Genomic DNA, 57,671 nt, shown 5'->3' on the forward strand with positions numbered 1-57,671 from the left:
TCCTGTTTGCAGGAAGTAGGTGTGTATGTAGTGGGGCCGGTGCAGCGGCTGAGATTTTGTTTTGAGGTTTGAGGTTAGAGGTGTTGATTTTGGTTTTTGTGATAAACAAGAATACCCTGTAGTTTTCACTACAGGGTATCTTTAAGATCTGGCACCGACCTACTCTCCCACGTGTTACCGCAGTACCATCGGCTCTGGTGGGCTTAACTTCTCTGTTCGGAATGGGAAGAGGTGGACACCACCGATATAGGCACCTGAATATTTTAAATGTTTAGCAGTTAGTATTTAGATTTTAGTAGTTATCTAGTATCCCGACGATTTGTCTAAATACTAAGTACTATGTACTAAATACACCAGTAAACAATGACATATTATTGAAAGAAGTTAGTTAGGAAGAACAAACAACAGTTCTATGCTCTTGAAAGCTTCGGATTATTAGTATTACTCGACTTTGATGTCGCCATCTTTACATCTGTAACCTATCAACGTAGTAGTCTGCTACGGTCCTATATGGAATTCTCATCTCGTGGCTAGTTTCGCACTTAGATGCTTTCAGCGCTTATCTATTCCCAGCGTAGCTACTCTGCAATGCCCCTGGCGGAACAACAGATTCACTAGAGGCTAGTCCAACCCGGTCCTCTCGTACTAAGGTCAGCCCCACTCAAAATTCCAACGCCCACAACAGATAGGGACCGAACTGTCTCGCGACGTTCTGAACCCAGCTCGCGTGCCACTTTAATCGGCGAACAGCCGAACCCTTGGGACCTTCTCCAGCCCCAGGATGTGACGAGCCGACATCGAGGTGCCAAACCTCCCCGTCGATATGAGCTCTTGGGGGAGATCAGCCTGTTATCCCCAGCGTACCTTTTATCCTTTGAGCGATGGCCCTTCCATGCAGAACCACCGGATCACTATATCCGTCTTTCGACCCTGATCGACTTGTCTGTCTCACAGTCAAGCAAGCTTATGCTATTGCACTCCTCATACGGTTACCAAGCGTATTGAGCTTACCTTTGAAAGCCTCCGTTACCTTTTTGGAGGCGACCACCCCAGTCAAACTACCCATCAAACAATGTCCTCCATTAGATGGAGTTAGACACCGAATACAGAAAGGGTGGTATTTCAACGTTGACTCCACGACGCCTGGCGACGCCGCTTCATAGTCTCCCACCTATCCTACACATCCTGTATCCAATGTCAATGTTAAATTGTAGTGAAGGTGCATGGGGTCTTTCCGTCCCGTTGCGGGTACCCGGCGTCTTCACCGGGACCACAATTTCACCGAGCTCATGGCTGAGACAGCGCCCAGATCGTTACACCATTCGTGCAGGTCGGAACTTACCCGACAAGGAATTTCGCTACCTTAGGACCGTTATAGTTACGGCCGCCGTTTACTGGGGCTTCGATTCAATGCTTCTCCTTGCGGATGACATCCCCTCTTAACCTTCCAGCACCGGGCAGGTGTCAGGCCTTATACTTCATCTTTCGATTTTGCAAAGCCATGTGTTTTTGTTAAACAGTCGCCTGGGCCTTTTCACTGCGGCTGACATTGCTGCCAGCGCCCCTTCTCCCGAAGTTACAGGGCCATTTTGCCGAGTTCCTTAGCCATGATTCACTCGAGCACCTTAGAATTCTCTTCCCGGATACCTGTGTCGGTTTGCGGTACGGGTTTTTATAACCTGAAGCTTAGCGGTTTTTCTTGGAAGTCTGATTACCTGCGCTATCCACTTACCCGAAGGCTCGCGGTACTATCGGCGTTCAGCTAGGTCTGCGGATTTACCTACAGTCCCAATACCTACAGCCTTTAACGATCTATTCCGTCAGATCGCGGCAGTGTCACTACTCCGTCCCCACATCGCAGTTATAAAAAGTACGGAAATATTAATCCGTTGTCCATCGAATATCCCTCTCGGGTTCTCCTTAGGCCCCGACTAACCCTGATCCGATTAGCGTTGATCAGGAAACCTTATCCTTTCGGTGGGCGGGTTTCTCGCCCGCCTTATCGTTACTTATGCCTACATTTGCTTTTCCAGAAGCTCCACCACAACTTACGTCATAGCTTCGCTGCCGCTGGAATGCTCCCCTACCGTAATATTAATATTACCCATAGCTTCGGTGTACAATTTAATGCCCGTTTATTATCCATGCCCGATCGCTCGACTAGTGAGCTGTTACGCACTCTTTAAATGAATGGCTGCTTCCAAGCCAACATCCTAGCTGTCTATGCAATCGGACCTCGTTAGTTCAACTTAACTGTAACTTGGGGACCTTAGCTGATGGTCTGGGTTCTTTCCCTCTCGGCGCGTGACCTTAGCACCCCGCGCCTCACTGCAGTGTATATTAAATAGCATTCGGAGTTTGTCTGGATTTGGTAGGATTTGACTCCCCCGCACCCAATCAGTAGCTCTACCTCTAGTTAACTTAACCACCACGCTGTTCCTAAAAACATTTCGGGGAGTACGAGCTATTTCCCAGTTTGATTAGCCTTTCACCCCTACCCACAGATCATCCGGAAACTTTTCAACGTTTATCGGTTCGGTCCTCCAGTACGTGTTACCGCACCTTCAACCTGTCCATGGGTAGATCACAAGGTTTCGCGTCTACCTCCCCTGACTATACGCCCTATTCAGACTCGCTTTCGCTTCGGATCCGTGTCTTAAACACTTAACCTTGCCAGAGAAGAGTAACTCGTAGGCTCATTATGCAAAAGGCACGCCGTCACGCCACCTGGACGCTCCGACCGCTTGTAAGCACACAGTTTCAGGTTCTATTTCACTCCCCTGTTCGGGGTTCTTTTCACCTTTCCCTCACGGTACTGGTTCACTATCGGTCTCTCAGGAGTATTTAGCCTTACCGGATGGTGCCGGCAGATTCCCACAAGGCGTCTCCGACCTCGCGGTACTCAGGATACTACTAGACTAATGGTACTTACGTGTACGAGGCTCTCACTCTATATTGCCAGGCTTCCCATCCTGTTCCACTTCATTGCATTATAATCATATCGTAGTCCTACAACCCCACATATGCCGTAACATAAGTGGTTTGGGCTCTTTCCCGTTCGCTCGCCACTACTTAGGAAATCATTATTATTTTCTCTTCCTCTGCTTACTTAGATGTTTCAGTTCGGCAGGTTTGCGTATTATATACGACTAGTCTTCAACTAGCCAGGTTTCCCCATTCGGAAATCACCGGATCAATTCATATTTGCTAATCCCCAGTGCTTATCGCAGCTTATCACGTCCTTCATCGCCTCTGAGAGCCAAGGCATCCCCTGTGTGCTCTTATTTACTTTCTTCTCTCCATAGCCTTTTGCGCCTATGGAAATGCTTTTTTTGATCATTGTTAACTCTTTACGAACAAAATACATAGTACATAACTGCCACTAACTTCCCTGTCCGGATAAATCCTTCTGTTCAGTACATCGTAACGTGTACATAACTGTTTCTTCTGTCCAAGCTAACAACCTATCTATTGTTGTTTGCTCTTCTTTTTTAACTTCTTCCAATATGTCAAAGAACTTTTCAATCCCGGGTCGGCTGTTGCCAGTTTCCCTATTTCTGTACCTTTTATATTAAGTACCGGTGATGGTGGAGAATAACGGAGTCGAACCGTTGACCTCCTGCGTGCAAGGCAGGCGCTCTAGCCAGCTGAGCTAATCCCCCTTAAGATTCAATATGTAGTCCCGAGCAGATTTGAACTGCTGACCCCTACATTATCAGTGTAGTGCTCTAACCAAACTGAGCTACGGGACTAATTGTCTTTACTGCAGTATGAGAACACTATGTGATGTTTCATCCTATGGGTTTTCTTTTTTGAGATCTTGTGTCATTTATATCATTTTACGTAGCGAGTAGTCAATCCTACTCCAGAAAGGAGGTATTCCAGCCGCACCTTCCGGTACGGCTACCTTGTTACGACTTAGCCCCAGTTATCGGTTTTACCCTAGGACGCTCCTTGCGGTTACATACTTTAGGTACCCCCAACTTCCATGGCTTGACGGGCGGTGTGTACAAGGCCCGGGAACGTATTCACCGCGTCATTGCTGATACGCGATTACTAGCGAATCCAACTTCAAGAGGTCGAGTTGCAGACCTCTATCCGAACTGTGAATGGCTTTTTGAGATTTGCTTGCTGTTACCAGCTTGCTGCCCTCTGTACCATCCATTGTAGCACGTGTGTAGCCCCGGACGTAAGGGCCATGATGACTTGACGTCGTCCCCTCCTTCCTCTCTGTTTGCACAGGCAGTCTGTTTAGAGTCCCCACCTTAACGTGCTGGCAACTAAACATAGGGGTTGCGCTCGTTGCGGGACTTAACCCAACACCTCACGGCACGAGCTGACGACAGCCATGCAGCACCTAGTTTCGTGTGATTGCTCACTGATCTATCTCTAAATCATTCACTAACTTTCAAGCCCGGGTAAGGTTCCTCGCGTATCATCGAATTAAACCACATGCTCCTCCGCTTGTGCGGGCCCCCGTCAATTCCTTTGAGTTTCACCCTTGCGGGCGTACTCCCCAGGTGGAATACTTAACGCTTTCGCTTAGCCGCTAACTGTATATCGCTAACAGCGAGTATTCATCGTTTAGGGCGTGGACTACCAGGGTATCTAATCCTGTTTGATCCCCACGCTTTCGTGCCTCAGCGTCAATAAAACCATAGTAAGCTGCCTTCGCAATCGGTGTTCTGTGACATATCTATGCATTTCACCGCTACTTGTCACATTCCGCCTACCTCTAGTTCATTCAAGCTCATCAGTATCAAAGGCACTGCGATGGTTGAGCCACCGTCTTTCACCCCTGACTTAATAAGCCGCCTACGCACCCTTTAAACCCAATAAATCCGGATAACGCTTGGATCCTCCGTATTACCGCGGCTGCTGGCACGGAGTTAGCCGATCCTTATTCCTTCGGTACATTCAGCTTCCTACACGTAGAAAGGTTTATTCCCGAATAAAAGCAGTTTACGACCCAGAGGGCTGTCTTCCTGCACGCGGCATGGCTGGTTCAGAGTTGCCTCCATTGACCAATATTCCTTACTGCTGCCTCCCGTAGGAGTCTGGTCCGTGTCTCAGTACCAGTGTGGGGGGTCATCCTCTCAGATCCCCTAGTCATCGTCGCCTTGGTGGGCCGTTACCCCGCCAACTAGCTAATGACACGCATGCCCATCTTATTCCTATAAATATTTGATCATTACTCAATGCTGAGCTGTGATTTTATGCGGTGTTAATCCGAATTTCTTCGGGCTATCCCCCTGAATAAGGTAGGTTGCATACGCGTTACGCACCCGTGCGCCACTTTTCGATTAGTGCAAGCACCAATCTATCGTTCGACTTGCATGTATTAGGCCTGCCGCTAGCGTTCATCCTGAGCCAGGATCAAACTCTCCATTGTAAAATGTGTTGTTTGAACGCTGACCATTCTTAACTTAATTAATAATAGTCTTTATTCTATTTGTATTGTCTGATAGAAATTAACTCTAAAATAATAGCACTGGTATCATGTACTTTGAATCAGCACTCTCTTACCTCGCTACGCTATAAATGACATCTCTTTAATGAACTTGTCGGAATCTCCTCGCGGTTCTCCCTTCTATATCTTATAAACATGATCCCTGTGTTTCTGCAAGGTCTTTATCATCCCCGCATCTGTTTAAAATCACATCCTTTCAATCTTTGTTATACTTACCAGACTCCGTCCGGTAAATCCCCGTTTTGTTGGGACTGCAAAGGTAAGAATCTTTTTGATCTTGTCAAGCTTTTTTTAATCTTTTTTTTAAAGTCCTTTAAAACCCTAAAACAAATAACTCAACAATCTCAATCCCTTACCCCAGCTTATCAATGTACTAATCCCTAACTACCCCAATCATTCTTATCCTTCCCTCCGTAGCGGGTTGCAAAAGTAGAAAAAATTTCAACCACACCAAACATTTATATCAACTAATTTGTTATCCCCAGCTAACACCCTAATAAACAACAAGAAAAAGTTGAACCCAATGGTGTGCCTATACTACCGGCAGCAAAAGGCGTAATAAAAACAAGGGATTTGCAACGGGTCTGTAACGGGTTAGTAACGGGTCTATAACGGCTCAAGCCGTCCCAAACCCATTTAAAAGCCCTTTTTTATCCAAAATCATGACTAGGTGTATTTAAAGGCCGGTAAACCGTGACCTTTCTAACCGCAAAGGCTATACAATCGCTAATTTCCAAAGTATTGATGCATAGGTCAGTGAGCACAATATTCCATACTCAATAATCAAAAACCTGTATAGTTATCTCTGTAAACTTATTTCAGTACAGGACAAAGCGCATCTTTTTCCGATCTCCTTTTCGGGTTGGTTAGTCGTTGGTAGGTCCTTGGTAGGTCCTTGACTAATCTTCCACTCGACTGAAGACGAGCCAATAGCTAAGCAATAACTTATCAATATCATAAGATTAAAAGACTAATACATAACCCATACCCAATGAAGAACAATGCCAGATAGCATTTTAGTGATTTTGGAGAATGGTTAGGGGAGTTAATAGATAAATCTTATTGAAAAGTTACTATGAAACAGCAGACTCCCCCAACTATTGGTCAAACATATACCAACTAAACATTAAGTATACTAGCCTTTAATAATACTTTTAGTATTTTGGATTATAAGTGAAAAATTCAAAGAACAGCGAATTACATACACTTCACTGCTAACGCGCTTATTTGCCTTCGCGATATTTTAAAATGAGGGAAACCTACTTAAATATATACTTATTTAAAAGACATGGAGAAAAATGTTCAAGATTTTATAAACCTTAAATCACCCCAAGCCATTGCGCTCTTGGAACACCTGGCTTTGGAATTTAACAAAATAGGCGCATCGAATTTACACTCGACCAAAACAATGCTTGTGTTTTCTAACCGCATCAACTTCGCCTACATTATACAAATGGGAAAAGATTTTATTGATCTGGTTTTGCCTTTTGACAAGCCTTATTATGAAAATCTATGCTTTAGAAAGATAAAACAGGTTCCCAATGCTAAGCAGTATAACCATCATATTCGAATATACCATGAAGATGACATTAATGACGAAGTGAAAGAATATATGAAACTGGCGTATTTAAAAGGTGTTTGATTGCTAATACTGCCCAGTAGACAATAATACTAAAGTACATGCGGATACCGGTTCAATCGCATTCTCAAGCAGAAGCTCTTCCAATTTTTGGTTTTCAGTACCTGGATTAAAGATAACTCGTTTAGGATGTGTCTTTAAAATATAATCATGATAACCTTCCTGCAAATCCTGGCCTATATATAAGGTTATGGTATCAATATCATGATGAATCTCACCAGGCTTCTCAATTTCAACCCCGGCAACCTCACCTTTTTTTATTCCAACATTAACAATTTCATGTCCTTTAGCTCTCAGCATCTGCGCAGCACGATAAGCATAACGTGTAGGATTTGGAGTTGCTCCTATAATAAGTGTCTTCTTCATCACATTAATTTTAAAAAGAACAATCAACCATGCAATCTGTTTACGTAAACTTTAAAACAGCTTTAGCACAATTAACTCCATCAATGGCGGCAGATACAATTCCACCAGCATACCCAGCCCCTTCTGCACAGGGAAATAAACCTGATATTTGTGGGTGCTGGAAGGTTTCTTTATCTCTGGGAATACGCACCGGTGATGAAGACCTGCTTTCAACACCCACCAAAATTGCCTCGTTGGTGTAATAACCCTTCATTTTTTTGCCAAATATGGGCAAAGCGTTCTTTAAGCTCGAAGCAACAAAATCTGGCAGTGTATCTTCTAGGATAGTACTTCTCGTACCAGGCAAATAAGAGTTCTTTGGTAAATCAGCCGAAAGCCTCCCCTCAACAAAATCAACCATCCGTTGGGCGGGCGCTACTAAATTACCTCCACCCAGGTTAAAAGCAGTTTTTTCTATCTCTGCCTGAAAATTCATCATACGCAGGGGATCATCGCCCTTTACATCCTCTAAATTAATCTGAACTACCGTTCCAGAATTAGCAAATGGATTGTTTCTCTTAGATGGCGACCAGCCGTTTACAACAATTTCATTAACATGAGTTGCACAAGGTGCAATGATGCCGCCTGGACACATGCAAAATGAAAAAACTCCCCGGCTACCTACCTGCTCTACCAAACTATAATATGCTGGAGGTAAAAAACTACTTCTAATGTCACAATGATACTGCGCGGCATCAATGATCGACTGCGGGTGCTCGATGCGAACTCCAAGCGCAAAGGGCTTAGCTTCTACCGAAATTCCTTTTTGATGTAACAACTCATAGATGTCTCTGGCAGAGTGGCCAGTTGCTAAAATAACTGCATCAGATTTGTATTCCTGTTCATTATTAACAACAACCCCCCGTATCTTCCCAAACTGAACTATAAAATCTGTTACCTTACAATCAAAATGAACTTCTCCGCCTGCATTTAAGATAGTTTCTCTAATGGCCGTGATAATATGTGGGAGTTTATTTGTTCCTATATGCGGCCTGGCATCAATAAGTATATCTTCAGACGCGCCATGCGAAACGAATATTTGGAGGATCTTATTAATATCCCCCCTCTTGTTTGATCTGGTGTATAATTTTCCATCCGAATATGTTCCGGCACCTCCCTCACCGTAACAATAATTGGATTCTGTATTTACTAAACCTTCTTTATTTATTGCGGCGAGGTCTCTGCGACGTTGCTTCACATCTTTACCTCTTTCCAGAACTACAGGCTTTAACCCATCTTCTATACATTGAAGTGCGGCAAATAAACCTGCCGGCCCAGCGCCTATTATAATAACACGCTTGGCATCAGCAACATTTGGGTACTTTAAACTAAAATGTTCTTTAACTGGTACTTCGTCAACGTAAACTTTAACTTGTAAACGAAAAATAACTTTCCTGGATCTAGCATCAATAGAGCGTTTCAAGATCTGATACCCTGTAACCTTAACTGGATTGATCTTTAATGAAGCGCTGAGTTTAGTTTTGATAATGCCCTCGTCTGATAATTCTTCTGGAGAAAGCGTAATCTCTATATCCTTTTGCATAAGCTGGTCAGGTTTTTATCCCGAATGGCACAAAGCTACAAATAATCTAAAAATTATGCAGCCAGTCGGTATGTTATACCAATTGAACATCAAGAAGCCCAATCTGCCAAAAAGTCTACAATTGTTTGCTTGATAATTTTTATAACCGGGTTTTATAATTAATGTCAGGTTTTGAGGCTTCTTTGTAACAAAGGAATGAAATTTGAGTTCTAATAGCTAAATTAACAATTGATTTAAGGACGAGGCTGAGTAAGCCCAAATCACATTAAGAAAAGAAAATATGAAAAAAGCAGTTTTAGTAGTAGTTGGAATTTTAGTATTACTCGTAGCAGTAAGCGGCTGTGGCTACAATGGTCTTGTCAAACTTGATGAAGATGTACAAACAAAATGGGCAAATGTTGAAGGCCAGTATCAACGCCGGTCTGACCTTATACCAAATCTTGTGAGCACTGTTAAAGGAGCCGCCAAGTTTGAACAAACCACATTGACACAAGTAATTGAAGCACGTTCTAAAGCAAGTCAAATCACTATAGATCCAGATAAACTTACTGAAGAGAATATGCAAAAATACCAGGCAGCGCAAGGTCAATTAAGCCAGGCATTGGGCCGTTTGATGGTTTTAACAGAAAATTATCCGGAGTTGAAGGCTACACAACAATTTTCAGATCTTTCTGCGCAATTAGAAGGAACAGAAAACAGGATAAGTGTTGCACGTAAAGACTTTAATGAGTCTGTACAGGTTTATAATACGAAGGTTAGGTCATTCCCAAACAACTTAACTGCAGGATTATTTGGTTTTAGCAAGAAAGCTGCCTTTAAAGCTGAAGCAGGAGCTCAAAACGCACCAAAAGTAGAGTTTTAACTATTATGGGCGTATTCACAGAGGAACAACAAGAACAGATTGCAAGTGCGATTGCAACGGCAGAAAAAGCGACTTCCGGAGAAATTAGAATAGCAATTGACAAACACTGTCCGGGTGATGCTTTTGAAAAGGCAACTTCTTATTTTGCAAAGTTAGGTATGGATAAAACATCCCGACATAATGGGGTACTGATTTATCTAGCTCATGCAGATCACAAATTTGCTATTATCGGTGATCGTGGAATTAATAAGGTTGTACCTGAAGATTTCTGGGAAACTACAAAAGTAGCAATGCAGGCACATTTCGCATCAGGAAATCTGGCGCAAGGAATTATTGCCGGAATAATGCTGGCAGGAGAAAAATTGGCAACATTTTATCCCTTTGAAAGTGGCGATATCAATGAGCTGCCTAACGAGATTGTATTTATGGATCAGTCTAACAATTGATAATGATGAAAAGATCATTTATAGGATTGCTCTTATTAATTGTTAGTTATGCTGCCCTTGGGCAGGATTTCCCTGCCAAACCAAGCAAGTTGGTAAACGATTATACTAACACCTTATCTGCCACCCAAATTGCTCAACTTGAACAGAAGCTGGTTGCATTTGATGACTCCAGTTCTACGCAGATTGCGATAGCAATGGTAAAGTCGGTGGGCGAGTATGATATTAATGATTATGCACTTCAGCTTGGCAGACAATGGGGAGTTGGGCAATCGGGCAAAAATAACGGGATTATGATCGTTGTAGCGCTTGGCGACCGGAAAATCTCTATTCAGACAGGCTATGGCGTTGAAGGAGTATTACCGGATGTTTACGCAAAACGAATTATTGAAAATGAGATTAAACCTAGCTTTAAGACCGGTGATTATTACCAGGGGTTAGATCAAGGAACAGATGCCATTATCAAATACACCCGTGGAGAGTATAAAAATGATGCTCCAAAGGCCAAAGGAAAAAAGGAAAGCGGCTTTCCATCTGCAGTTATATTGGTAATCATCATTGTTATTGTCATTATCATTATCAAAAAAGGTGGTGGTGGCGGAAACGGCGGACAGGTAATCGGTGGACGAGGAGTAGCTAATGCACTATTTTGGAGCATGCTCTTAGGCGGCGGAAGCGGCAGGAGTTCTGGCGGAAGCTGGGGAGGTGGCAGTAGTAGTGGAGGCGGAGGTTTCGGCGGATTTGGTGGAGGCAGCTTTGGTGGAGGCGGAAGTAGTGGCAGTTGGTAACGTTCTTATTTTAAACAAACATGAGTATACTTAAGTGGAAAACCATCTCTTCAAAATATTTGGTTAGGGAAAAATGGGCAACATTACGCGTAGATGTTTGCGACCTTCAGAATGGGGTGATCAAAGATGACTACTATGTTTTAGAATACCCCAATTGGGTTAATGCTGTTGCGCTCACAGCCGACAATAAGGTGATTATGGTTTCCCAATACAGACATGGTGGTGATATCATTTCTTTAGAGATCCCTGGCGGAGTGATCGACGGCGACGAATCACCGGAAGATGCTATTAAAAGAGAATTACTGGAAGAGACGGGATATTCCTTTGACCATTCTGAGTTGATATGCACTAGCTATCCGAACCCGGCTACTTCTACAAATGTTACTTATACCTACCTGTTAAAAGGCGGCATCAAAACTCATGAGCAACACCTTGATGACCATGAGATCCTGGAAGTTCAGGAATATACGATCGATGAAGTTAAAACATTTTTGAAAGAGAATCTGATTGCACAGGCTTTGCATTCTAATGCGTTGTTTTATGGCTTAATGAAGCTTGGCGAATTGAAGTAAAGAATAATTTTACCTGCTAACAAAAACGGCTTCCAATTGGAAGCCGTTTTTGTTAGCAGGGTATGTTTAGCTCATTTTCAGTTTTTTCTGAATGTCATGAACATAGCCCTTAAATTTCTTATCCGTATCAATTAAATCTTCGACGGTTTGGCATGCATATATTACTGTAGAGTGATCACGACCTCCGAAAAACGCACCAATTGTTTTCAAAGAAGATTTGGTGTGGCTTTTAGAAAGGTACATTGAAATTTGACGGGCCTGAACAATTTCACGTTTGCGTGTTTGTGATTTAACCATATCAACGGGTACTTCAAAATACTCGCAAACCAACTTTTGAATGTACTCCATTGAAATCTCTTTAGAGGTATTCTTGATGAAGTTCTTCAGCATTTGTTTGGCAAGTGCCAGATCAATATCTTTTTTATTGAGTGTTGACTGCGCTAGTAAGGAAACCATTGCTCCTTCAAGTTCACGAACGTTGTTATCAATATTATGAGCAACGTATTCAACAACCTCTGCAGGAAGCTCTATGCCATCGGCATACATTTTTTTCCTTAAGATAGCAATCCTTGTTTCTAAATCAGGAATTTGAAGATCAGCAGAAAGACCCCATTTAAAACGGCTCAATAAGCGCTCTTCCAATCCTGCTAAATCTTTTGGTGCTTTATCAGAAGACAAGATCACCTGTTTACCAGATTGATGAAGATGATTAAATATGTGGAAAAAGATATCCTGAGTTTTTTCTTTACCTGCAAAGTTATGTACATCATCCATGATGATCACATCCATTGCTTGATAGAAGTTAACAAAATCGTTGATGGTGTTATTCTTTAATGAATCGACAAATTGCTGGCAGAATTTTTCGCAAGAAACATAGATCACTAGCTTATCGGGCATGTTGCGTTTAATCTCGTTACCAATTGCCTGGGCAAGGTGGGTTTTACCTAATCCCACTCCACCATAGATCATTAGTGGATTAAACGAGGTTCCGCCAGGTTTGGCTGCAACCGCATATCCTGCAGATCTTGCCAGCCTGTTGCAATCTCCTTCAATATAATTATCGAACGTATAATTCGAATTTAACTGAGGGTCTACATTAAGCTTTTTTAATCCTGGAATAATAAAAGGATTTTTAATGTCCTTATTAATAGAAACAGGAATTGGCATCGACTGAATCTTAGCTTCTGCCCCATTTCCATTACTCGGCATATTAGTGGTATACGGAGATCCGGTGTTGCTTGACTTATCAACTACAATGTTGTATTCTAACCTTCCTTCATCACCCAATTGTTTCTTGACTGTTTTACGTAGCAGTCCCACATAGTGTTCTTCCAACCATTCATAGAAGAATAAACTGGGAACCTGTATGGTTAAAACTTTGCCTTCCAATTTCAATGCTGATATCGGTTCGAACCAAGTTTTGAAACTCTGGGTCGGAATGTTATCTTTTATGATTTGGAGACAGTTCTTCCATACTTCGGTACAAGTTTTTTCCATAGTAATTCTATAATTTGTTGGTTTACAGTTACGATACGAGCGTTAATAATTGGCTGTTTCGAGAGATCGAATATTCAAAAAATTATCAACAAAAAAAACTTAATTTTCATTTATTTGGTAAGTACTTAGCCAGCAATACCATACCCTGCTTAACCTGAATTTTTTGTGTTGATAACTATTTGTTAACACATGTTTTAATATTCACCAAAAACACTACGGAGCACATCGGCTACTTCACCTAGGGTAGCATAAGCTTCCACTGCAAGCAATATATAAGGCATGAGATTGGACGTTCCCTCTGCTGCTTCTTTAAGGGCAGAAAGTGCGGCAGTAACAGCTGAATTGTCCCTCTGCTGCTTCAAAAGCGCTATTTTATCGGACTGCACTATTCTTATTGAGTCATTAATATTAAATGGTTCTATCGTTTCGTCTGCATGTTGCGTAAAACGGTTCACCCCAACTATTACCTTACTGCCGTCTTCAACGGCCAATTGATATTGGTAAGCAGCTGCCGCAATTTCATTCTGGATATAGCCATTTTCTATCGCATTTACGGATCCGCCCATGGCGTCAATTTTATCAATATAGAGATGAGCCGCAGCCTCCATTTCATCGGTAAGATTTTCAACAAAAAAGGAGCCTGCAAGAGGATCTACGGTACTGGTTACACCACTCTCAAAAGCGATGACTTGCTGAGTGCGTAAAGCGATCTTAGCGGCGGCTTCTGTTGGTAATGACAAGGCCTCATCGTAACCATTAGTATGCAGTGACTGGGTACCTCCAAGCACCGCAGCCATTGCCTGATTGGTAACTCTGATGACATTATTTAAAGGTTGCTGTGCGGTTAATGTTGAACCTCCAGTCTGCGTGTGGAAGCGGAGCATCTGCGCCCTTTCATCTGTTGCTCCAAGCTCTTTGGTGATCTTGGCCCACATCCTCCTGGCAGCCCTGAACTTGGCGATCTCTTCAAAAAAATCATTATGACAATTAAAGAAGAAAGAAAGGCGACGCGCAAAAACATTAATATCCAATCCCTTTTCAATTGCAGCATTGAGATATGCTTTACCATTGGCCAGCGTAAAAGCGAGCTCCTGCACAGCTGTGCTTCCGGCTTCTCTTATATGGTAACCGGAAATTGAAATGGTATTCCACTTGGGCACTTCCCTGCTACAGTATTCAAAAATGTCTGTAATAATCCGCATTGAAGGTTTTGGCGGATAGATATAGGTGCCTCTTGCGGCGTATTCTTTCAAGATATCATTTTGAATCGTTCCCGAGATCTGACTGATATCGGCACCTTGCTTCTTCGCCAGGGCGATGTACATTGAAAGAAGAATTGCAGCTGTAGCATTGATGGTCATTGATGTAGTGATACCTTCAAGTGAAATGCCTTCAAACAAAATCTCCATATCTTTTAAGGAGTCTATGGCCACTCCAACTTTCCCCACTTCACCCTCAGACATTTCATGATCAGAATCGTAGCCTATTTGTGTTGGAAGATCGAAAGCGACAGATAACCCGGTTGTACCTTGTTTGAGCAAGTAATGATAGCGCTTATTGGATTCTTCTGCAGTGGAAAATCCGGCATACTGCCTCATCGTCCATAATCGCCCGCGATACATATCTTTTTGAATACCCCTGGTAAAAGGATACTTTCCCGGAACCTCATTATTTGGCTGAGCAGAGGTATAAAGTTCGCGAATCTCAATCCCCGAAGTCGTTGTTATTTTCTTCTCTTCCATTTCAAAATTGCTGTTGTATATCTCGCTTTATTAAATCTATGGTCAGATCGTATATGTTTTCTTCCAGGCCAGCCAGATGCTGTAATACCCTTTTACTCAAATCCAACCCGGAGGCATCTTGCGGTAGCCCGGTTGCCGCACTGCCTACCATCGCCTGAGTATCTTCCTTCAGCTTTCTTATAATATTCCATGTTGTGGAATTTATATAGAGCTGCTGCGCAATATTGTGTTGGTATTCTGCATTAATTTCATTGATGACCATTGACTGCAGGACTTTTACAGAGATTCCTGGCTGATGAAGCCGAATAAGTATATTTGCAGGGTTGATGCGTTCAACAAAAATGATTAGCCGTTCATAAGCTTGTAGTCGCAAACCTGGCAACTGGCTGTTATCTTTCTCTGTAACTACCGTGGTTTTAAACTTTAGGTATTGATTTAATTTATCCCTTACTAAAAAATAAGCGAATCCAACTATGATAATTCCGGCGAGTGATGCGACAGCAACTTGATAAAAAAAGCTTATTGGTTCCATTTTGCTTTGTTTAATTACGGTAATAATTAGTAGCTAACCGACGCAAAAATGTACATTTTATTTATATTTACACCAATAATCAATTGTTCAATTTGATATGCTGTTCGCACTGAAATTAACTGTTGATATAGTAAGTTTTTGTACTTTAAAATGATAAATAGCATGAGTAATACAGTTGAAACGTCATTTGCACCAGTTACTTTTACCGAAGGTGCAGTAAAGGAACTTTTTAAGTTAAAAGATCAGCAGGAGATTGGAGAAGATTTCGGACTCCGTGTTGGTGTTGAAGGAGGAGGATGCTCTGGAATGAGCTATGTTCTTGGATTCGATCAAAAAAAAGAAGCCGATCAGGAATTTATAATTGAAGGAATCAGGGTTTTTATGAATAAAGCTCATCAAATGTACCTTCTAGGAATGCAAGTAGATTGGCAGGATGGGCTTAACTCAAGAGGTTTTACTTTCAGCAATCCTAATGCAGCGAGTACTTGCGGTTGTGGTACCAGCTTCGCTGTTTAATTGGCAATCTTTGTAACATTATAACTAGTCCCGTTGTCTTAACATCGGGACTTTTTACTTTTATACCCAATAAGATTTTATTTCCATCGAATGACCTATACTGAAAACGTCAGACTAGCCCTCCAATCCATAAAAAGCAACAGGCTGAGAACCATGCTTACCGCATTGATTATTGCAATTGGTTTGTCTGCTTTAGTAGGAATTTTAACTACACTAGATGCAGTTAAAAAAAGCATGACTGAGGCTTTTTCGAGTATGGGCGCGAATTCTTTTACGATTAGGAATAGAGGTATCGGGATTAGGGTAGGTGGCGGAGGGCAGCGACCAAAACCTTTCCGCTCCATCAAATATGAGGATGCCATCAATTTTAAGGAACGTTTGAATGCTCCTGCAACTGTAGCAATTAGTGTAAATGCAACAGGGGGAGCAACAGCAAAATATGATCAGGAAAAAACCAATCCAAATATCAATATCATGGGGATTGATGAAAATGGTTTAAATTCTCAAGGATTGAATCTTAGCTTGGGCCGAAATTTTAGTTTAGCAGAGGTGCAGAGTGGTAATAATTTATGTATTGTTGGGAGCGAGATTGCCACTAAACTCTTTAAAAAAGAATCACCGCTCGACAAAATCATTAATGTAGGTAACCATCGCCTAAAAGTGATTGGTGTACTGGAATCAAAAGGCCAAAGTATGGGCTTTAGTGGAGACAGGGCGGTCTTTGTGCCTTTATTAAAGGCCAAACTGATCAACACAAACTCCAATCCTTCCTATACGATCACCGTCATGGTTGTTAATAATGACCAAATGGATAATGTAATTGGAGAATCAACAGGAGAGTTCAGGAAAATCAGAAAAGTAAAAATAGCAGAACCAAATAACTTTGAGATTATAAAAAGTGATGCGATCGCACAAACGCTATTTGAGAATCTTAAATATATTGTGCTCGGTGGTATTGCAATTGGAGGTATAACGTTAATTGGTGCCTCAATTGGCTTAATGAATATTATGCTAGTTTCCGTTACCGAAAGGACAAGGGAAATAGGAATTAGAAAAGCGATTGGTGCAAATCCAGCGGTAATTAGAAAGCAATTCCTGATAGAAGCTGTTATGATTTGTCTTATGGGGGGGGCTTTCGGTATTTTTCTTGGAATCGCTTTAGGGAATGTAATTTCATTTGCTATGGGAGGTTCGTTTATTATTCCATGGAAATGGATTTCAGGAGGATTTGCACTCTGCGTGGTTGTTGGAATAGCTTCAGGTTATTACCCAGCAAAAAAAGCTTCAAAACTGGATCCAGTTGAAGCTTTAAGGTATGAATAATATTATAGTTATTTGGTTTCCTATCGGGCTGTATATTGCTTATCGTAATAAGCCTGATAGTTTCCGGAAGTCACATTAGTCAACCATTCTTCATTTTCAAGATACCATTCTACCGTTTTGGTTAGTCCTTCTTCAAATTGAAGACTTGGTACCCAATCTAATTCCTTTTGTAGTTTAGTTGAATCAATAGCATAGCGAATGTCATGACCTGCCCTATCGGTAACGAAGGTAATTAGCTTAGCAGATTCACCCTCCGGCCTACCCAATTTTTTATCCATTATATTACAAAGCAGGTGAATTAAATCGATATTTTTCCACTCATTGTGCCCGCCAATGTTATACGTCTGGCCGGTTTTGGCATTGTGAAAAATAACATCAATTGCTCTGGCATGATCTTCCACCCATAACCAATCGCGAACGTTTTCACCCTTCCCGTATACCGGGACCGGTTGATTATTTTTAATGTTATTGATTGCCAAAGGAATTAATTTTTCAGGAAAATGATGAGAGCCATAATTGTTAGAACAATTTGAAATAACGACATCAATACCATAAGTATCATGGTAAGCTCTTACAAAATGATCAGAAGACGCTTTTGACGCTGAATATGGACTGTGAGGATCGTATGCAGTGGTTTCGGTAAACATCCCTGTTTCTCCAAGCGCGCCGTAAACCTCATCTGTAGATACATGATAAAAGCGCTTCCTTTCGAAGGCACCTTTCCAGAATTCCCGTGCAGCATTTAAAAGATTTACAGTACCGATCACATTGGTCATCACAAACGCAGTAGGATCAGTTATGGATCTGTCAACGTGAGATTCAGCAGCAAGATGAATCACGGCATCGAAGTCTTCTTTTTTGAAAATCTGATTAATTTCGGCCACATCCGTTATATCTGCCTTTACGAAAGAATAATTTGGCTTATCTTCAATGTCGGTAAGGTTAGCCAGATTACCTGCATAGGTAAGTTTATCAAGATTAACAATTTGATAGTCGGGATAGTTATTTACAAATCTCCTTACTACGTGCGATCCGATAAAACCTGCACCACCAGTTATCAATATTTTTTTCATTCTTTTAAATTTCTTTAGGCACTGCAAGTTCCTGAGCGATTGCAGCGGTCTTTTCAGTATATATTTTAGTTAGTATTAAGTTTATTGACTCCTTCATGTCAAATTGAACATCCTCATGAAGTTTATAAAATTTGGCTAATAGTGACAATGCAGATTTAACGAAATAGATATACAATTTTTCATTAAATCTATACATTGGAGAAAAAACACCATCCTTGAAGGTGATTGGCATACTTTGTAATAAGTATATTTTCAACTCCACCTCTGTCACCAAATCCTTAGTTACTTTAAAATGATGATTTATACCCGCATTCAGTTTCCTCATTTTTAGCAGCGTATCTTTAGCGTTATATTTCTTGTTTGCTTTCAACTCTGCTATTCCTGCTTCGACCTGTTCTTTAACACCATCAAACCTGGCTACCAAGTCTTCCTCACTTTCGAGTAACATAAAGTGAAGATGCTCCGTAAGCACCTTGTCTTTCGCAATAAGTCTCATCAACAACTTATCCTTTTCCTTATCAGGAAGGGCTTTAATTTCTGCTTTCAGATCTTTATGCTCGGCTAAGCGCATTAAAAGGGGTTATCTTTTAAATATTTTTCCCAATTCCATGCGGAGCGCATCATGTCATCTACACCAAGCTCAGCTGTCCAGCCAAGTACTTCAGAAGATTTTGTCACATCACCCCATACTTTCTCTACGTCGCCACTTCTTCTTGGGCCAATGTTATAGTTCAACTTTTCACCAGTTGATTGCTCAAACGCATTGACGATTTCCAGTACAGTTGAACCTTTGCCAGTTCCGAGGTTAAATACCTCATAATTGGAATCCGCCTCAGCATGCTCCAGTCTTTTAATAGCGGCAACGTGCGCTTTAGCGAGATCTACTACATGTATATAATCTCTTACCGCACTGCCATCGGCAGTATCATAATCATTTCCGAATACCGTTATCGGGCCGCGCTTTCCTATAGCTGACTGCGTAATAAAAGGCACAAGATTTTGTGGTACACCGATAGGTAATTCTCCGATAAGGGCAGTTGCATGAGCGCCAACCGGATTAAAATAACGAAGTGAAATTACATTTAACGAAGGGCTAACCTTACAGGTTTCCTGCAAAATCTCTTCGGCAATTTGCTTGGTATTTCCATAAGGAGATTCAGCCTTTTTAGTTGGTGCCTCTTCCGTTACCGGCAGCGAATCAGGCTGACCATAAACAGTACAGGAAGACGAAAAAACCAGATTTAAGGAACTTTGATAAGCATTGATCAAGTTGATCAAGGAATAAAAATTATTCTTGTAATACTTTAACGGTTCCTGGACAGATTCGCCCACTGCTTTAAACGCAGCGAAATGAATTACACCTGAAATATCAGGATATTTGGCTGCAAATTCAAAAACCTTTGCTTCATCACAAAGATCAAGTTCTACAAACTCAGGATCAATACCTGTTATCGCTTTTATCTGTTGTAAAATCTTGGGGCTGGAATTAGCAAAATTATCTATAATTACAACCTCGTAGCCAGCATTATAAAGCTCAACTACTGTATGAGATCCTATGAAACCAGTTCCACCAGTTACTAGTATTTTAGCCATTTATTATTGATTATATGTTGAAAAATCTTCTGTTCTGTATTTATAAATGCGTCTTTGTTAGAGACCTGAAATGTTCGAATTTTTAACTCTTTTTTGCACCATTATTCAATAGATTACTACAAAAACCAGCGCCTATTGTATCAGTTGATGCACCTGTGAAATAGCTTTTAAAAGATATTAATGCTGTTTCGGTTTTATTGAACTATCTTCGGCTAAGATAATAAATAAACAAACAAATGCTTTGGCTTTACAATATAGCAATTCAATTTTATGGATTAATTGCTAAGTTTTATTCTCTATTCAACAATAAGGCAAAACTGTTTGTAAATGGAAGAATTAACATTTTTGATAACATTTCAAGACAAATTGATCCATCTGAAAAACACATTTGGTTTCATTTTGCATCTCTTGGAGAATTTGAGCAAGGGCGATCCGTACTTGAACGCATTAAGGCTGAACGCCCAAACAGAAAGATCATAATTACATTTTTTTCGCCTTCTGGATATGAAATCAGGAAAGACTATTCCTTAGCGGCGGGGGTCTTTTATTTACCCCTAGATACCGCAGCGAATGCAAGGCAGTTGTTGAAATTGTTTAATCCTGAAATTGCTATTTTCACTAAATACGAATTCTGGTACCATTATTTTAGCGCATTAAATGCAAATAATACGCCAGTGATACTCATTTCAGGAATTTTCAGACCAGACCAGATTTATTTTAAATGGTATGGTTCTTTCAATAAAAAGATATTAAGGTATGTGAATCACTTTTTTGTGCAGAACCAGGAAAGTGTGGAGCTCTTAAACAGCATCAAGATAGCAAACGTTACTTTAAGCGGAGATACTAGATTTGATCGCGTTTATCAAAATGCGGAAAATCCGAAGAAAATTAACCAAGTTGAAGAGTTCGTAGACATAGCACCTGTGATGGTTGCTGGAAGTACATGGCCAGCGGACGAAATTTTAATTAGCAAGTTGGTTGAAAAGCACGCAAAATGGAAGTTTATCATTGCCCCTCATGAAATCGAAAAGGAACGGATAGCCAGTATTCGTGTTTTATTCCCAAACTCCATTTCATTTTCGGAATGGGAAGATAATTCTTCAGCAAATGTGTTGGTTATAGATAACATCGGAATGTTATCTTATTTATATAACTACGGTCAGATAGCTTACATAGGAGGAGGATTTGGAGTTGGTATTCACAACACACTTGAAGCCGCTGCATTTGGAATACCTGTTATTTTTGGCCCCAATTATGGTAAGTTCCAGGAAGCTAAAGATCTTATTCAATTAAAATCTGCTCAAAGCATTAGCAATGAAACGGAATTAAATAACGCGTTTGAGGCGCTAACTTCCAGTGACAATGCAGGAACAAATGCGAAGACTTATGTTCGCAAAAATACTGGTGCAACCAATATGATTGTAGATTATCTAGTGAGCATACTTTAGCTTGTGGCCATTTCTGCAAGCGCCTGGATGAACTTCGGGTTATCATTTAAGCTCTCTACCAACTGGACATGTTCTCCTCCCAATGCCCTAAACTCTTCATGGTATTCTACTGTGATTTCATAAAGCGTTTCCAAACAATCTGCAACGAAGGCTGGGCTGAACACCAATAATCTTTTCTTGCCTTGAGCAGCAAGCTTTTTCAATACATCGGTTGTATAAGGTTGTACCCAAGGCTCTTTTCCTAAGCGTGACTGGAAACAAACGGTATAGTCGGCCGCAGGAATACCTAGCTTATCAGCAATCAACTTCGCGGTATGATGTCCTTGTGCTGAGTAGCAAAACTTATTAGTATCATTTATGGATTGGCAGCAATTATCGCTTTTGAGGCAGTAATGGCCGGTATGATCGCACTTGAGTAGTTGGCGTTCTGGAAGCCCGTGAAAGCTAAACAGCACATGATCATAACTTGATGGATTATATTTTACTGCATTTTCGGCAAAAGATTCTATGATCAGTTCATTACTGTAAAAAGAATTAACGAATGATATTGGAGGGACAGTTGGCCATTTGCTAACCAGCTCCATTACGTTTTGAATGACAGAACCTGTGCTCGCTGATGCATATTGTGGAAACATAGGAATGACCTTAATACTTTCAACCAACCCAGCTTTCATTTTTTCCAAAGCAGAAAGTATGGATGGATTTTGATAACGCATTGCCAGTTCCACATGGTAATCTGCACCAAGCTTCTCCTGAAGTAAGGCAGCCTGTATCCTGCTATAGTAAAGAAGTGGCGATCCATTTTCATCCCAAATCTCTTTATACAGTTTTGAGGTCTTTGGACTTCTGAAGGGTACGATAATACCCTTTACGAGCAAAGTCCTTTTGAAGGCATTGATGTCAATTACTCGCTCATCCATAAGAAACTGATCGAGATACTTTCGAACATCTCCTACTTCCGGACTATCTGGAGTTCCTAAATTGACAAGCAATACACCTTTTTTACCCATAATGGTGCGAAATTAAGTTAATAAACTATAGCATTCAATGCTTTGAAAAGAATAATTGCTTTTTAATGATCAAGCAAAAATGATTTTACTTGCTCCATTAACCACATTGGGGTGGAAGTAGCACCGCAAATCCCTACACGATCCTTTTGGTTAAACCAGTTAAAGTCTATTTCCTCAACATTTGAGATAAAATAGGCCTTTGGATTGAACTTCTTACACACGTCGTAGAGTACTTTGCCGTTAGAAGATTTTTTACCAGATACAAATAAAATGACTTCATGATTGACAACAAATTTCTCGAGGTCAGTATAACGGTTAGAAACCTGCCTGCAAATGGTATCATTGGCTTTCACATCATATCCTCTACTAATTAGCTCGTCTTTGATTTGATAAAACTTATCTGTGCTCTTCGTAGTTTGACTATATAATGTAAATTTTGAAGGAAGCGCAACTTCATTAAGTTCTGCGATATCTTGAAAAACAATTGCCTGACCATCTGTTTGCCCTTGTAATCCTACAACTTCGGCATGTCCGTGCTTTCCGAATATTAATATCTGTTCATTATCATCATGTGAGCTTTTGATCCGATTCTGCAACTTAAGTACTACAGGACAGGATGCATCAATCAGAGTAAGGTCATTTTGGAGCGCCAACTCATAAGTTGACGGTGCTTCACCATGTGCCCTTATCAGCACCTTTTCACCATGCAGTTCCTTCAACTCTGTATGGTCAATGATCCTTAAACCTTTATCAGTAAGTCTTTTTACCTCTTCGTCATTATGAACAATGTCACCCAAACAATAAAGGTAATCTTCGTGATCCAATATATCTTCAGCCATATCAATGGCGTATACTACTCCAAAACAGAAGCCTGATGCTTTATCTATCGTTACACTCAGATCGTATTTCATTTTTCAAATTGAAGTATTAAATCACAAAAATACGTAAAAAGATAATCATATTATTTCCTCAAATTTTTTCCGCTGTAAAGATCTTTTTTGCAACTGCTACAACTAAAAAATAAGTCATGGCAACCATCTGCAAAGGGTGCAAGATGATATTTATAATTGGGTTTTGATCTGTTAAAAATGATATCATTATTCTTCCTAGAAAAACTAACCCGAGAGGTAATGCAAGGATCGTTATCGGCAAATTCCAAAACATGACAATCGGCCCGAAAAAAACCATTCCCAGGTATGCCAATGCTCCAAGCGAATTATTTCCCAGGATTTGGAAAAGATCATCACCATATTGTGCAGCATTTAAATCCTTGTTGTAATAGAGCATCTTATTAGCAATAAGAATCTCAGAATTTAACTTTCTTTCTTTTATTAAGGCAGATACTCGACTTGCAGCTGGAACGGATTGGTCTTCTTCATCTAGCCAATTATTTTCTCGATATATACGAGATTCGAAAAACATGCACCTGGGATCAGTGGCTGAAAAGGCTGTAGATCTGAGAAGTCGCACTAAACGAAGTGGTAGTAAATTTAATAATACAAGCTCAGTAATAGGGCTAAAAATATTACTCTTAAAATCCCCTGACTTTTTACTAGGAATTAAACTTAACATTGCAAGGTCAAAAACCTTCATCCTGTAAATCATGCTATTTAATAATCCATTTTTTACAATGGTATCTTGATCCAAGACCAATAAATATTTTCCCTGCACCTTTGCCATAAGTTCTGATAAAGGTGAATTTTCGTTGTTAATCAAAATTTCTATATGCCGGTAATCTTGATTTTGAAGTGATTTTATGACATCTCCCGCTTTACTAGGTTGTCCGACGACAACAACGGAGATAAGGTCAGTAAACTTACGTCCATAATGTCCGAGTTTTGGGTTAGAGAGGAAATTAAAGAGTGTAACAGAGAATCTTAATATGAGAAAGATGGAGACTACATATAAAAATATAGATATCAAGATTTGTGGCATCTTTTCAATGCATCAGCTCAAATAAACTCTATCTTCTTCGCCTTTTACATCCATAATCACATCAACATGCTCTTTGAGAACTGTAGCCAGCTGCAAACCTACAAAGTCCGTGGCAATTGGGAATATCTTATGACTTCGGTCTATTAAAACAACAGTCCTTATTTTTTTATGTGGAGTATTTATAAACACACCTAATCCGTAGGCTAATGTTTTACCACTATTTAAAACATCATCTACCAAAATTATCACTTTATTTTTCCAGTAAGATTCATCAAGATCTGTATTGGCTACTAGCTTACTATTTAATCTGTCTAAATCTATTCTGAGCATAGTAATCTTTATATTCGAAATTTCAGAAAGAACCTTTTGCAACCGTAGCGCGAGCTTATAACCCCTGTCCCATATTCCGGCTAGCACAACTTCCTTCTCATTCAAATTATCTTCAAGTATTTGATAAGCAATCCTGTTTATTTTCTGTTGGATCTGCTTCTTGTTTAGGATGAGTAACTGAGATTCTGCCATAGGTGTAACCGATTTTTTATGTCACAAAAAGAACCATTTTGAGGGTCAATATCAAACTTAGACAAAAATATTTATTCGAGCCCTAAAAAAAATCCAAATTGCTGCAACGTTTTGCCAGCAACAGCGTCTAATGATTGTACAATAATAACCAACATATAATGAAGATCGCTTTCCTAAACAAAACAACTGCAATTATACTTCATCTAATTCCACTTGTCTTTGTATCAAAAGCACAGGAATCAAAGTCTGTCGCGTTACGTGATTTTCAAGAGGTATCAATAACGAGCGGTATCGACCTCTATATTACTCAGTCGACCAGTGAAAGCATCAAAATAGTGGCTCACCCAGATATTTTAGAGAAGGTAGTTATCGAAAAAAAAGGTTCTCTTTTGAATATACATTATAAAGAGAATTTTAGTTGGAGCAGGTTTATAAAAGATCAGGACACGAAAATCTACATCAGTGTTAAAACCCTTCATGCAATTTCTGCAAGCGGGGGAAGCGATGTCTACACCCAAAATACCATAAAGACCGACAAGTTGATGCTTCATGCTTCTGGAGGATCTGATATAGATTTCAGCTTAAATAGCAGAGATCTTCAGATAGAAACTAGCGGGGGATCTGACATAAATTTAAAGGGGAGTGCAACAAATATGCTTGCAAAAGCAAGTGGAGGCAGTGATATCGACGCTCTCGGGTTAGTAGTGGAATATGCAAAGGTTGAAGCCAGCGGTGGTTCAGATGCAAATGTAAATGTAAGCAAAGCGCTGGAAATTAGAGCTACAGGTGGAAGTGATGTAAGTTATAAGGGAAATGCCGTAGTTAGAAAGACTTCTTCTGATAGAAGCGGCGATGTAAAAAGACTAAATTAAAATTTAGATAATTAGTAGTTAAAAACCTGCCTGGTGGATACCGGCAGGTTTTTTTATGTTATTTTCTACTCCTATATGGATAAAAAATGAAGTTAGCACCTTCCGGTACCACGACGAAAACGCACATAAATTCTTCAGGCTTCTTGTAATTCTTCAAAAATAGCGCCTTTCTATCTGGTGCAATAATTCCCTTTTCTACAAATTCTTCCAGTGTACTGGCTTGTATAGTCCAATCCGTATTCAGTTCTTTTCTGTCTAATATTAATTCTCCGATATTTACTTCATGTTGATGGGCAATAAAGATTGGATTAGCAGAAAGTCCTTCAACAATTATTTCAAGTGCAATCTCTCTAATAGATTCTGAATATAATTCCAAATCCTTTTCAACACTTAATAAGGGGCTTTTCTTTTTCTCTGGCTGACCATCCTCTGGTTCTTGCGGCAATAATTCTTCAATATCCATATGTACTATTGGCTGATGCTATTGTTTCTCAATTTTAACAACACCACGTTCTCTACATGTTGAGTATGAGGGAACATGTCAACTGGTTTGATTCTTACGACGTCGTATTTTAGGTTTAATAAGGCAAGGTCGCGCGCCTGCGTGGCTGCGTTGCAACTTACATAAACTATCTTTTCAGCTTCCATCTCCAGTAACCGTTCTATTACATCTGCATGCATACCTGCACGTGGAGGATCAGTAATTACTACATCGGGTTTGCCGTGAACACTTATAAATTCGCTGGTCAAAATGTCTTTCATATCACCAGCATAAAATATTGTGTTTTTTATTTCATTCAAATCTGAATTGAACTTAGCATCTTCAATAGCCGTTGGCACGTATTCAATGCCTACCACCTTTTTAACACTAGTTGCAACAAAATTTGCAATTGTACCGGCACCTGTATAGAGGTCGTAAACTAGCTCATCACCCTTAAAATCTGCAAAGTCTTTAGTGATCTTGTAAAGTTCATAAGCCTGGTCTGAATTGGTTTGATAAAAGGACTTTGCTCCTATCTTAAATTTCAGACCATTCATTTGCTCATAAATATGATCTCTACCAGAAAACAAGATCACATCCTGATCAAAAATAGTGTCATTCTTTTTTTGATTGACAATGTAGAGCAGAGAGGTAACAATAGGGAAGTTTTCTTTCAAAAATTCCATTAGTGCGTCGATTGTAGCTTGATCTGCATATGCAAATACCACAACGACCATCACTTCTCCAGTTGACGAGGTTCTTATAATAAGGTTACGAAGATTACCCTCATGATTGCGAAGGTCGTAAAAACTCAGCCCATTGTTTAGCGCATAAGTTCTAATGCTATTTCGTATCGAATTGGAAGGCTCTGCCTGTAAATAGCAGTGTTGAATATCTAAAATTTTATCAAAACGAAGGGGAACATGAAATCCAAGGGCATTCATATCCAGTTCTTCATTGGGACCTTCTTCCAAATCATCCGGCCGCTCAGCCATATCCTTTTTATCTAACCAGCGCTTGTTAGAAAAAGTGTATTCCAATTTATTTCGGTAGTATTTGTTCTCTGCAGATCCAAGTATTGACTCCATTGCAGAAGTGTCTACTTTGCCTAATCGTTGCAAAGCAGCTTCCACATTTCTACTTTTAAATTTGAGCTGAGCCTGATAGTCCATGTGTTGCCATTTACAACCACCACAAACGCCAAAGTGCTGGCAAAAAGGGTCTGTTCTTAAGTCAGAGGCATGATTCAACTTTTCAATTACGGCCTCCGCAAAATTCTTTTTCTTCTTGACAATACGAACATCTGCATTATCCCCAGGAACTGCTTTGTCGACAAATATTACTAACTCTTCTGCTTTACCGACTCCTTTACCTTCTTCAGCGATATCGATAATATTGAGATTAGGAATGATAGTGACGATTCCCGATTTTCTATTTCTACCCATTATCGGGCGAATTTACAGGTTTTTTTTGTAGTGGTAAAATAAACACTACGCTTTGATGCTTGGAAATGTAAAACACTAAAGTTTGGAACGGGCATAGCAATTGCCACAAGAGAGTAGCTCGCTTGTAAAAATTAAAATCAAGTATCAATTTTTACCTGTTAGAACTTTTAGAAAAAAACCAAAAATTCCATCGATCAAGCTAAAATTCATATCAAATTTTTCATCCACAAAAACAGAGATTTCAAAAATTTCCTTACTCATGATAAAAACAGCATGTTACAGAACAAATATGCAAGTTTTTATACCAAATACCAAAATGGTATAGTGAATAAAATAATGAACTATAAAGCCGCTTTTACCAGAAACGGAAGCAGTTCTTTTTGGAAACTCACGAAGTTTTTACGCACATCGGAATCACTAACGGAGGTGAATGCAAATGAAAAGCAGATACTCTTACTTGCCTTCAGCAAAAATGCCAACCCCTCTTTACGGGAGGGATTGTTTTTAAAATGATCAAGTTCGAGGTAAGCAGACAAAAGAAGGGATTCAAGCTGGTCAGAAAGGTGCTTTAGGAATTCTTGCGAATTGGTATTCTCTCTTACAAAATCCCATCCGATAAATTCGTTACATACAGTGTAGGTTAAACGACAGGTTTTCATCACTAAGGCCTTCAAATGCTCTTCTTCATCAGCGAATTGAGCCTGATTCTTTAAAATTTCATGAAGATTCAAATCAAGATAATTCATTAGGATTGCATCCAGAATTTGCTCCTTACTCTCAAAGTATTTGTAAATGGTAGCTTTTGCTATCCTTGCCTTTTTAGCAATTTCGTTAACGCTTGTTTTATGGTAACCATATTTTCTAAATAGTTCCTTAGCTGCCCTAATAATGCTCTCTTTTATCTTCTCTGGTTCCATTAATTAGTTACCTGTATTGAATTACCTGATATATACGTATTATATCTTTTTAATGATGTTTTGGCTGGTGCTTTGGCTGGACTACCATCTTCAAGAAGGTATTTAGCTCCGGAACACTTATCAGTAGCTGTAAAACTAGGGTCATCCAATTCGACAGCGCATGCCTTTTCAGGATTTACCGTGCTGCAGCGATCATAGGCGACATACCCCCCTGCATTTGTCCGGTATATGATAATCCCTGCTACCCCATACCCTGTTAAAGCTACCGCACCACCAGGGCTGCTCAATCTTATTAATCTAGGATCGGTAAGTGGGGCACTGAAATTTACAGGAACATTTGGAATAAAATTCTGCTCCTTACCGCATCCAATAAGCAATATTACAATTGTCAATATAACAGACAAATTTCTAAACATCAGATCAATGAAGACTTATATTGCTTTAAAAATCGCGTATCATTTTCTGAAAATAACCTAAGGTCCTTTATTTCAAATTTCAGATTCGCAATCCGTTCGATTCCCATCCCAAAAGCAAACCCAGAGTATTTTTTACTATCAATGCCACAATTTTCTAAAACGTTGGGATCCACCATTCCGCAGCCCAAAATTTCCACGTAGCCACTATATTTACACATTTGACAACCTGCCCCTTTACATATCGTACAGGATATATCCATTTCAGCAGATGGCTCTGTGAATGGAAAATATGACGGTCTAAAACGAACTTTAGTCCCTTCACCATATAACTCTTGGACAAAATAAAAAAGTGTTTGCTTCAAATCGGCAAAAGAAACATTTTCGTCAACATACAATCCCTCTACCTGATGAAAAAAGCAGTGTGCCCGGGCAGAAATTGCTTCGTTCCTATACACACGTCCTGGCATAATAGCACGAAATGGCGGCTTGCCTGATTCCATCATTCTCACTTGAACCGAGGATGTGTGTGTCCGCAAAGCAATATCACCCAGTTCGCCACCTTTTTTGATAAAGAAGGTGTCCTGCATATCTCTAGCAGGGTGCTCCTCGGGAAAATTCAAAGCTGAAAAATTATGCCAGTCATCTTCAATCTCCGGCCCCTCTTCTACAACAAAGCCAAGTCTGCCAAATATTTCTATGATTTCTCTCCTTATCAAGGCCAGCGGATGCCTTGCACCTACCTCAAATCCTTCACCTGGAAGTGTTAAATCTAGAGCAACATTCCCGGTGGTTTCCTGAACATTTCCCATATCTTTAAGATCCTGATATTTCTGTTCAGCCAATTGCTTAAACTGGTTGAGTACTTTCCCAAGCACCCTTTTTTCCTCAGGAGAAACGGATTTAAATTCTTCAAAAATATCTTTGATAATTCCTTTGGTACCAAGAAACTTAATGCGAAATTGCTCTAATTCATCTGCTTTATTGGTTGTAAATGAATTGATCTCCTCTGTGTATTGTGTTATTTTGCCTTGTAACATATCGCAAATATACAGCTATTTAATTACACTAAGTTCCTTGCCAACTTTAGTGAAGGCCGCGATAGCCTTATCTAAATGATGTTGATCATGTGCAGCCGACAGTTGAACTCTAATTCTAGCTTTGCCCTGACCAACCACAGGATAATAAAATCCTATAACATAGATTCCTTCCTCAAGCATTTTTGCTGCGAATTCTTGAGCAAGTTTAGCATCATACAGCATTACGGGAACAATTGGATGAAAACCTTCCTTAATATCAAACCCTGCTTCAGTCATTTTCTTTCTGAAATACATGGTGTTATGTTCGAGCTTATCTCGCAGATCGGTAGTTTGGCTTAATAGATCAAGTACTGCTACCGATGCTCCTGTGATAGCTGGTGCGAGTGTATTTGAAAACAGATATGGACGAGACCTTTGTCTTAGCATGTCAATAATTTCTTTCTTCCCAGATGTAAATCCTCCGGATGCACCCCCTAAGGCTTTACCCAGCGTTCCTGTAATGATATCAATCCTGTTTATCACATTGAAATGCTCATGAGTTCCTCGGCCAGTTTTACCCATAAATCCAGTACAGTGCGATTCATCAATCATGACCAACGCTTCATATTTATCAGCCAAATCGCAAATCTTATCCAATGGGGCAACAACACCGTCCATCGAAAAAGCTCCATCAGTTACAATTATGCGATGTCTTGAGTCCTTTGCAGCAATAAGCTGCTGCTCAAGATCGGCCATATCTGCATTTTTATATCTAAAACGTTTGGCCTTGCACAAACGCACACCGTCAATTATAGAAGCATGATTCAATTCATCTGAAATAATTGCATCCTGATCGTTAAAAAGAGGCTCGAATACACCCCCGTTTGCATCAAATGCAGCCGCATAAAGGATGGTATCTTCTGTTCCCAAAAATGTGGACAACTTGTTTTCCAGCTCTTTATGAACATCTTGTGTTCCGCAAATGAACCTTACTGAAGACATGCCATAGCCATATTTGTCTATAGCTCTTTTTGCAGCTTCTATTACTGTTGGGTGAGAAGAAAGACCAAGGTAATTATTGGCACAAAAATTAACAACTTCTTGGCCAGTATTTATCTTAATATCAGCACCTTGAGGAGTGACGATGATCCGTTCACGTTTAAATAAACCATCTTTTTCAATTTGTTCTAGTTCTTGCTGAAGAACAGGCTTTAGTGTTTTATACATGTCTAATAAATTGTTGCAACCAAAGTTATGTATTTCTCGTCTCACCATGGTAACCTAATATAATACTGGTTAACAAACTTTAACACTATTTTTATGTTTAGTGTGATAACAAACACGATATTTAGGTTTAAATACCACGGATGAAGAACATTTACTTAACGCTGATTTTGATTACCTGTATATTGAAAGCTTTTTCCCAAGAATTTAAGCTTAAGGGAAATATTAAAGATACAGATGGTCTACCTGTACCTTTCGCTTCTGTCTATATTAAGAATACCACCACTGGGACTTCTGCCAATGTAGACGGCGTTTACGGCCTTGCTTTAAACAAGGGTATTTTTACCATAATTTACAGGGCAATTGGCTATAAAGCTAAGGAAGAAATCATCAAAATAGAATCCAATACGGTTCAAGATATTACACTTACACCTGAATCTTATTCTTTGCAAGGCGTGACTATAGATGGCAATGCGGAAGATCCCGCTTACGAGATTATTAGACAAGCGATTAAACAACGAAAATTTCATCTAAAAGAAGTAGATGCGTACACTACAAATGTGTATATAAAAGGTGTGCAAAAATTAGTGGGGGCACCAAAGAAGTTTTTCGGAAGGGACATTCAAAAAACACTTGATCTGGACACAAACCGAAAGGGCATCCTGTACCTATCAGAATCAACTTCAACTTTTGCTTTTCAACAACCCAACCGAATCCATGAAGAAATGATTTCTTCTAAAGTTGCGGGCCGCAATAACGCATTTAGCTTTAATAAAGCGTCTGATTTAATGATTGATTTTTATCAAAACATTTTGTTAGAAAATACACTGAGTTCCAGGGGATTTGTTTCACCTATCGCTGACAATGCATTACTATATTATCGATATAAGTTACTTGGAGTAATAACCGAAAACGGTGAGACTATTAATAAAATAGAAATTATACCGCGAAGAGCGCATGATCCGGTTTTCAGAGGAACTATTTACATTAAAGAAGACAGTTGGAATGTGGTAAATGCCGATGTTTTTCTGTCTAAAAATTCTGGCATAAACCTTTTAGATACGCTAAAGATTTCTCAACAATTTATAAAAACAGAAAACGCTTATTTGCCGTCAAATATTAATTTCCAATTTAATGGAAATGTTCTGGGTTTCAAATTTGAAGGATATTATGTTGGTGTTTATAGTAATTACGATATTCATCCTGTATTTCCTAAAGGCTACTTCACTGGAGAAATACTTAAGATTACAAAAGCTGTAAACAAAAAAGATTCTCTGTTTTGGCTAAACAATAGACCCATACCTCTGACCTTAGAAGAAAGCAGAGATTATGTCCGTAAAGATAGTGTTGCGGCACTGAAGACATCTAAAAAATACTTAGATTCTGTGGAGAGAAGCAACAACGAATTCAAAATCACAAAACTACTTTTATCGGGGTATACAGTAAATAACCGTTACGAAAAAAAGTCACTTAGTTTTGATCCAGTACTTAAAGCAGTATTCTTCAATACTGTTGAAGGGTTTGCCGTTGATTATGGTGTTACTTATCGCCAAAACCTGGAAGACAGGAAATATTATAGCATAAGACCCGAAGTACGGTATGGATTTTCAAATAAGATTTTTACGGCAAATCTAACTGCAAACTATTATTATGATCCAATCAAAAGGGCTAGCATAAGTATTAGCGGAGGATCAGGCATTTATGACTTAAATCCGTTAGGTACAATGACGCTTTTGGGGAACTCTATAAATTCACTGCTTTTTGAAACTAACTTTAGCAAATTCTACAAGAAGGAATTCGTGAACATAGGAAGCACTAGGGAGTTGCTAAACGGATTGCAAGGATCGCTTGTTGTTGATTACACTAGAAATACCAATCTTGTCAATACCAATTCGTTTAAGATAAGAGATGCCAAGGACAAAGAATATACATCCAACAATCCTTTTACCCCACAAACCGAAACGCCCTTATTTGCTAATTACACTGCATTAACCCTTGGAGCCTCATTAACTTATACTTTTAACCAGCAGTACATTACACGTCCGGATGGCAAATTTTACCAAGAGTCAAAATACCCAACCCTAATGTTGAATTATAGAAAGGGTATTGAAGGGATATTCAATAGTTCTTCAGATTATGATTTATTAAATTTTACCGTTCAGCAAAACAGGATAAGCACTGGTCTTTGGGGATATTTTTCATTTGTGGCAGGTGTAGGGAAATTTTTGAATAACAAACAGGTTTATTATCCAGACTTTAAGCATTTTAGAGGCAACAATGCTTTATTTGTTCGTCCTGACTTGAGAAGGTTTTTATTCTTAGATTTTTATCAATTTAGCACAGATGATCAATATGTAGAAGCGCATTTTGAGCATAACTTTTCAGGCTTATTTAGCAACAAAATCCCATTATTGCGTAAATTGAAGCTAGAAGAAGTAGTTGGAGCAAGTTATTTAAGCCAACCTGTTAAAAGAAATTATAGTGAATTTTATTTTGGAGTTCAGCGTCTAATTTTCAGAGCAACATATGGTTTTGCGTATGATGGTAATAAGAGAGTAGAACATGGTTTCAGGCTTTCTTACGGTTTTTAGCAGCCGAACGAAATTACTAAACACTTAATAAGAAATTTTTACACGAATACCATCCGGATCATTAGGAAAACCTACGTAAAGCGTCATAGAATCACCATCCCAGCTGTGTTCAACATCCGTGAGTTCTGTTCCTTTGCTATTTGAAATGGAAATAGACTTTGCCTCCATAGGTAGGAAAATACGCATGCTGTTAATTGTACTTACCGGACTTTTTGTAAGAAAACTATATTCACTTTTGCGTATAATCTGATCATAAATCCTGGCGGCGGAAGCCAGCACCTGAGGTTTTGTTTTATCAGAAATACGGTCGATATTATAGAGATAGGCCTGCTCGCCGGGGGAAACTATCTTTTCTTTTAACACTGGCAATTTAGGATCAAATAAATCTATCAGTTTTCCTTTTTGGATGTAGCTTTCCACACTTGTGCTTTCATTCATTACAGATATTATATCATACGGGCCCCTGTGTAATACCAGGTTATTCTTAAATATAAGTCGTCCAGCTTTCGCTTCATATTCGTAAGCCTTTTTTACCAGGGAAAGAAAATCGATCGCACCTCCTGCGTTCATAATAAATTCTTTAGGGTTTTTCCTGATAACATGTAGGGCTCCGCTACCAATTTTAAAGGTTTGATCTGAATCGGAAGATATTTTAATATCAAAAAGGCTAAATAAATGTGCGGAAGGAGAGTTGAATGTTAATCCCTTTGTATTCCACCACTCCATAACCGTTTGATAAGGATCATCGTCTCGCCCACAATAAATTAAAACACCTCCCTTACGAACCCATTCAACTAAATATTTATGAACGGCCTGATTAGAAGGCTTCATATTGGAATAACTTAATATCAAAACCTTTATATCCTTTAATGTTGCAACATACTGAAGATTTTCCATGTGCACAGTTTGTATAGGTATCCCTTGTTTCAGTAGAGGTATCGTTTGCCCATAAAAATTTGAGAAATAAGGATCATCGTATCCATTGTGGGATGGATAGCTTTGAAACATTAACGAGTTACCCATTAAAACACCGATGCCATTCGCTCCACTAACTTTGTTGGACGAAACGGGAATATCGTTTAAAGAATTGACCATCACTTGCATCTGGGTTGAATAATATTTTGGGATCAATACTTTTTCCGCGCTGTTTGCCACCTGATAAGGATGAGTATAAATACGTTCTGGCCATGGCATTACCTCATAGTCTGCCACCATTGGATAGAGTAGTTTGGCTGTGAAAGTAGCCTCATAGTTCCGTTTGTAATCAGCCCAATCTCTTGCCCTGTCTTCAATAGGATCAGTCAGAAAAAACAATTTCCTTTTGGTGGGAGCTGTCATTGATACCATTGAACCATATTCTAGAAATGCGTTTTCAAATACCCTTTCTTTAGATTTCCCATTAAAAAAAATAGGCTCACGCGCAGTACCTGTCCATACTTGAGCAATGTAACCATCTATACTTGGCAGTGATGCCAAACTTGCTTCCGGACTAACAATTCTCCATGATGCATAATTTACCAAAGAATGTGTTGCTATAAAAACCTTAACTACTAATGCTTTGCTTTTGCCATAATCCTTAGCATAGGAAGAAACCTCCTTAATTGCATTATAATAAAGTTGGTATTTAAGCTTGTTTGACAAAAAGGTGTTTTCTGCGGATAAGTGCTGTGCCCTCCAAGGGAACCCATAAAAGCTTTGCCATTCCAATTTGAAAGGTTCTTCATACCCGGCCCTTGCCCAAAATTCAGGCTCTTCCAGGAATATATTAGTTATTCCAGCATCGATAACCTTTTTTACGATAGCAGTCTTCATATATTCAATAAAAGACTTAACAGGAACAATATATGGAACGACCCCCTTATTATGCCAAATGGTATCGCCATTCATTTGAACCTGACCAATTCCAATATGGTTCTGGCCGTCCCACTTTCCTAAGAAATAATCTGCATATTCCCCCCAGGCGATGCCAGTCATAAAATCTGTTTTATAACCACGATCTTGCCAGGATTTTACCCTTTCTGAAAATGTTAGGTTTTTACGATCATTTGCTCCGTAGATGATGGCTATATCAGATCTAACATCAATTTCTGGTCGCCAAACACTACCAGTTTGAAATGCAGTCTTATCATTATTTACCTGGGCAGATAACACTTTCGTTGTAAAAATGATTGCAAAAACTAGTAGAGATCTTTTCATAGCTTAAAAGCGCTAACTTTTTTCGATAATATTTTTAACAATTTCATTTCCGATTTGAGCTAATAGGTCATCTGGCATTTCATGTTCTGAATGCCAGGTTGTGGTTTGATTAGTGAGTTCTGGTGTAATGTGCCCTAAACTTTCAAGTCCGTAGAACAAATGAAATTTGTCTTCACTGGTTGAGGGTATAACCAATAGGGTCTTTTCTTTTTCATTTATGGTGACAAGAATATCAAACGGTTCCATATTGAAAGATAGCAATTTTATTAGGATGAAATTAATACTCAGGCCCATAAAAAAAGGGCGGTACTTTTTAGGTACCGCCCTTTTGTGTATAGCTTAAAAATTAAACTCCCTTTTTGCTAGTCATGCTAGCTTTTTTTGCTGGCTGAGCTGTTTTAGCAGGAGCCTTCGCATTTGAAGGTTTTGGAGTAGCTTTAGGCTTTTTCTCAACTTTATCTTCTGATTTAATGGATTCCTGATCTGCATCTACAGGAGTGGCAGTCTCAGTAAAAAGAGGTAATTCTTTTAGTAAGTGGTACCAAGTTATTATCTTCTTCATATCAGAGGTATATACCTTTTCCTGATCATGATTAGGCGCAACTTCTTCAAAAAAAGACTTTAAGGCCTTTGCATCCGATTTAGCATCAGGAACAGTTCCCTTAGCAACAGCAATATTAGCGAGAACATCAACCAATTTCAGGTCATCATCTTCTCCGTAAATTGTAATATCTTCCAGTGAGGCCAGCTTAGTTGTAGTTATATTAGCAACTATCTTTACTTTTTGAGCATCAAGACTTTCTAATACATACCCACCTTTATTCTGTCCAACTAATTTAAACAAGCCAGGTCTGCCTGAAACTGCGACTATTCCTCTTAAATTCATATCTTATATTTTTGAGAAGTTCAGAATTAATCTTCTAACACTTCTATACCTAAAATTCTATCCCCTTGTTTGATATCGTCCACAATATCCACATTTTCAACAACTTTCCCGAAACAGGTATGGTTTCTATCCAAATGTGCAGTATTTGTTCTACTATGACAGATAAAAAATTGTGATCCACCTGTATTTCTACCAGCATGTGCCATAGATAGTACACCGCGATCATGATATTGGTTTTCTCCAGTAAGCTCGCAATCGATCTTATAACCAGGTCCGCCAGTACCAGCCAGGTGTGCCTTATTTGGATCTTTTGAATTAGGACATCCGCCCTGAATCATGAAATTAGGAATGACACGATGAAAAGTTATTCCATCATAAAATCCTTCACCTGCTAATTTTTTGAAGTTAGCAACTGCAATTGGTGCATCCTGTTCGTAGAATTCAACAGTCATATTACCTTTCTCTGTTTTGATTATCGCTTTACTCATGATTGTTTTTTGTGAACGGCAAACTTAGATAAAATACTTTTTATTTTTAAAAAAAGTTATATTCACAGTTGCAACCTATGATATCCAAAAAATTATTCCTCACCATCTTATTGGTGGTTTTAACAATTGCGCTTAAAGCCTCCTCCATTTTGATCTTTATGGACGAAGATCAAAAAAATCACTTGAAAGCATATGGAATTGCTTACTGGAGTATTAAAAATCAAGCCGAAGTAAGTTGGTTACTAAACTATAGAGGAGGTAGTTTTTTAATTGGATATAATAAAAGCATTGAAGATGAATGTAAAACAAGGGGTGTTTCTTATCAGGTACTTGCTGATGCTAAGGCCAACGCTATCCTTAGTGAAATAAGTGATCCTCAAGTGAACATGGAGGTTGTAAAACTTGAGAAAGCGCCTAAAATAGCTGTTTATTCGCCAAAAAGTAAGTTACCATGGGATGATGCAGTAACGATGGTACTTACTTATGCTGAAATTCCATATGATGTAATTTATGATGAAGATGTTTTAAAAGATAAACTTTCTGGTTATGATTGGCTACATCTTCATCACGAGGATTTCACCGGTCAATATGGTAGATTCTGGACAACATTTAGAAACGCGACTTGGTACCGGGAGGATGTAAAAAATCAAGAAGCAACCGCTAAAAAAAATGGATTTACGAAAGTCTCCCAGATGAAACTAGCTGTTGTTAAAAAAATGAGAGATTTTTGTTCGGGCGGAGGATTTTTATTTGCCATGTGCTCTGGTACAGACAGCTTTGACATAGCTCTTAGCGCAGATGGTGTAGATATTTGTGAAAGCATGTTCGATGGTGACGCTGCTGATCCACTAGCACAATCTAAGCTAAACTTCAACAATACTGTTGCGTTTAAAGACTTTAAATTAGATGTAAATCCATCAAACTACGAGTTTTCGGACATTGATGTTACCCAAAACAGGACACTTAATCAAAGTAATGATTTCTTCACATTATTTGATTTTTCTGCAAAATGGGATCTTGTGCCGACTATGCTGACTCAGAATCACGATAAAGTTATTAAGGGTTTTATGGGGCAAACTACTGCGTTTAAAAAAAAGCTTGTAAAACCAAGTGTTACAGTATTGGGTGAGAACAAGGGCGCAGAAGAAGTTAGGTATTTGAACGGCGAAATAGGAAAAGGACGCTTTACATTTTATGGAGGTCATGATCCGGAAGACTATCAGCATCAGGTTGGCGATCCACCTACTGATCTAAGTCTTCATCCAAACTCACCCGGATACAGGCTAATATTAAATAACGTTCTCTTTCCAGCCGCCAAAAAGAAACCTCAAAAAACGTAGGTAAAAAACACTCTAAATCAATTAATCGTAGAAATTCCACATAACGCCAAATTTGAAAAGCAATCTATCTTGCATTGGATACTTGTTCACAGAGTAATATCCCTGTTCAATGAGTCCTTGATTTACATAGTCACACTTTACAAACAGGTTTGCTTTACGCAAACTTGCTTTAACCCATACATCAACGATTGGGGTGGAAGCAAACTTCTCCGTTGAGCCAACATAAAATTGCCCCGCAGCCGGTGAATATGAGTAGTTAGAATAAGGAGTATTGTAACGTATGTCGAAACCGATATTCGTTTTTAAGACCTTAAAAAAAGTTTGGTCCAGGTAGAAGCTATTAAAGGTATAAACTTCCGGCGTTCTTAGAATGCCTGGATTATCAGTTTTCTGGTAGACTACGTAAGCATCCAAAACAAATTTCCCGAATTTAATCTTCTTGCCTAAAGATAATTTCAGCATATTAATTGGAGAAGCGGATTGCGCAGGCAAAATTCCGGTAATTCCATCTTGTTGGAAATAAAGATAATTGTCTACTAGATAGTATTGTGCGCCAGCATCCAAATTCAGCTGGTCATTTAAATAATTAAATGAAAAATTGATAGTTTTTGTACGATCGAAATTCCTGTCCCAATTGTAATGGTTTCCAAAATACCTGGAAAAGACTTCCTCCGGAGATTTATTCTGAAAATAAGCACCTAGGGCGATACGACCTACAGACTTACTCAGTAATACGTTGCTTTTTGCTTCGTATAGAAAATCTCCAATATTCCTCCCCTGAAATATTTGTTGCACGTCTACGTTAAGATCAATTCTGTTGCTCAGTCGATAACCGGCCGAGCCCAGTAAAGTTACGTTTTGGAAGGAGGCATTGTAATCATAGTAATTAACCCGATCTTTATAAAGTACCCATTGGTTATAATTATAAAAATCATGTCTGATTCCAGCATCTAACTTTATTTCATTTTTATTTAATGATGAAGATTTAGCACGAAGAAAGAAGCTATAAATAAACTCGTTTTGTATATGATTATACCTTGTACTATCATTAGTGAATGTGCTATCTGCCATTCCTCTTGGAAGAACGGTGTTGTCATCATCTTCGTCCTTCTTAAAAGAATAGGAATTGGCATCATACCTAAGCATGTATGCAATCTTGTTAGTTGGTATAATCTTTTTACTGGTTGCTTCTGCCAAACTATCTATGCGACCTACAAAATAGGTCTGTTTAATCAAAAATGACGATTGGCGATACAATCTCTTAGCAGAATTAAGTCGAATAACTTCTGCCTCTCTATCTGCCACAAGTGCTTTTTTGGTGTAAAGGGTGTCATTTGGTAACGAACCATTTTCTTCCGCTTTAAGTGTATTAAAAACGGCATTTGCCCAGAGGTTATATCGTTTATTAGGAGATTGAAACCAAGTAAAAAAAGCACCGTTTAAATCATCTCCGCGCTGGTGACGATACTTACCATTGGCGCCTATCCTATTAAAATTAAGACCAAGATTCAGATTTTTGTTGATATTCTGCGAATGTATAAGTTTGAAAACTTGCTCTACTTCTCCAGAATTAACATAATAAAGACTTGTAAATGGCGCCCTTGCTTGGTAATATTTTATATCATCATGTGTCATCGCATAACTATCAAGCACATGGAATCCTGCGTCAAAACCGATAGTTTTTAATGGTTCGAAAAGCATGGGCATAGCGGCTAATCCTAAATTACCCAATCCAACAGTTGGTCTCCGGGGCTGAACAAGCACACTAAAATTATGAAAGCCTTTAAGCGTAGTATCTAAGGGTAAGGTTTGGATACTGTCCTTTGTAAGTCTTAAGGTAGTATATCTGATATATCTTGACGTAAAAATAACTGAATCTTTCCCCTCTTCCTCCTGCTTTCTCAACGAGTCTAACTCTTTATTATCGCTTACCTTAGTTTTTAAATCCTGCGCAGAAATACGGCTACAATTAACAGCAAATATGAAAAATAAAAGGATGGCTGCAACTTTGTACATTATAGTGTTGATATTAACTGGCTTAATATTTTTGTCAATTTAGGTTCGGCAGCTCGGGCAGTTTCCAATATTTCCTCTAAGCTCACTGGCTGTAATATCTCAGGAAAACCCTCATCAGTTAAGACGGAAATCGCAAATACTGGAATATTCATATGATTAGCAACAATAACTTCAGGAACTGTACTCATCCCAACGGCGTCACCCCCAATAATTCTTAGGTATTTATATTCTGCCTTTGTTTCCAAATTGGGACCAGTCACGGCTATGTAAACGCCTTGATGACAACTAATGTTGTGGGTGCTTGCAAGTTCTAATGCTTTTTTAATCAAATCAGCGTTGTAAGGCTGACTCATGTCGGGAAATCTAGGTCCCATATCGGCATCATTACTTCCTCTAAGCGGGCTTTCAGGTTGCAAATTTATGTGATCATTGATAATCATCAGATCACCTTTCTTAAAATCGGGATTTAATGATCCTGCAGCATTGGACACAAATAAATGTTTTATTCCCAGCACTTTCATGGTGCGTATTGGAAAAGTGATTTGTTGCATGCTATGCCCTTCATAATAATGAAGGCGACCTTGCATGGCGACTACTGATTTACCCTGTAATTTACCAAAAATAAGTTTACCAGAATGGAATTCTAACGTTGAAATCGGGAAATTTGGAATATTAGAATACATAATTTGGTATTCTATTTCTAAGTCATTTACTAAACCTCCTAACCCAGTGCCCAGGACTATTCCAATTTCGGGCTGAAAGTTATTGGTTTTTCTTCTGATGTATTCAACGGTTTCGTGTAGTGCTTGAAACATAATTTATAATCATTTGATCAAAGGAATCCTTGCTATGCCTATCTGGAACAATTTCAATTGGAAGGTAAAACACAGGAAAATCTAAAAGTAATTCTTTTATTGCAGCATCTAACAAGCGCTGGGAGTCTTTTTCAGTTGTGAGTATTATTTTGCGTTGTGATTGATCACTTTTGAAATCAGAAATTAGATTACCGATATTTCTTTTTGTAAACTGATGATGATCTGGATATTCGTGGTGATGTACTTTAAAAGACTTATTATTTAAATACTGTAAAAGTGGATCGGGATTCGCTATACCAGTTAAAAGGTGCAAACTATCAATATACTGTAAATCAACTACCTCATGATTACCATATAATGAAACAAGAGATTTATATTGGATTGAAGTAAAGTATACATCATCTTTCATTCCTAAAAACTTGTCTTTTATCTTCACTCTTTTTTGTTCATCCAGACTTGGGGACTTAGTGACAAGGATAATATCTGCTCTCTTATAATTATAGAAAGGTTCCCTCAAATCCCCGGCGGGCAATAAAAATTTAGATTTTAACAGCTTTGAAAACTCAAAAAGCAAAATACTTAAACCTGGCTTTACCCAACGGTGCTGAAATGCATCATCAAGAATTATCAGGTCATGTGTATCTTTTAATAAATTGATACCATTTACCCTATCTTCACACACCGCAACTGTTATCAATTTGCCAAATTTATGATAGTATTGAAGCGGCTCGTCACCTATTGTGTTTGCCGTTGACATGTCATCAGCCAATAGAAAGCCTTTTGTACTTCTCCCATATCCCCTGCTTAGGATGGCTATTTTATTTCCCGTAAGTATAGAAACTAAATATTCTGTTACCGGTGTTTTGCCTGATCCTCCGACTGCCAGATTACCTACACAAATGACAGGGACATCGAACGAAATTGACTTTAAAAATCCGATATCGAATAGCCAATTCCTTACCCTGATAATTACACCATAGATCAAAGAGAAAGGAAAAAGCAATAATCTTAAGTTGCTAGTCATGTAAGTGTTCAAAAATAAGAATTATTAATCATTGTGTAATGTAAGGGCGGCAATTAACTATCTTTGTGCAACTAACAGTGATTATTATGCTTAAAGGATTTTTTAACGTACCTGCCCCTGTAAATGAAGCAATTTTAGGCTATGCACCGGGAAGTAAGGAGCGTGAACTTTTGGAAGCTGCTCTGGCAGAAGCCCGTTCAAAAAAGGTTGAAATACCAATGTACATTGGAAATCAGCAAATACATACAGAGAAGAAAGGCAAACTTTCTCCACCACACGATCACCAACACATTCTTGGTCATTATAGTATAGGCAGCAAAATACATGTTCAAGATGCCATTGAAGCTGCACTGGAGGCGAAATCTGCTTGGGAAAACATGGCTTGGGAACACCGTGCTGCGATTTTTTTGAAAGCAGCCGACCTTATTGCTGGTCCTTATCGGTATAAATTAAACGCAGCCACCATGTTGGGGCAAAGCAAGAATGCCTACCAGGCCGAGATTGATTCTGCTTGTGAGTTTATTGACTTTTTACGCTTTAACGTTGCGTACATGACCGATATTTACAAGCAACAGCCGCCTGTTTCACCCAGAGGTTCTTGGAACAGAGTTGAGCAGCGTCCGCTTGAAGGATTTGTTTTTGCACTTACTCCGTTCAATTTTACAGCGATTGCAGGAAATCTGCCAGCATCTGCTGCAATGATGGGAAATGTTATTGTATGGAAACCTGCCGATACCCAGGTATATGCTGCCAATGTGATTATGGAAATCTTTAGAGAGGCGGGGCTGCCTGAAGGTGTTATTAATCTGATCTATGTTGATGGCCCTGAAGCCGGGGAAGTAATATTTAATCATCCTGATTTTGCTGGAATACATTTTACTGGATCTACAGCTGTGTTTCAGAATATTTGGAAAACAATTGGAAACAATATCCATAAGTACAAAACCTATCCTCGCATTGTTGGCGAAACTGGCGGTAAGGACTTTATACTTGTTCATGGATCGGCGGATGTTGATGTAGCAAGCACAGCTATTGTAAGAGGCGCCTTCGAATATCAGGGTCAAAAATGCTCGGCTGCATCAAGGGTATACATTGCTTCTAGCCTGTGGCCGAGTATTAAGGAGAACATGCTTCGCGATCTTGCCACATTCAAAATGGGTGGAACTGAGGATTTCAGTAATTTTATAAATGCTGTGATCGATGAGAAGTCATTCGATAAACTTGCAAAATATATCGATGCGGCCAAAAATGATAAAACGGTTGAAATTATTGCTGGAGGTAATTATGACAAAACAAAAGGTTGGTTTATCGAACCTACTGTGATTGTAGTTACAGATCCAAACTATGTTACAATGTGTGAGGAATTATTTGGCCCAGTTCTTACTATTTTCGTTTACGAAGACAATGATTTTGATTTAACTTTGCAAATCATTGATGCTACCTCTATATACGCTTTAACAGGTGCTGTTATTGCTCAAGATCGTTATGCTATCGAAAAAGCATCCAACAAATTGAGAAACGCTGCCGGAAATTTCTATATTAACGACAAATGTACCGGTGCAGTTGTTGGGCAGCAGCCGTTTGGCGGCGCCAGAGGTTCGGGTACAAACGATAAAGCTGGATCAATGATTAATCTACTTAGGTGGGTTTCTCCACGCACAGTCAAAGAGACGTTCGATCCTCCAAAGGACTATAGATATCCGTTTTTAGGCTAACTTCAATAAAAGCTCCCGGGTTTCGGGAGCTTTTATTATATCAAATCGTTTATGTCCTCATTTTGAATACTGGTGGAACATCATCTGCATTTGAGGCGCTTACCATCAAATCCTTGATAAGACCTGTTTCAAGGCTATAAACCCAAGCATTTACAGAAAGTTCCTGTCCTGACGCCCAGGCATTTTGTACGATAGAAGTGCTCATTATGTTCGCTGCTCCCTCTATAGCATTTAGTTCAACCATTCTGTCAGACCTGTGTTTAGGATCTTTAATCGTCGACATCTCGCGCTCGTGCATTCGATATACATCTTTAATGTTCCTTAACCAGTTATCGATTAACCCAACCTGAGTGTCTCCAAGAGCAGCATTAATACCACCACAGCCGTAATGCCCGCAAACAATAATATGCTTAATTTTTAAAACATTTACTGAATAATCAAGTACACTTAAAAGGTTCATATCTGTATGGGTCACTACGTTGGCAATATTCCTATGGACAAAGATATCGCCAGGCATAGTATTTGTAATTTGATTGGCCGGGACACGGCTATCTGAGCAGCCAATCCAGAGAACAGGCGGCTTTTGCCCGGCAGAGAGTCTGTTAAAAAAATCTGGGTCCTCAAGTAGCGTTGCTGCAACCCAATCCTTATTTCCTTGTAAAAGGCCCTGATATGTAATTTGTTCTGTATTTTGCTTTTCTAATTTTGCGCACATAATAGTTTAATTATTAATTTTTTCAATGATTTTAGTATCTAGTTTGGGCACAGTATAATGTTCTCTAATGTCCACTAAACTTACGATTATCCCTTTAGTATAAGCATTATGCTTGTAATTAAATATGGTCTCCAGAACATCGGGATCTATGTAACGGGAATTTGAACCATCAATCACTACATTCGTTTCTTTGGGAATATTAGTCAGAAGTACTTGTATTGCTGCCTTATTTAAAAAAGAAACTTCTTCTGCGAGTGTTATTTTTATATTCTTTTTATCTCCATCTTCTTTAATTTTATAAAAGAAAGGGTTTCTCATATTTGTACGAAGGAGATAAAATATTGAAAATAACATCCCTATAGCCACCCCTTTAAGCAAATCTGTTAGAAGTACTGCAACAATTGTAATTACAAATGGCACAAATTGATCCCATCCCTTACGGTACATATGTTTAAATAGTGCAACTCGGGTCAATTTGTATCCTGTAACCAAGAGAATTGCGGCGAGACAGGCTAACGGAATCATATTGATGAGTCCGGGGATAAATAACAAGGAAAGTAGAAGCCAGCATCCATGGAAAATAGCAGACATCTTAGTACGAGCGCCCGCATTAACATTGGCTGAACTTCTTACAATTACCGAAGTCATAGGCATGCCACCAACCAATCCGCTTACAATATTTCCAGCGCCCTGAGCTATAAGTTCCCTGTTGGTTGGAGACACCCTTTTTATCGGATCGATTTTATCGATGGCCTCTAAACTTAAAAGTGTTTCTAAACTGGCCACAACAGCAATTGTTGCTGCAACAATCCATACTTTGCTATTTGAGATTTGAGAGAAATCGGGTGTTGCGAATAAATTCACAAATTCAGTCCAACCATTTACCACCGGTATCTTCACCATGTGTGCAGCCTCTAACGCATAAGGTGTATTACTAAAAGCGAGTGTTAATGTTACTCCAAGTATAACCACTAACAATGGAGCTGGCACTATGGCAAGTTTCTTGAATTTTGGCCAAAATACTAGAATAAGTATTGACAGAGAACTAATCACAATTGCCGCCAGCCCAAATCGACTTACAGCACTACTTATTGCAGAAAAAGTATTTTCATGATTCTCTTGTAAAAAACTTTCATCACCGAAGAAGTCAGAATCTACCCCTAAAGCATGAGGAAGCTGTTTTAATATGAGGGTTAGTCCAATGGCGGCAAGCATCCCTTCAATTACGCTGGAAGGGAAGTAATTGCCAATTGTACCGCCCTTGAGAACACCTAACAACAGCTGAATACAGCCTGCAATTACAACGGCCAGTAAAAATGTTTGGTAATTCCCTAAAGTAGCAATCGCACCCAATACAATTGCTGTTAAGCCGGCAGCGGGTCCACTTACACTCAATTGAGAACCACTTATGCTACCAACAATTATTCCACCAATAACACCTGTTATAATACCAGCAAATAATGGTGCTCCGGATGCTAATGCTATACCCAAACATAAAGGAAGTGCTACGAGGAACACAACAATGCTGGAAGGCAGGTCACGCTTTAAATTCTTTTTTAATATATACTTCTGTACTTCAAGCCTTGAAAAGGCTGAATTCCCATTTTTCATTAGAGTAATTTTAATGACGGTGAAGCCTGATTTTATTCAAGGCTAAAATTTTCTATCGGAATGAATGGATTAACTGACACAACAGTGTGATAGTTATCACCAAGCATTTATAATACGAAACAGCAATAAGTTACTGCTCTTTGAATATTATTTAAGAAAAGTTTGGGGGAGGAGTTGGAACTAAGGGATGATATGGATCTACATATCTCTTTGAATGTTCTATAAAACTGTTATTAATCCAAAAATGGACTAAGAGTGATGTAAAGGTATCAACGTGATGAAATTCAACTAGCTTATAGTCAGTATATTTCAAAGCAGATTTACCTGAGTCGCCGTCAGAGCTATGCTCCTGCTCTATTTGCATGATGACAGCGTTCATGATTTGTTTATCAATATTTACAAAGAATACAGGAGCTCCAGAAATTACCATCTTAGCCATAAATATGCCTAAAAACGAAATAACTATGAAAACCCTATACTTTCTAAAAAACATCAACTAACCCTTTTAACTTGTTAACAAAGATAGACTCACTTGTACGAAGTACAGCACTACCTTGTAAAAAAAATGTAATTACTTTTTTTGCAAATATGAGACTTCAATTGGAAATTCAAAAATGGTGAGAACAAAATCCTTGAATTAGTTTAATTTAGCTTTTTCAAATGTTAAGAAATGATGAAAATTTTGTTAAGTCTGGCAATGCTATTTCCAATCTTAAGTTTTGCACAGAACAACAACGCACCCTCAACTTATGATCCGCACGATATTGCAATTACCGGATACTTGCAAGCTCAATTTCAAAAAGCCCAATCTGCAGGAATTTCTTCCTTCTCCGGAGGCGACTTTTCAAAAAATTCTGATTCCAGATTTATGATTAGAAGAGGCCGTTTAAAGATTGACAGGGCGGATAAATACTCTAGTATTGTCTTTCAAATTGATGCAACACAGAATGGTTTAACATTAATGGACGCCTTTATTCAGTTTCATCAGCCAAACTTTAGAGATCTTAGGTTTACTGCAGGTCTGTTTAACCGACCATTTGGTTATTCAATCCTTTATTCATCAGGATATAGAGATTTTCCTGAACGAGCAAGGGTATTTCAAACCTTAATGCCTAGAGAACGCGATATAGGTGCTATGGTCACCTATCACCCATCTATTCTTAAATTTGTAACGGCTGATCTTGCCTTAGTAAATGGAAGTGGACACACAGCACGAGATTATGACTCAAAAAAGGATTTCATCGGCAACCTTAACTTCAAATTTGATAGTCTGCTAAACAAACAACTACATATAGGATTTGGTGGATCATTTTACAAAGGATCTGTGCGTAACGATACTGAGAACTATTTTATTAGCAATGGAACTGGTTACACCAAAATTACTTCACCTAATAATATAGGATATAATGCGAAAAGAGATTATTATGGTTTTAATTTGCAAATTCAATATGATAACACCTTCGGAGCTACCTCTTTTAAGGCTGAATATATTGCTGGTACGCAACCAGGAATAGCGGCAACAGCTAGCGTAATAGGTCCAGTGGCAAGTACCAGTTTCAGTGCTCAGCCTGCATCGAATCTCTATATGAGGACATTTAATGGATATTATTTGTGGGTTACTCAAAAAATTGCGAAAACCAAGCTTTCTGCTATAATATCGTATGACGTGTATGATCCGAACCGACACCTGACCGGAGCTGAAATTGGTACTGGTAATAATAACACATCAGCAGGCGATATCAAATTCAGCACCTTTGGTTATGGTTTAACTTATTTAATCAATCCAAGGCTTAAATTAACGGTTTACAACGAGCAAGTTGATAACGACCATACTATGTTGCCCCAATATAGTTCCAATCTAAAAGATGATGTTTTTACTACCCGACTCCAATATAGATGGTAGCTTTGTCAGCTATTTCTGGCAATCTTACAAAAGTTGACCTAATAAAAACCGAAGCATGAAAAATAAAATTGCCACCCTGCAAGATAAGATCAAATTGGCCAATGCCGGTGGAGGAGAAGCTCGAATCGAATCACAACATAAAAAAGGAAAATTAACCGCACGTGAACGACTTCACTTTCTTCTTGATGAGAATTCATTCGAAGAAATAGGAATGATGGTGACTCATAGAAGTACGGACTTCGGAATGGACCGGGAAAAATACCTGGGCGATGGTGTTGTGACAGGATATGGGACGATTTCCGGTCGGTTGGTTTATGTATTTTCTCAGGATTTTACTGTTTTTGGAGGTTCTCTATCGGAAACTCACGCCGAAAAAATTTGTAAAATTATGGATATGGCGATGAGAAATGGTGCTCCATTAATCGGTCTTAACGATAGCGGGGGAGCCAGAATTCAAGAAGGGGTAGTTTCTTTGGGCGGCTATGCTGATATTTTTTATAAGAACGTTCAAGCTTCAGGGGTAATTCCTCAGTTATCTGCAATAATGGGGCCTTGCGCAGGTGGGGCCGTGTATTCTCCGGCAATAACAGATTTCATATTAATGGTAGAAAGCACATCCTATATGTTTGTAACTGGACCAAACGTAGTAAAAACGGTTACTCATGAAGTGGTTAGTTCTGAAGAACTCGGTGGGGCATCAACCCACGCTGTGAAATCAGGAGTGACACATTTTTCCTGTTCAAACGAATTGGATGCTATCAATCATATAAAAAAGCTGCTAAGCTTTATGCCACAAAACTGCGAGGAGATTCCCAAACAACTTGAGTATCGATCACAGGATGAAAGAAGAATATCTTTGAACTCCATAATGCCAGAAAATGCAAATCAACCTTATGACGTAAGATCAATTATAATTGAGCTTACAGACGAGGAAACATTCTTAGAAGTACATAAAGATTATGCTGAAAACATTGTTATTGGGTTTGGGCGATTAGCAGGCAGAAGCATCGGAATTGTGGCAAATCAGCCCGCCTATCTGGCCGGAGTACTAGACAACCATGCTTCGATCAAAGCTGCACGATTTGTTCGGTTTTGTGATTGCTTTAATATTCCTTTATTGGTTCTTGAAGATGTTCCTGGATTCTTGCCGGGCACTGATCAGGAATGGAATGGCATTATAACAAATGGAGCTAAACTTCTTTATGCTTTTAGTGAGGCAACCGTCCCGAGGATTACAGTGATCACTCGAAAAGCATATGGGGGTGCGTATGACGTGATGAATTCTAAACACATTGGAGCTGATTTGAACTATGCCTGGCCCACTGCTGAAATTGCAGTAATGGGTGCTAAAGGAGCTGCAGAGATCATCTTTAAAAAAGAGATTTCGGAATCTGCACATCCTGAAGATAAATGGCTGGAAAAAGAAAAATTATATTCTGATATTTTTGCTAATCCCTACAGAGCTGCAGAACGAGGTTTTGTAGATGAAATTATTGAGCCTGCCGATACCAGAAGTAAATTGATAAGAGCATTTAAAATGCTTGAAAACAAAGTGGTAAATACACCAAGAAAAAAACACGGCAATATCCCGCTTTGATGAGACTAAGGAAATCGGACATACTATTAATGGCCTTTTGTACTGGGCTGATTGTGGCAAACATATACTATTGTCAGCCCTTAGTGATTTTAGTGGCAAAAGATTTCGGGTTAACGGAAAGCCACGCTGGCAAAATTACTTACCTTACCCAAGCAGGCTACGCATTAGGGCTATTCTTACTTGTTCCTCTTGGAGATATGTTTGAGCGCAAAAAACAGATTCTATTTATTACATCTCTGGCAATTTCTGCACTCTTACTTGCCGGCTTTGCAAGTTCTTTCTTAGTTCTAGAAATTGCTTGTGTACTTATAGGTGCAAGTTCGATTATACCACAACTTATATTACCCATGGCTGCCAATTTAAGTAGCGATGAGGAGCGTGGTCAAACCATTGGAATGATTATGAGTGGCTTGTTGATAGGCATTTTGGCTTCAAGAGCTATCAGCGGCAGCATTGGCTTTTTATTGGGATGGCGGTCTGTTTATTTAATGGCCTCAGGAATTTGCTTTCTGTTATTAATATTAATGAGCAAAAGATTTCCGAGAAGCACACCATCCTTTAAAGGCACCTATGGACAACTTATGTTGTCAATGTGGGATTACACAAAAACTCAAAAAATATTACGGGAAGCTTCCCTAATTAATTTCTTTGCTTTCGCAGTTTTGAGCGCTTTTTGGACAACAATGGTACTCTTCCTTGCGAATCCACCTTTTAACTTTCAAACATTACAAATTGGACTATTCGGTATAGCTGGAGCTGCTGGAGCACTTGCCGCGCCCTTAGTAGGCAAATTAAGTGGCGGTAGCAATTCTAAGAGAAATGTTATAATTGGCCTGTCTTTGCAACTGGTAAGTATAATGTTATTCTATTTTACAGGAAATCATTTATTCCTATTTATTATAGGAATTGTGGTGATCGATATAGGCCAGCAAGCCATTCATGTAACTAATCAAACCAGGATTTACTCAATATTGCCGGAAGCTCGTAACAGATTAAATACCGTTTTTATGTCTGTTTCTTTTATCGGGGCTGCATCGGGATCAGCTTTAGGTCTGTGGCTTTGGGAAAAAGGGCAATGGGCAACGTTTTGTCTCGGGACTGCAATGGTTATCTTATTGAATATATTTATTTACATAATGTATAACAGTAAATTTAAAAGCAATGCCTGAAATTCAAATCGAACAAATCAGATATGAGCTTACCTGGCATATTAGGCATAAAGTGATGTATCCTAGTCTTCCATTTGAGAGGATCAAATTAAAAGATGATTCGGATGGGATCCATTTTGGCCTCTATGCTGATGATAAGCTTACATCAGTCGTCTCTGTTTTCAATAAAGGCGAAGTTTACCGATTCAGAAAACTTGCCACTTTGGAAGAAGAACAGGGAAAAGGCTTTGGGTCAATATTATTGGAACACATAATTTTATTTGCTAAAAATGAGGGTGGCAGCAAATTGTGGTGTAATGCCAGGGTGTCTGCAGCTAACTTTTACTCAAAATTTGGTTTCATCCAACGTGGTCCATACTTTGTTGAAAACGATATAGATTTTGTCATTATGGAGTTAGATCTTAAAGCTACGCTTGGTGCTTAATTGCTTGTTTATATATTTGTTAGGAATAATCATTTAAAAATGTCGAAGAAAAAAGAAGATAAACCAAAACATGTTGATGTTGTCACCAAAAAATCGCTAAGTTTTTTTGAAGAATACATTAACAATCCATCTCCAACTGGCTTTGAATATCCTGGTCAAAAAATGTGGCTGGATTATTTGAAACCTTATATAGATGAAAGTTTTATTGACAACTACGGAACCGCCGTTGGTATTATCAACCCTAAAGCAGAGTTCAAAGTAGTTATTGAGGCCCATGCTGATGAAATCTCCTGGTTTGTAAATTATATTACTGCTGACGGTTTGATTTATGTAATTAGAAATGGAGGATCAGACCATCAAATTGCACCTTCGAAACGTGTAAATATTCATACAGACAAAGGATTAGTTAAGGCAGTATTCGGTTGGCCAGCAATTCATACCCGTAATGGAGAAAAGGAAGAAGCACCTGCTCTTAAAAATATATTTCTAGATTGTGGATGTACCTCCAAAGAAGAAGTCGAAAAATTAGGTATACATGTAGGATGCGTTATTACTTACGAGGATGAATTCATGGTATTAAATGACAGATATTATGTTGGCAGGGCGCTTGACAACAGAGCAGGTGGTTTCATGATTGCCGAAGTAGCCAGGTTATTGAAAGAAAATAAAAAGAAACTTCCCTATGCATTATACATTGTCAACAGTGTTCAAGAAGAGATTGGACTAAGAGGTGCAGAAATGATTGCCCAACGTATAAAGCCTCATGTGGCAATTGTAACCGACGTTACCCATGATACCAGCACGCCAATGATTAATAAGATAACACAAGGTGATCTTGCTTGTGGAAGGGGACCTGTTGTATCCTATGCTCCTGCTGTTCAAACCAATTTAAATAAGCTACTGATTGACACAGCTGAGAAAAACAATATTCCTTTTCAGCGCCAGGCATCCTCTAGATCAACCGGCACTGATACTGACGCTTTTGCCTATTCTAACGGGGGGGTTCCATCTGCATTGATCTCCCTGCCCTTACGTTATATGCATACCACAGTAGAAATGATTCACAAAGAGGATGTAGACAATGTAATTAGCCTTATCTACCATTCTCTCCTTAATATCAAGAAAGACCACGATTTTAAATATTCAAAATAATTCATGAAACCTACCTTATTGATATTAGCTGCCGGGATGGCAAGCCGTTATGGCAGCATGAAACAAATTGATGGTTTCGGACCTAATGGAGAAACTATTATTGACTACTCTATTTACGATGCGATTAAAGCTGGTTTTGGCAAAGTCGTCTTCATTATCAAAGAAGAGTTTGTAGAAAACTTTAAAGCGATTTTCGAGCCCAAATTGAATGGACGTATTGAAACGGAATATGTATTTCAGAACTTTGATTTAAGACAATTCGGGATTGAAGAAGAAATTTATAGAGAAAAACCCTGGGGAACTGCTCACGCTATACTTTCTGGAAGGAAAGCTGTGAAAGAACCTTTTTGCGTGATAAATGCAGATGACTTTTATGGTTATGATTCTTTCAGAAAAATGGTAGAATTTTTAACTGAAGAGGCTACTGACAGTAATTATTCTATTGTTGGTTACCAAATTGGCAAGACATTGTCTGATTTTGGTTCTGTATCCAGAGGGGTTTGCAAAACTGATGATGCGAGTTATCTTGAAGAAATTACCGAACGCACCCAAGTTTACAAAAAAGATGAGGCAATTGTTTATGAAGAGAACGGAATAGAATATCCACTCAACTTTGAAACGCCAGTCTCAATGAATTTCTGGGGTTTCACTCCCGCTGTATTCAAATTAACAGAAGAAATGTTTAAAATTTTCGCTTCAGAGAACAAAGAAAACCCTAAGGCAGAATTTTTTATCCCATTGATTGGAGAGACCTTAGTAAAAAATGAGACGGCAACTTTTAAGGTAATCCCAACCGATAGTCAATGGTTTGGTGTTACTTACAAAGAAGATAAACCCTTTGTGCAGGCAAGTATCGATCAACTGGTTAGTGATGGCGCCTACCCTTCTAAACTATGGAGCTAAAAACTAATAAAAAAAGTCCCCTGATAAATAATCAGGGGACTTTTTTTATTTAGTGGAAGTGTGACTTATTTCTTTTCGTCTTTTACTTCCTCGAAATCAACATCAGTTACATTATCTCCGCCACCAGATTGACCAGCTTCACCTTGAGGTGCTCCTTCTGCTTGAGCTCCGTCTTGACCAGCCTTATACATATCTTCTGAAGCAGCGTTCCATGCAGCTTGTAAAGATTCCTGCGCAGCATCAATATCCGCAAAATTCCTAGATGCATGAGCAGCCTTTAATTTTGTCAGACCTTCTTCAATTGGTGCTTTCTTATCTGCAGAAATTTTGTCTCCAAACTCCTTCAATTGCTTTTCAGTAGAAAAAATTAAAGCGTCAGCGCTATTGATTTTTTCAGCTTCTTCTTTAGCAGCTTTATCAGCATCTGCATTCTGCTCAGCTTCTTCCTTCATTCTCTTGATTTCTTCATCAGTTAACCCAGATGAAGCCTCGATACGGATCTTTTGCTCTTTTCCTGTAGCTTTGTCCTTCGCACTTACATGCAAGATACCGTTTGCATCAATATCAAATGCAACTTCAACTTGAGGAACTCCGCGAGGAGCCGGTGGAATACCATCAAGAATAAAACGTCCTATCGTACGGTTTTGAGCAGCCATAGGACGTTCTCCTTGCAAAATATGAATTTCTACCGAAGGTTGATTATCCGCAGCTGTAGAGAAAGTTTCGGCCTTTTTAGAAGGAATAGTTGTATTTGCTTCAATTAACTTGGTCATCACCCCTCCCATAGTCTCAATTCCTAGAGAAAGTGGAGTAACATCCAGTAACAATACATCTTTAACTTCTCCGGTTAATACCCCACCTTGTATTGCAGCTCCAATAGCAACAACCTCATCCGGATTTACTCCTTTAGAAGGTTCCTTACCAAAGAAGGCTTTAACCGCATCTTGAATGGCAGGGATTCGAGTAGAACCACCAACTAGAATAATCTCGTCAATATCGCTAGTTTTTAAGCCTGCGTTTTTAAGTGCAGATTTACAAGGATCGATTGTACGCTTGATCAAATCAGCAGCCAATTGCTCAAATTTAGCACGACTCAATGTCCTAACAAGGTGTTTTGGGCCTGTAGCATCAGCTGTGATGTATGGAAGGTTAATCTCTGTAGACGTGGTGCTTGAAAGTTCAATTTTAGCTTTCTCAGCAGCTTCCTTTAAACGTTGTAGCGCCATTGGATCTTGATGAAGGTCCATGCCATTCTCGCTTCTAAATTCAGCTGCAAGCCACTCAATTATAATGTGATCAAAATCATCACCACCCAGGTGTGTATCTCCATCTGTAGATTTTACTTCAAATACACCATCACCAAGTTCTAAAACAGACACGTCATGGGTTCCACCACCACAATCAAACACAACGATTTTCATATCCTTGTGTGCTTTATCCAACCCATAAGCTAAAGCAGCTGCAGTTGGTTCGTTAATGATACGTTTTACTGTCAACCCGGCAATCTCACCAGCCTCTTTCGTGGCCTGGCGTTGTGCATCATTGAAGTATGCAGGAACCGTGATAACAGCCTCAGTAACTTCATGCCCTAAGAAATCTTCTGCAGTTTTTTTCATCTTCTGCAAAATCATAGCAGAAAGCTCTTGAGGTGTATACTTACGGTCGTCAATTTCGACGCGTGGAGTATTATTATCACCTTTAACTACTTTATACGGCACTCGTCCAGCTTCTTTAGAAACTTCTGCAAAACTACTTCCCATAAATCTCTTTATAGAAGAAATAGTTTTGGTTGGATTAGTAATTGCCTGGCGCTTTGCCGGCTCCCCAACCTTACGCTCGCCATTTTCCGCAAATGCAACAATGGATGGAGTAGTACGCTTACCCTCACTGTTGGCTATAACTACAGGCTCGTTACCTTCCATTACAGCCACGCAAGAGTTTGTTGTTCCTAAGTCTATACCAATAATTTTTGACATGTTATTTATATCTATTTGTTAATAAAATCTATATTTCCAATCATTTAACAAGCAATGTGCCAATAGGGTTTTGGCAGATAATTACTTTATATCGTTCGCCAAAGAAATCTTTTTGTCCGAATTAAGCACAGAAAAGATGACACTATGACAGAATATAGTACGCTAAATATCAAACAGTTTTGCGAGATAATATTCCCCAATTCCAAAGAAAATCATTGTTTGCTTTATCTCGGCTAGTATTTGGCTCTTTTTTGTTGGAGATTGTATTCCTCCCTTTATTCCAACAATTAATATATTTTTTGGAGTATGCACGTCTGAAATAAATTCCATAACCTTAGTTTTATAACCGAAATATTGAAGTACTAAGGCCCTCAATGCATCAGTCACCATTTCTGCTTGACGTTCTAGGAAAATCCCATATTTTGTGATAACAGAAACTTCGTTCGTAACCTTCCACTTCTCCATCTCCCTCCTGATCTGCTTGTGGCAGCAGGGTGCTACAACAATTAAACTCGCATCTGCTTTTATTCCTTTATAGATCGCATCATCAGTGGCAGTGTCACAGGCATGAAGTGCTATAAGAATATCCATTTTTTTAATCTCAAATTCCTGTATACTTCCTTGTACAAACTTCAATCCATCAAATTTAGACTTTTCAGCAACCTCATTACAAAACTGCACCAACTCTTCCCTAAATTCAACACCAATAACTTCAGCCCGGATTCCAAGAATGTTGCTTAAATAATCATAGAGCGCAAATGTTAAATAACCTTTACCCGAACCCATGTCCACAATGTGTTTATTTTGTTGGGGTAATAATTCCTTTATTAACGGATTCAACAGCTCTATATACCTATTAATCTGTTTATACTTATCTTGAGCCGCTTTATAAACATTACCATCAATGTCGGTAACTTTAAGTGCGTTCAGATATGTGCTGCCTTTAGCTGATATTGGCCGTTTCTTTTCGTGATCATGATTTAAAGAAGGTAATGGCTCGACAAACGACTTCAATTTCTCCCGTAATACTAAATTGCCCTTATGATTGTGTTCTAATGATATGTCCTTATCTATAGATATCAAATTACATACTCTGAAATCATTACTTATTAAGTCGATGATGAGGCTAATTCCAACGCCTACGTCCAAGTTTTTAAAAATATCTCTGTTCTTATATCTATAATTAAAAGAAAGCTTATCTAATCTTTTAATTTTTACTTTTTTTACATATAGATTTTTTAACCCGTCATCATTGCCTTTATAATTACTCAAAGAGACTTTGATCAACTGATTGTACGAAATAGCAACATCTAGAAGAAGTTTGAATTGATCAAGGATAGTTCGATTTGACATACAAGAAAATTTAAATGAATAACTATTATAATACTGGATAAAACGAAGAACTCCTAAAAACGAAAAAAACCCGGTTCTAATCGAACCGGGTTAGTCATCTTAAAGAATAGATTATTCTCCTTTATCTTCTTTTGCTTCTTCAGTAGCTGGAGCGTCAACAGAATCTTCAACTACCGCTTCGTCAATAACAACTTCAGACTTCGCTGCTGGAGCGTCAGCTTTCTTCACTTTGCTTCTTCCACGGCGAGTGGTCTTCTTTTCAGCACCCTCAGCCTCTTTACCGTAAACTTCGTTATAATCAACCAATTCGATCAAAGCCATTTCAGCATTATCGCCTAAACGATTATTTAACTTAATGATTCTAGTGTAACCACCTGGACGATTTGCAACTTTAGTAGCAACATCCCGGAACAGCTCAGTAACAGTTTCTTTATCTTGTAAATATCCAAATACAATACGACGTGAATGTGTTGTATCAGTTTTAGATTTTGTAATCAAAGGCTCAACATACAT

At 38.9% G+C, this 57,671-nt stretch carries 49 protein-coding genes, 2 tRNA genes and 3 rRNA genes (1 of these 54 running past the window's edge); 18 read left to right on the forward strand and 36 right to left on the reverse strand.

What is annotated here, in order from left to right; translation table 11 throughout:
- Positions 1-146 precede the first annotated feature (146 nt).
- From rrf to ACXZ1K_RS00025, 5 genes are all read right to left on the reverse strand, one after another.
- A 5S ribosomal RNA gene (rrf, locus tag ACXZ1K_RS00005) occupies positions 147-258 on the reverse strand.
- 158 nt (positions 259-416) lie between these two features.
- Positions 417-3,295: ribosomal RNA gene (locus ACXZ1K_RS00010) — 23S ribosomal RNA — on the reverse strand.
- 290 nt (positions 3,296-3,585) lie between these two features.
- Positions 3,586-3,662: transfer RNA gene (locus ACXZ1K_RS00015), tRNA-Ala, on the reverse strand.
- 15 nt (positions 3,663-3,677) lie between these two features.
- A tRNA-Ile gene (locus tag ACXZ1K_RS00020) sits at positions 3,678-3,752 on the reverse strand.
- A gap of 117 nt (positions 3,753-3,869) precedes the next feature.
- Positions 3,870-5,392, reverse strand: a 16S ribosomal RNA gene (locus tag ACXZ1K_RS00025).
- Together the 16S, 23S and 5S rRNA genes with 2 tRNA genes alongside form the textbook arrangement of a ribosomal RNA operon.
- A 1,366-nt stretch (positions 5,393-6,758) precedes the next feature.
- On the opposite strand from ACXZ1K_RS00025, the gene ACXZ1K_RS00030 reads away from it, so the two are divergent.
- Entirely contained in the window at positions 6,759-7,112 is a 354-nt protein-coding gene (locus ACXZ1K_RS00030) for a DUF5655 domain-containing protein (RefSeq protein ID WP_458971342.1), read from the forward strand.
- A gap of 3 nt (positions 7,113-7,115) precedes the next feature.
- On the opposite strand, the gene ACXZ1K_RS00035 is transcribed toward ACXZ1K_RS00030, so the two are convergent.
- Together ACXZ1K_RS00035 and ACXZ1K_RS00040 are read right to left on the reverse strand one after the other, a co-directional pair.
- Positions 7,116-7,475 carry a CoA-binding protein gene (locus tag ACXZ1K_RS00035; protein ID WP_458971343.1) on the reverse strand — a complete coding sequence of 120 codons (360 nt, stop codon included), beginning with the start codon at positions 7,473-7,475 and terminating at the stop codon, positions 7,116-7,118.
- A 40-nt stretch (positions 7,476-7,515) separates the two neighbouring features.
- Positions 7,516-9,057, reverse strand: a complete 1,542-nt coding sequence (locus ACXZ1K_RS00040) for an NAD(P)/FAD-dependent oxidoreductase (RefSeq protein WP_458971344.1) — start codon at positions 9,055-9,057, stop codon at positions 7,516-7,518.
- A 280-nt stretch (positions 9,058-9,337) separates the two neighbouring features.
- On the opposite strand from ACXZ1K_RS00040, the gene ACXZ1K_RS00045 reads away from it, so the two are divergent.
- From ACXZ1K_RS00045 to ACXZ1K_RS00060, 4 genes are read left to right on the forward strand one after another with little or no spacing between them, the layout of a single operon-like run.
- A complete protein-coding gene (locus tag ACXZ1K_RS00045; RefSeq protein ID WP_458971345.1) occupies positions 9,338-9,919 on the forward strand; it encodes a LemA family protein in 582 nt (193 codons plus the stop codon).
- 5 nt (positions 9,920-9,924) lie between these two features.
- Entirely contained in the window at positions 9,925-10,365 is a 441-nt protein-coding gene (locus tag ACXZ1K_RS00050) for a TPM domain-containing protein (RefSeq protein ID WP_458971346.1), read from the forward strand.
- Positions 10,366-10,370: 5 nt separating this feature from the next.
- Positions 10,371-11,150 carry a TPM domain-containing protein gene (locus tag ACXZ1K_RS00055; protein WP_458973214.1) on the forward strand — a complete coding sequence of 260 codons (780 nt, stop codon included), beginning with the start codon at positions 10,371-10,373 and terminating at the stop codon, positions 11,148-11,150.
- 20 nt (positions 11,151-11,170) lie between these two features.
- Positions 11,171-11,722 (forward strand): NUDIX hydrolase, encoded by a 552-nt coding sequence (locus ACXZ1K_RS00060; RefSeq protein ID WP_458971347.1) that lies wholly within the window; start codon positions 11,171-11,173, stop codon positions 11,720-11,722.
- Positions 11,723-11,788: 66 nt separating this feature from the next.
- Here ACXZ1K_RS00060 and dnaA read toward each other — a convergent pair whose 3' ends face one another.
- The 3 genes from dnaA to ACXZ1K_RS00075 form a co-directional block, all read right to left on the reverse strand.
- Complete coding sequence (dnaA, locus tag ACXZ1K_RS00065) at positions 11,789-13,219, reverse strand: chromosomal replication initiator protein DnaA (protein ID WP_457290330.1); 1,431 nt, start codon at positions 13,217-13,219, stop codon at positions 11,789-11,791.
- A 194-nt stretch (positions 13,220-13,413) separates the two neighbouring features.
- A complete protein-coding gene (locus ACXZ1K_RS00070; protein WP_458971348.1) occupies positions 13,414-14,961 on the reverse strand; it encodes an acyl-CoA mutase large subunit family protein in 1,548 nt (515 codons plus the stop codon).
- 1 nt (position 14,962) lies between these two features.
- A complete protein-coding gene (locus tag ACXZ1K_RS00075) occupies positions 14,963-15,493 on the reverse strand; it encodes a DUF7935 family protein (RefSeq protein ID WP_458971349.1) in 531 nt (176 codons plus the stop codon).
- A 162-nt stretch (positions 15,494-15,655) separates the two neighbouring features.
- On the opposite strand from ACXZ1K_RS00075, the gene ACXZ1K_RS00080 reads away from it, so the two are divergent.
- Positions 15,656-16,009: a HesB/IscA family protein gene (locus ACXZ1K_RS00080; RefSeq protein ID WP_458971350.1), complete on the forward strand. Its 354-nt coding sequence runs from the start codon at positions 15,656-15,658 to the stop codon at positions 16,007-16,009.
- Between the two features lie 90 nt (positions 16,010-16,099).
- Positions 16,100-17,332, forward strand: coding sequence for an ABC transporter permease (locus tag ACXZ1K_RS00085; RefSeq protein WP_458971351.1), 1,233 nt, complete (start codon positions 16,100-16,102; stop codon positions 17,330-17,332).
- A 20-nt stretch (positions 17,333-17,352) separates the two neighbouring features.
- On the opposite strand, the gene rfbB is transcribed toward ACXZ1K_RS00085, so the two are convergent.
- From rfbB to galE, 3 genes are read right to left on the reverse strand one after another with little or no spacing between them, the layout of a single operon-like run.
- Positions 17,353-18,405 carry a dTDP-glucose 4,6-dehydratase gene (gene rfbB / locus ACXZ1K_RS00090; RefSeq protein ID WP_458971352.1) on the reverse strand — a complete coding sequence of 351 codons (1,053 nt, stop codon included), beginning with the start codon at positions 18,403-18,405 and terminating at the stop codon, positions 17,353-17,355.
- Between the two features lie 4 nt (positions 18,406-18,409).
- The gene (locus ACXZ1K_RS00095; RefSeq protein WP_458971353.1) at positions 18,410-18,976 is read right to left on the reverse strand and encodes a hypothetical protein; all 567 of its coding nucleotides are present in this window, start codon (positions 18,974-18,976) and stop codon (positions 18,410-18,412) included.
- Positions 18,976-19,998, reverse strand: coding sequence for a UDP-glucose 4-epimerase GalE (gene galE / locus ACXZ1K_RS00100; RefSeq protein WP_458971354.1), 1,023 nt, complete (start codon positions 19,996-19,998; stop codon positions 18,976-18,978). The genes ACXZ1K_RS00095 and galE overlap by 1 nt, the downstream gene beginning before the upstream one ends.
- 236 nt (positions 19,999-20,234) lie before the next feature.
- On the opposite strand from galE, the gene ACXZ1K_RS00105 reads away from it, so the two are divergent.
- A complete protein-coding gene (locus tag ACXZ1K_RS00105; protein ID WP_458971355.1) occupies positions 20,235-21,446 on the forward strand; it encodes a 3-deoxy-D-manno-octulosonic acid transferase in 1,212 nt (403 codons plus the stop codon).
- On the opposite strand, the gene hemH is transcribed toward ACXZ1K_RS00105, so the two are convergent.
- The 4 genes from hemH to ACXZ1K_RS00125 all read right to left on the reverse strand — a co-directional run bounded on the left by hemH (position 21,443) and on the right by ACXZ1K_RS00125 (position 24,913).
- Positions 21,443-22,456 carry a ferrochelatase gene (gene hemH / locus ACXZ1K_RS00110; protein ID WP_458971356.1) on the reverse strand — a complete coding sequence of 338 codons (1,014 nt, stop codon included), beginning with the start codon at positions 22,454-22,456 and terminating at the stop codon, positions 21,443-21,445. The genes ACXZ1K_RS00105 and hemH overlap by 4 nt on opposite strands.
- 62 nt (positions 22,457-22,518) lie before the next feature.
- Positions 22,519-23,367, reverse strand: a complete 849-nt coding sequence (locus ACXZ1K_RS00115; protein WP_458971357.1) for a 4-hydroxy-3-methylbut-2-enyl diphosphate reductase — start codon at positions 23,365-23,367, stop codon at positions 22,519-22,521.
- Between the two features lie 58 nt (positions 23,368-23,425).
- The gene (locus tag ACXZ1K_RS00120; RefSeq protein WP_458971358.1) at positions 23,426-24,391 is read right to left on the reverse strand and encodes a glycosyltransferase family 2 protein; all 966 of its coding nucleotides are present in this window, start codon (positions 24,389-24,391) and stop codon (positions 23,426-23,428) included.
- 12 nt (positions 24,392-24,403) lie between these two features.
- Positions 24,404-24,913: a phosphoribosyltransferase family protein gene (locus ACXZ1K_RS00125; protein WP_458971359.1), complete on the reverse strand. Its 510-nt coding sequence runs from the start codon at positions 24,911-24,913 to the stop codon at positions 24,404-24,406.
- Between the two features lie 158 nt (positions 24,914-25,071).
- On the opposite strand from ACXZ1K_RS00125, the gene ACXZ1K_RS00130 reads away from it, so the two are divergent.
- Complete coding sequence (locus ACXZ1K_RS00130; protein WP_458971360.1) at positions 25,072-25,785, forward strand: head GIN domain-containing protein; 714 nt, start codon at positions 25,072-25,074, stop codon at positions 25,783-25,785.
- Positions 25,786-25,843: 58 nt separating this feature from the next.
- Here the strand turns inward: ACXZ1K_RS00130 and ACXZ1K_RS00135 are convergent, their stop codons facing one another.
- From ACXZ1K_RS00135 to kbl, 6 genes are all read right to left on the reverse strand, one after another.
- The gene (locus tag ACXZ1K_RS00135) at positions 25,844-26,248 is read right to left on the reverse strand and encodes a hypothetical protein (RefSeq protein ID WP_458971361.1); all 405 of its coding nucleotides are present in this window, start codon (positions 26,246-26,248) and stop codon (positions 25,844-25,846) included.
- 5 nt (positions 26,249-26,253) lie between these two features.
- The gene (rlmD, locus tag ACXZ1K_RS00140; protein ID WP_458971362.1) at positions 26,254-27,711 is read right to left on the reverse strand and encodes a 23S rRNA (uracil(1939)-C(5))-methyltransferase RlmD; all 1,458 of its coding nucleotides are present in this window, start codon (positions 27,709-27,711) and stop codon (positions 26,254-26,256) included.
- A gap of 341 nt (positions 27,712-28,052) precedes the next feature.
- Positions 28,053-28,628 carry a TetR/AcrR family transcriptional regulator gene (locus tag ACXZ1K_RS00145; protein WP_458971363.1) on the reverse strand — a complete coding sequence of 192 codons (576 nt, stop codon included), beginning with the start codon at positions 28,626-28,628 and terminating at the stop codon, positions 28,053-28,055.
- Positions 28,628-29,044 (reverse strand): Rieske (2Fe-2S) protein, encoded by a 417-nt coding sequence (locus ACXZ1K_RS00150; RefSeq protein WP_458971364.1) that lies wholly within the window; start codon positions 29,042-29,044, stop codon positions 28,628-28,630. The genes ACXZ1K_RS00145 and ACXZ1K_RS00150 overlap by 1 nt, the downstream gene beginning before the upstream one ends.
- Complete coding sequence (gene pheS, locus ACXZ1K_RS00155) at positions 29,044-30,081, reverse strand: phenylalanine--tRNA ligase subunit alpha (protein WP_458971365.1); 1,038 nt, start codon at positions 30,079-30,081, stop codon at positions 29,044-29,046. Before pheS ends, ACXZ1K_RS00150 begins: the two co-directional genes overlap by 1 nt.
- Before the next feature lie 15 nt (positions 30,082-30,096).
- A complete protein-coding gene (kbl, locus tag ACXZ1K_RS00160; RefSeq protein ID WP_458971366.1) occupies positions 30,097-31,287 on the reverse strand; it encodes a glycine C-acetyltransferase in 1,191 nt (396 codons plus the stop codon).
- Positions 31,288-31,427: 140 nt separating this feature from the next.
- On the opposite strand from kbl, the gene ACXZ1K_RS00165 reads away from it, so the two are divergent.
- Positions 31,428-33,875, forward strand: a complete 2,448-nt coding sequence (locus tag ACXZ1K_RS00165) for a DUF5686 and carboxypeptidase regulatory-like domain-containing protein (RefSeq protein WP_458971367.1) — start codon at positions 31,428-31,430, stop codon at positions 33,873-33,875.
- Positions 33,876-33,899: 24 nt separating this feature from the next.
- On the opposite strand, the gene ACXZ1K_RS00170 is transcribed toward ACXZ1K_RS00165, so the two are convergent.
- The 4 genes from ACXZ1K_RS00170 to ACXZ1K_RS00185 form a co-directional block, all read right to left on the reverse strand.
- On the reverse strand, positions 33,900-36,071 hold the full coding sequence (locus ACXZ1K_RS00170; protein WP_458971368.1) for a hypothetical protein: 2,172 nt from the start codon (positions 36,069-36,071) through the stop codon (positions 33,900-33,902).
- Positions 36,072-36,083: 12 nt separating this feature from the next.
- A complete protein-coding gene (locus ACXZ1K_RS00175; protein ID WP_458971369.1) occupies positions 36,084-36,317 on the reverse strand; it encodes a hypothetical protein in 234 nt (77 codons plus the stop codon).
- A gap of 100 nt (positions 36,318-36,417) precedes the next feature.
- The gene (locus ACXZ1K_RS00180) at positions 36,418-36,957 is read right to left on the reverse strand and encodes a DUF5606 family protein (protein ID WP_458971370.1); all 540 of its coding nucleotides are present in this window, start codon (positions 36,955-36,957) and stop codon (positions 36,418-36,420) included.
- A gap of 26 nt (positions 36,958-36,983) precedes the next feature.
- Positions 36,984-37,445 carry a peptidylprolyl isomerase gene (locus ACXZ1K_RS00185; RefSeq protein WP_458971371.1) on the reverse strand — a complete coding sequence of 154 codons (462 nt, stop codon included), beginning with the start codon at positions 37,443-37,445 and terminating at the stop codon, positions 36,984-36,986.
- Between the two features lie 158 nt (positions 37,446-37,603).
- On the opposite strand from ACXZ1K_RS00185, the gene ACXZ1K_RS00190 reads away from it, so the two are divergent.
- Entirely contained in the window at positions 37,604-38,785 is a 1,182-nt protein-coding gene (locus tag ACXZ1K_RS00190) for an asparagine synthetase B (protein ID WP_458973215.1), read from the forward strand.
- Positions 38,786-38,806: 21 nt separating this feature from the next.
- Here the strand turns inward: ACXZ1K_RS00190 and ACXZ1K_RS00195 are convergent, their stop codons facing one another.
- From ACXZ1K_RS00195 to lpxK, 3 genes are read right to left on the reverse strand one after another with little or no spacing between them, the layout of a single operon-like run.
- Complete coding sequence (locus tag ACXZ1K_RS00195; protein WP_458971372.1) at positions 38,807-40,801, reverse strand: putative porin; 1,995 nt, start codon at positions 40,799-40,801, stop codon at positions 38,807-38,809.
- Complete coding sequence (locus ACXZ1K_RS00200; protein WP_458971373.1) at positions 40,801-41,616, reverse strand: purine-nucleoside phosphorylase; 816 nt, start codon at positions 41,614-41,616, stop codon at positions 40,801-40,803. The genes ACXZ1K_RS00195 and ACXZ1K_RS00200 overlap by 1 nt, the downstream gene beginning before the upstream one ends.
- A complete protein-coding gene (gene lpxK / locus ACXZ1K_RS00205) occupies positions 41,588-42,640 on the reverse strand; it encodes a tetraacyldisaccharide 4'-kinase (protein ID WP_458971374.1) in 1,053 nt (350 codons plus the stop codon). Before lpxK ends, ACXZ1K_RS00200 begins: the two co-directional genes overlap by 29 nt.
- An 86-nt stretch (positions 42,641-42,726) precedes the next feature.
- Here lpxK and pruA point away from each other — a divergent pair, with 86 nt between their 5' ends.
- A complete protein-coding gene (gene pruA / locus ACXZ1K_RS00210; RefSeq protein ID WP_458971375.1) occupies positions 42,727-44,355 on the forward strand; it encodes an L-glutamate gamma-semialdehyde dehydrogenase in 1,629 nt (542 codons plus the stop codon).
- A 49-nt stretch (positions 44,356-44,404) separates the two neighbouring features.
- Here the strand turns inward: pruA and ACXZ1K_RS00215 are convergent, their stop codons facing one another.
- The 3 genes from ACXZ1K_RS00215 to ACXZ1K_RS00225 form a co-directional block, all read right to left on the reverse strand.
- Positions 44,405-45,070, reverse strand: coding sequence for a carbonic anhydrase (locus ACXZ1K_RS00215; protein WP_458971376.1), 666 nt, complete (start codon positions 45,068-45,070; stop codon positions 44,405-44,407).
- A gap of 6 nt (positions 45,071-45,076) precedes the next feature.
- Entirely contained in the window at positions 45,077-46,681 is a 1,605-nt protein-coding gene (locus tag ACXZ1K_RS00220; protein ID WP_458971377.1) for a SulP family inorganic anion transporter, read from the reverse strand.
- A gap of 151 nt (positions 46,682-46,832) precedes the next feature.
- Positions 46,833-47,174: a hypothetical protein gene (locus ACXZ1K_RS00225; RefSeq protein WP_458971378.1), complete on the reverse strand. Its 342-nt coding sequence runs from the start codon at positions 47,172-47,174 to the stop codon at positions 46,833-46,835.
- 177 nt (positions 47,175-47,351) lie between these two features.
- Between ACXZ1K_RS00225 and ACXZ1K_RS00230 the strand changes: the two genes are divergently transcribed.
- The 6 genes from ACXZ1K_RS00230 to ACXZ1K_RS00255 are packed head-to-tail and all read left to right on the forward strand — an operon-like array spanning position 47,352 to position 53,829.
- Complete coding sequence (locus ACXZ1K_RS00230) at positions 47,352-48,584, forward strand: porin (protein ID WP_458971379.1); 1,233 nt, start codon at positions 47,352-47,354, stop codon at positions 48,582-48,584.
- Positions 48,585-48,639: 55 nt separating this feature from the next.
- Positions 48,640-50,181 carry an acyl-CoA carboxylase subunit beta gene (locus tag ACXZ1K_RS00235; RefSeq protein ID WP_458971380.1) on the forward strand — a complete coding sequence of 514 codons (1,542 nt, stop codon included), beginning with the start codon at positions 48,640-48,642 and terminating at the stop codon, positions 50,179-50,181.
- 29 nt (positions 50,182-50,210) lie between these two features.
- A complete protein-coding gene (locus tag ACXZ1K_RS00240; protein WP_458973216.1) occupies positions 50,211-51,350 on the forward strand; it encodes an MFS transporter in 1,140 nt (379 codons plus the stop codon).
- Positions 51,343-51,774, forward strand: coding sequence for a GNAT family N-acetyltransferase (locus ACXZ1K_RS00245; RefSeq protein WP_458971381.1), 432 nt, complete (start codon positions 51,343-51,345; stop codon positions 51,772-51,774). The genes ACXZ1K_RS00240 and ACXZ1K_RS00245 overlap by 8 nt, the downstream gene beginning before the upstream one ends.
- A gap of 39 nt (positions 51,775-51,813) precedes the next feature.
- Positions 51,814-52,926 carry a M42 family metallopeptidase gene (locus ACXZ1K_RS00250; RefSeq protein WP_458971382.1) on the forward strand — a complete coding sequence of 371 codons (1,113 nt, stop codon included), beginning with the start codon at positions 51,814-51,816 and terminating at the stop codon, positions 52,924-52,926.
- 3 nt (positions 52,927-52,929) lie between these two features.
- Complete coding sequence (locus ACXZ1K_RS00255; protein ID WP_458971383.1) at positions 52,930-53,829, forward strand: nucleotidyltransferase family protein; 900 nt, start codon at positions 52,930-52,932, stop codon at positions 53,827-53,829.
- A gap of 65 nt (positions 53,830-53,894) precedes the next feature.
- Here ACXZ1K_RS00255 and dnaK read toward each other — a convergent pair whose 3' ends face one another.
- The 3 genes from dnaK to rplQ form a co-directional block, all read right to left on the reverse strand.
- A complete protein-coding gene (gene dnaK / locus ACXZ1K_RS00260; protein ID WP_458971384.1) occupies positions 53,895-55,805 on the reverse strand; it encodes a molecular chaperone DnaK in 1,911 nt (636 codons plus the stop codon).
- Between the two features lie 162 nt (positions 55,806-55,967).
- Positions 55,968-57,158, reverse strand: a complete 1,191-nt coding sequence (locus ACXZ1K_RS00265; protein WP_458971385.1) for a class I SAM-dependent methyltransferase — start codon at positions 57,156-57,158, stop codon at positions 55,968-55,970.
- Between the two features lie 111 nt (positions 57,159-57,269).
- Positions 57,270-57,671, reverse strand: partial view of a 50S ribosomal protein L17 gene (gene rplQ / locus ACXZ1K_RS00270; protein WP_458971386.1) — the 3' portion only. It continues 135 nt past the right edge of the window; the window shows 402 of its 537 coding nt (coding positions 136-537); the start codon falls outside the window, past its right edge; the stop codon is at positions 57,270-57,272.

The organism is Pedobacter jaeyakensis (genome assembly GCF_054461315.1).

Bases quoted from the DNA above. Each gene is read 5' to 3' on its own strand.
- hemH (WP_458971356.1), bottom strand. From the start codon at position 22,456: ATGGGTAAAAAAGGTGTATTGCTTGTCAATTTAGGAACTCCAGATAGT.
- ACXZ1K_RS00120 (WP_458971358.1), bottom strand. From the start codon at position 24,391: ATGCCACAAATCTTGATATCTATATTTTTATATGTAGTCTCCATCTTT.
- ACXZ1K_RS00190 (WP_458973215.1), top strand. From the start codon at position 37,604: ATGGACGAAGATCAAAAAAATCACTTGAAAGCATATGGAATTGCTTAC.
- pheS (WP_458971365.1), bottom strand. From the start codon at position 30,081: ATGTTACAAGGCAAAATAACACAATACACAGAGGAGATCAATTCATTT.
- ACXZ1K_RS00215 (WP_458971376.1), bottom strand. From the start codon at position 45,070: ATGTGCGCAAAATTAGAAAAGCAAAATACAGAACAAATTACATATCAG.
- ACXZ1K_RS00200 (WP_458971373.1), bottom strand. From the start codon at position 41,616: ATGTTTCAAGCACTACACGAAACCGTTGAATACATCAGAAGAAAAACC.
- ACXZ1K_RS00225 (WP_458971378.1), bottom strand. From the start codon at position 47,174: ATGTTTTTTAGAAAGTATAGGGTTTTCATAGTTATTTCGTTTTTAGGC.
- ACXZ1K_RS00250 (WP_458971382.1), top strand. From the start codon at position 51,814: ATGTCGAAGAAAAAAGAAGATAAACCAAAACATGTTGATGTTGTCACC.
- ACXZ1K_RS00095 (WP_458971353.1), bottom strand. From the start codon at position 18,976: ATGCGCTTAGCCGAGCATAAAGATCTGAAAGCAGAAATTAAAGCCCTT.
- ACXZ1K_RS00240 (WP_458973216.1), top strand. From the start codon at position 50,211: ATGGCCTTTTGTACTGGGCTGATTGTGGCAAACATATACTATTGTCAG.
- dnaA (WP_457290330.1), bottom strand. From the start codon at position 13,219: ATGGAAAAAACTTGTACCGAAGTATGGAAGAACTGTCTCCAAATCATA.
- ACXZ1K_RS00035 (WP_458971343.1), bottom strand. From the start codon at position 7,475: ATGAAGAAGACACTTATTATAGGAGCAACTCCAAATCCTACACGTTAT.
- ACXZ1K_RS00145 (WP_458971363.1), bottom strand. From the start codon at position 28,628: ATGGAACCAGAGAAGATAAAAGAGAGCATTATTAGGGCAGCTAAGGAA.
- ACXZ1K_RS00125 (WP_458971359.1), bottom strand. From the start codon at position 24,913: ATGGCAGAATCTCAGTTACTCATCCTAAACAAGAAGCAGATCCAACAG.
- ACXZ1K_RS00060 (WP_458971347.1), top strand. From the start codon at position 11,171: ATGAGTATACTTAAGTGGAAAACCATCTCTTCAAAATATTTGGTTAGG.
- ACXZ1K_RS00150 (WP_458971364.1), bottom strand. From the start codon at position 29,044: ATGTTTAGAAATTTGTCTGTTATATTGACAATTGTAATATTGCTTATT.
- dnaK (WP_458971384.1), bottom strand. From the start codon at position 55,805: ATGTCAAAAATTATTGGTATAGACTTAGGAACAACAAACTCTTGCGTG.
- ACXZ1K_RS00195 (WP_458971372.1), bottom strand. From the start codon at position 40,801: ATGTACAAAGTTGCAGCCATCCTTTTATTTTTCATATTTGCTGTTAAT.
- rlmD (WP_458971362.1), bottom strand. From the start codon at position 27,711: ATGGGTAGAAATAGAAAATCGGGAATCGTCACTATCATTCCTAATCTC.
- ACXZ1K_RS00255 (WP_458971383.1), top strand. From the start codon at position 52,930: ATGAAACCTACCTTATTGATATTAGCTGCCGGGATGGCAAGCCGTTAT.
- ACXZ1K_RS00115 (WP_458971357.1), bottom strand. From the start codon at position 23,367: ATGAAATACGATCTGAGTGTAACGATAGATAAAGCATCAGGCTTCTGT.
- ACXZ1K_RS00245 (WP_458971381.1), top strand. From the start codon at position 51,343: ATGCCTGAAATTCAAATCGAACAAATCAGATATGAGCTTACCTGGCAT.
- ACXZ1K_RS00070 (WP_458971348.1), bottom strand. From the start codon at position 14,961: ATGGAAGAGAAGAAAATAACAACGACTTCGGGGATTGAGATTCGCGAA.
- rfbB (WP_458971352.1), bottom strand. From the start codon at position 18,405: ATGAAAAAAATATTGATAACTGGTGGTGCAGGTTTTATCGGATCGCAC.
- pruA (WP_458971375.1), top strand. From the start codon at position 42,727: ATGCTTAAAGGATTTTTTAACGTACCTGCCCCTGTAAATGAAGCAATT.
- lpxK (WP_458971374.1), bottom strand. From the start codon at position 42,640: ATGACTAGCAACTTAAGATTATTGCTTTTTCCTTTCTCTTTGATCTAT.
- ACXZ1K_RS00235 (WP_458971380.1), top strand. From the start codon at position 48,640: ATGAAAAATAAAATTGCCACCCTGCAAGATAAGATCAAATTGGCCAAT.
- ACXZ1K_RS00265 (WP_458971385.1), bottom strand. From the start codon at position 57,158: ATGTCAAATCGAACTATCCTTGATCAATTCAAACTTCTTCTAGATGTT.
- ACXZ1K_RS00050 (WP_458971346.1), top strand. From the start codon at position 9,925: ATGGGCGTATTCACAGAGGAACAACAAGAACAGATTGCAAGTGCGATT.
- ACXZ1K_RS00135 (WP_458971361.1), bottom strand. From the start codon at position 26,248: ATGGATATTGAAGAATTATTGCCGCAAGAACCAGAGGATGGTCAGCCA.
- ACXZ1K_RS00105 (WP_458971355.1), top strand. From the start codon at position 20,235: ATGCTTTGGCTTTACAATATAGCAATTCAATTTTATGGATTAATTGCT.
- ACXZ1K_RS00230 (WP_458971379.1), top strand. From the start codon at position 47,352: ATGATGAAAATTTTGTTAAGTCTGGCAATGCTATTTCCAATCTTAAGT.
- ACXZ1K_RS00165 (WP_458971367.1), top strand. From the start codon at position 31,428: ATGAAGAACATTTACTTAACGCTGATTTTGATTACCTGTATATTGAAA.
- ACXZ1K_RS00220 (WP_458971377.1), bottom strand. From the start codon at position 46,681: ATGAAAAATGGGAATTCAGCCTTTTCAAGGCTTGAAGTACAGAAGTAT.
- ACXZ1K_RS00055 (WP_458973214.1), top strand. From the start codon at position 10,371: ATGAAAAGATCATTTATAGGATTGCTCTTATTAATTGTTAGTTATGCT.
- ACXZ1K_RS00080 (WP_458971350.1), top strand. From the start codon at position 15,656: ATGAGTAATACAGTTGAAACGTCATTTGCACCAGTTACTTTTACCGAA.
- ACXZ1K_RS00130 (WP_458971360.1), top strand. From the start codon at position 25,072: ATGAAGATCGCTTTCCTAAACAAAACAACTGCAATTATACTTCATCTA.
- ACXZ1K_RS00045 (WP_458971345.1), top strand. From the start codon at position 9,338: ATGAAAAAAGCAGTTTTAGTAGTAGTTGGAATTTTAGTATTACTCGTA.
- ACXZ1K_RS00180 (WP_458971370.1), bottom strand. From the start codon at position 36,957: ATGAATTTAAGAGGAATAGTCGCAGTTTCAGGCAGACCTGGCTTGTTT.
- ACXZ1K_RS00040 (WP_458971344.1), bottom strand. From the start codon at position 9,057: ATGCAAAAGGATATAGAGATTACGCTTTCTCCAGAAGAATTATCAGAC.
- ACXZ1K_RS00170 (WP_458971368.1), bottom strand. From the start codon at position 36,071: ATGAAAAGATCTCTACTAGTTTTTGCAATCATTTTTACAACGAAAGTG.
- ACXZ1K_RS00175 (WP_458971369.1), bottom strand. From the start codon at position 36,317: ATGGAACCGTTTGATATTCTTGTCACCATAAATGAAAAAGAAAAGACC.
- ACXZ1K_RS00085 (WP_458971351.1), top strand. From the start codon at position 16,100: ATGACCTATACTGAAAACGTCAGACTAGCCCTCCAATCCATAAAAAGC.
- ACXZ1K_RS00185 (WP_458971371.1), bottom strand. From the start codon at position 37,445: ATGAGTAAAGCGATAATCAAAACAGAGAAAGGTAATATGACTGTTGAA.
- ACXZ1K_RS00030 (WP_458971342.1), top strand. From the start codon at position 6,759: ATGGAGAAAAATGTTCAAGATTTTATAAACCTTAAATCACCCCAAGCC.
- galE (WP_458971354.1), bottom strand. From the start codon at position 19,998: ATGGCTAAAATACTAGTAACTGGTGGAACTGGTTTCATAGGATCTCAT.
- kbl (WP_458971366.1), bottom strand. From the start codon at position 31,287: ATGTATAAAACACTAAAGCCTGTTCTTCAGCAAGAACTAGAACAAATT.
- ACXZ1K_RS00075 (WP_458971349.1), bottom strand. From the start codon at position 15,493: ATGGAACCAATAAGCTTTTTTTATCAAGTTGCTGTCGCATCACTCGCC.